This window comes from Chryseobacterium sp. FP211-J200 (genome assembly GCF_001643375.1).
Lineage (GTDB): Bacteria > Bacteroidota > Bacteroidia > Flavobacteriales > Weeksellaceae > Epilithonimonas > Epilithonimonas ginsengisoli.
In genome coordinates this window covers 1-57261 of the sequence record NZ_LSHB01000054.1, presented here as the reverse complement: position 1 = coordinate 57261, position 57261 = coordinate 1, and the positions used below count along the sequence as shown (strand labels likewise).

The 57261-nt window shown below is 38.8% G+C and carries 59 protein-coding genes, 1 tRNA gene and 1 pseudogene (1 of these 61 only partly in view); 35 read left to right on the top strand and 26 right to left on the bottom strand.

Annotation, left to right across the window (positions count from 1 at the left end):
- The 3 genes in view from AXA65_RS15355 to AXA65_RS15345 are tightly spaced (at most 11 nt apart) and all read left to right on the top strand, a layout consistent with a single transcriptional unit that may run on beyond the window.
- A protein-coding gene (locus AXA65_RS15355; RefSeq protein WP_063970952.1) for a SusC/RagA family TonB-linked outer membrane protein crosses the window boundary here: on the top strand, nt 1-2113 show its 3' portion. 884 nt of this gene lie to the left of the window's left edge; only the last 2113 of its 2997 coding nucleotides appear in the window; the start codon falls outside the window, past its left edge; its stop codon occupies nt 2111-2113.
- 11 nt (nt 2114-2124) lie between these two features.
- Complete coding sequence (locus AXA65_RS15350) at nt 2125-3489, top strand: RagB/SusD family nutrient uptake outer membrane protein (RefSeq protein ID WP_063970951.1); 1365 nt, start codon at nt 2125-2127, stop codon at nt 3487-3489.
- Nucleotides 3479-5980: a prolyl oligopeptidase family serine peptidase gene (locus tag AXA65_RS15345; protein ID WP_063970950.1), complete on the top strand. Its 2502-nt coding sequence runs from the start codon at nt 3479-3481 to the stop codon at nt 5978-5980. The genes AXA65_RS15350 and AXA65_RS15345 overlap by 11 nt, the downstream gene beginning before the upstream one ends.
- 19 nt (nt 5981-5999) lie before the next feature.
- Here the strand turns inward: AXA65_RS15345 and AXA65_RS15340 are convergent, their stop codons facing one another.
- From AXA65_RS15340 to AXA65_RS15330, 4 genes are read right to left on the bottom strand one after another with little or no spacing between them, the layout of a single operon-like run.
- A complete protein-coding gene (locus AXA65_RS15340) occupies nt 6000-6263 on the bottom strand; it encodes a DUF6520 family protein (protein ID WP_063970949.1) in 264 nt (87 codons plus the stop codon).
- A gap of 24 nt (nt 6264-6287) precedes the next feature.
- Nucleotides 6288-7820, bottom strand: a complete 1533-nt coding sequence (locus AXA65_RS15335; protein ID WP_063970948.1) for a DoxX family protein — start codon at nt 7818-7820, stop codon at nt 6288-6290.
- Nucleotides 7821-7838: 18 nt separating this feature from the next.
- Entirely contained in the window at nt 7839-8006 is a 168-nt protein-coding gene (locus AXA65_RS19950; RefSeq protein ID WP_165596612.1) for a hypothetical protein, read from the bottom strand.
- 12 nt (nt 8007-8018) lie between these two features.
- Nucleotides 8019-8240: a hypothetical protein gene (locus AXA65_RS15330; RefSeq protein WP_063970947.1), complete on the bottom strand. Its 222-nt coding sequence runs from the start codon at nt 8238-8240 to the stop codon at nt 8019-8021.
- Between the two features lie 276 nt (nt 8241-8516).
- On the opposite strand from AXA65_RS15330, the gene AXA65_RS15325 reads away from it, so the two are divergent.
- A complete protein-coding gene (locus AXA65_RS15325) occupies nt 8517-10220 on the top strand; it encodes a helix-turn-helix domain-containing protein (protein ID WP_063970946.1) in 1704 nt (567 codons plus the stop codon).
- A 45-nt stretch (nt 10221-10265) separates the two neighbouring features.
- The gene (locus tag AXA65_RS15320; RefSeq protein ID WP_063970945.1) at nt 10266-11111 is read left to right on the top strand and encodes an RteC domain-containing protein; all 846 of its coding nucleotides are present in this window, start codon (nt 10266-10268) and stop codon (nt 11109-11111) included.
- 51 nt (nt 11112-11162) lie between these two features.
- Here the strand turns inward: AXA65_RS15320 and mobC are convergent, their stop codons facing one another.
- The 5 genes from mobC to mobA all read right to left on the bottom strand — a co-directional run bounded on the left by mobC (nt 11163) and on the right by mobA (nt 16595).
- Nucleotides 11163-13163, bottom strand: coding sequence for a conjugal transfer protein MobC (gene mobC / locus AXA65_RS15315; RefSeq protein WP_063970944.1), 2001 nt, complete (start codon nt 13161-13163; stop codon nt 11163-11165).
- 156 nt (nt 13164-13319) lie between these two features.
- Entirely contained in the window at nt 13320-13865 is a 546-nt protein-coding gene (locus AXA65_RS15310; protein WP_063970943.1) for a cysteine hydrolase family protein, read from the bottom strand.
- A 64-nt stretch (nt 13866-13929) separates the two neighbouring features.
- Nucleotides 13930-14802 (bottom strand): helix-turn-helix domain-containing protein, encoded by an 873-nt coding sequence (locus AXA65_RS15305; protein ID WP_086048226.1) that lies wholly within the window; start codon nt 14800-14802, stop codon nt 13930-13932.
- A 70-nt stretch (nt 14803-14872) separates the two neighbouring features.
- Complete coding sequence (gene mobB / locus AXA65_RS15300; RefSeq protein ID WP_063970941.1) at nt 14873-16156, bottom strand: conjugal transfer protein MobB; 1284 nt, start codon at nt 16154-16156, stop codon at nt 14873-14875.
- A gap of 1 nt (nt 16157) precedes the next feature.
- Nucleotides 16158-16595 (bottom strand): conjugal transfer protein MobA, encoded by a 438-nt coding sequence (gene mobA, locus AXA65_RS15295; protein ID WP_063970995.1) that lies wholly within the window; start codon nt 16593-16595, stop codon nt 16158-16160.
- Between the two features lie 675 nt (nt 16596-17270).
- Between mobA and AXA65_RS15290 the strand changes: the two genes are divergently transcribed.
- The 3 genes from AXA65_RS15290 to AXA65_RS15280 are packed head-to-tail and all read left to right on the top strand — an operon-like array spanning nt 17271 to nt 19073.
- Complete coding sequence (locus AXA65_RS15290) at nt 17271-18038, top strand: ParA family protein (RefSeq protein WP_063970994.1); 768 nt, start codon at nt 17271-17273, stop codon at nt 18036-18038.
- A gap of 4 nt (nt 18039-18042) precedes the next feature.
- Nucleotides 18043-18438 carry a DUF3408 domain-containing protein gene (locus AXA65_RS15285; protein WP_063970940.1) on the top strand — a complete coding sequence of 132 codons (396 nt, stop codon included), beginning with the start codon at nt 18043-18045 and terminating at the stop codon, nt 18436-18438.
- An 11-nt stretch (nt 18439-18449) separates the two neighbouring features.
- Nucleotides 18450-19073, top strand: coding sequence for a hypothetical protein (locus AXA65_RS15280; RefSeq protein WP_063970939.1), 624 nt, complete (start codon nt 18450-18452; stop codon nt 19071-19073).
- 382 nt (nt 19074-19455) lie between these two features.
- Here AXA65_RS15280 and AXA65_RS15275 read toward each other — a convergent pair whose 3' ends face one another.
- Both AXA65_RS15275 and AXA65_RS15270 read right to left on the bottom strand, forming a co-directional pair.
- Entirely contained in the window at nt 19456-20334 is an 879-nt protein-coding gene (locus tag AXA65_RS15275) for an SDR family oxidoreductase (RefSeq protein WP_063970938.1), read from the bottom strand.
- Between the two features lie 31 nt (nt 20335-20365).
- On the bottom strand, nt 20366-20728 hold the full coding sequence (locus AXA65_RS15270) for a DoxX family protein (RefSeq protein WP_063970937.1): 363 nt from the start codon (nt 20726-20728) through the stop codon (nt 20366-20368).
- A 118-nt stretch (nt 20729-20846) separates the two neighbouring features.
- Here AXA65_RS15270 and AXA65_RS15265 point away from each other — a divergent pair, with 118 nt between their 5' ends.
- Entirely contained in the window at nt 20847-21209 is a 363-nt protein-coding gene (locus AXA65_RS15265) for a winged helix-turn-helix transcriptional regulator (RefSeq protein WP_063970936.1), read from the top strand.
- Between the two features lie 142 nt (nt 21210-21351).
- On the opposite strand, the gene AXA65_RS20265 is transcribed toward AXA65_RS15265, so the two are convergent.
- Together AXA65_RS20265 and AXA65_RS20260 are read right to left on the bottom strand one after the other, a co-directional pair.
- Nucleotides 21352-21825, bottom strand: coding sequence for a PDDEXK nuclease domain-containing protein (locus tag AXA65_RS20265; RefSeq protein ID WP_228391693.1), 474 nt, complete (start codon nt 21823-21825; stop codon nt 21352-21354).
- Nucleotides 21826-21936: 111 nt separating this feature from the next.
- Nucleotides 21937-22257 carry a DUF1016 N-terminal domain-containing protein gene (locus AXA65_RS20260; protein ID WP_228391692.1) on the bottom strand — a complete coding sequence of 107 codons (321 nt, stop codon included), beginning with the start codon at nt 22255-22257 and terminating at the stop codon, nt 21937-21939.
- Between the two features lie 189 nt (nt 22258-22446).
- Between AXA65_RS20260 and AXA65_RS15255 the strand changes: the two genes are divergently transcribed.
- Genes AXA65_RS15255 through AXA65_RS15205 form a run of 12 tightly spaced genes read left to right on the top strand, consistent with a single transcriptional unit; the run spans nt 22447 to nt 31405 of the window.
- The gene (locus tag AXA65_RS15255) at nt 22447-22752 is read left to right on the top strand and encodes a DUF4134 domain-containing protein (RefSeq protein WP_063970935.1); all 306 of its coding nucleotides are present in this window, start codon (nt 22447-22449) and stop codon (nt 22750-22752) included.
- Nucleotides 22753-22763: 11 nt separating this feature from the next.
- Complete coding sequence (locus tag AXA65_RS15250; protein WP_063970934.1) at nt 22764-23096, top strand: DUF4133 domain-containing protein; 333 nt, start codon at nt 22764-22766, stop codon at nt 23094-23096.
- Nucleotides 23093-25600, top strand: a complete 2508-nt coding sequence (locus AXA65_RS15245; RefSeq protein ID WP_063970933.1) for a TraG family conjugative transposon ATPase — start codon at nt 23093-23095, stop codon at nt 25598-25600. The genes AXA65_RS15250 and AXA65_RS15245 overlap by 4 nt, the downstream gene beginning before the upstream one ends.
- 25 nt (nt 25601-25625) lie before the next feature.
- Nucleotides 25626-26258, top strand: a complete 633-nt coding sequence (locus AXA65_RS15240; protein WP_063970932.1) for a DUF4141 domain-containing protein — start codon at nt 25626-25628, stop codon at nt 26256-26258.
- A 1-nt stretch (nt 26259) separates the two neighbouring features.
- Entirely contained in the window at nt 26260-27252 is a 993-nt protein-coding gene (traJ, locus tag AXA65_RS15235; RefSeq protein ID WP_063970931.1) for a conjugative transposon protein TraJ, read from the top strand.
- 12 nt (nt 27253-27264) lie between these two features.
- Nucleotides 27265-27888, top strand: coding sequence for a conjugative transposon protein TraK (traK, locus tag AXA65_RS15230; RefSeq protein ID WP_063970930.1), 624 nt, complete (start codon nt 27265-27267; stop codon nt 27886-27888).
- Between the two features lie 11 nt (nt 27889-27899).
- The gene (locus tag AXA65_RS15225) at nt 27900-28169 is read left to right on the top strand and encodes a hypothetical protein (protein ID WP_063970929.1); all 270 of its coding nucleotides are present in this window, start codon (nt 27900-27902) and stop codon (nt 28167-28169) included.
- 4 nt (nt 28170-28173) lie between these two features.
- Nucleotides 28174-29469 (top strand): conjugative transposon protein TraM, encoded by a 1296-nt coding sequence (gene traM / locus AXA65_RS15220; protein ID WP_063970928.1) that lies wholly within the window; start codon nt 28174-28176, stop codon nt 29467-29469.
- A gap of 19 nt (nt 29470-29488) precedes the next feature.
- Entirely contained in the window at nt 29489-29947 is a 459-nt protein-coding gene (locus tag AXA65_RS20345; protein WP_235630763.1) for a DUF4138 domain-containing protein, read from the top strand.
- A 2-nt stretch (nt 29948-29949) separates the two neighbouring features.
- Nucleotides 29950-30390, top strand: coding sequence for a DUF4138 domain-containing protein (locus AXA65_RS20340; RefSeq protein WP_410492747.1), 441 nt, complete (start codon nt 29950-29952; stop codon nt 30388-30390).
- 1 nt (nt 30391) lies between these two features.
- Nucleotides 30392-30952, top strand: coding sequence for a conjugal transfer protein TraO (locus AXA65_RS15210; protein ID WP_063970927.1), 561 nt, complete (start codon nt 30392-30394; stop codon nt 30950-30952).
- 12 nt (nt 30953-30964) lie between these two features.
- Nucleotides 30965-31405 carry a TraQ conjugal transfer family protein gene (locus AXA65_RS15205; RefSeq protein WP_063970926.1) on the top strand — a complete coding sequence of 147 codons (441 nt, stop codon included), beginning with the start codon at nt 30965-30967 and terminating at the stop codon, nt 31403-31405.
- Nucleotides 31406-31717: 312 nt separating this feature from the next.
- Here AXA65_RS15205 and AXA65_RS15200 read toward each other — a convergent pair whose 3' ends face one another.
- From AXA65_RS15200 to AXA65_RS15190, 3 genes are all read right to left on the bottom strand, one after another.
- Entirely contained in the window at nt 31718-32161 is a 444-nt protein-coding gene (locus AXA65_RS15200) for a JAB domain-containing protein (protein WP_063970925.1), read from the bottom strand.
- A 61-nt stretch (nt 32162-32222) separates the two neighbouring features.
- Nucleotides 32223-33296: a DUF932 domain-containing protein gene (locus AXA65_RS15195; RefSeq protein WP_063970924.1), complete on the bottom strand. Its 1074-nt coding sequence runs from the start codon at nt 33294-33296 to the stop codon at nt 32223-32225.
- A gap of 42 nt (nt 33297-33338) precedes the next feature.
- Nucleotides 33339-33749 (bottom strand): single-stranded DNA-binding protein, encoded by a 411-nt coding sequence (locus tag AXA65_RS15190; RefSeq protein WP_034979998.1) that lies wholly within the window; start codon nt 33747-33749, stop codon nt 33339-33341.
- Between the two features lie 682 nt (nt 33750-34431).
- Here AXA65_RS15190 and AXA65_RS20420 point away from each other — a divergent pair.
- From AXA65_RS20420 to AXA65_RS20590, 3 genes and pseudogenes are all read left to right on the top strand, one after another.
- Nucleotides 34432-35322, top strand: a complete 891-nt coding sequence (locus AXA65_RS20420; protein ID WP_063970923.1) for a Fic family protein — start codon at nt 34432-34434, stop codon at nt 35320-35322.
- A gap of 88 nt (nt 35323-35410) precedes the next feature.
- Nucleotides 35411-35572: a DUF2624 family protein gene (locus tag AXA65_RS19740; RefSeq protein WP_117590505.1), complete on the top strand. Its 162-nt coding sequence runs from the start codon at nt 35411-35413 to the stop codon at nt 35570-35572.
- An 18-nt stretch (nt 35573-35590) separates the two neighbouring features.
- Nucleotides 35591-36577 (top strand): annotated as a pseudogene (locus AXA65_RS20590) (recombinase family protein); the annotation flags it as partial.
- A 538-nt stretch (nt 36578-37115) separates the two neighbouring features.
- On the opposite strand, the gene AXA65_RS15180 reads toward AXA65_RS20590, so the two are convergent.
- Together AXA65_RS15180 and AXA65_RS15175 are read right to left on the bottom strand one after the other, a co-directional pair.
- A tRNA-Leu gene (locus tag AXA65_RS15180) sits at nt 37116-37197 on the bottom strand.
- 117 nt (nt 37198-37314) lie between these two features.
- Complete coding sequence (locus AXA65_RS15175) at nt 37315-38082, bottom strand: MBL fold metallo-hydrolase (protein ID WP_063970922.1); 768 nt, start codon at nt 38080-38082, stop codon at nt 37315-37317.
- 54 nt (nt 38083-38136) lie between these two features.
- Here AXA65_RS15175 and AXA65_RS15170 point away from each other — a divergent pair, with 54 nt between their 5' ends.
- Together AXA65_RS15170 and AXA65_RS15165 are read left to right on the top strand one after the other, a co-directional pair.
- Complete coding sequence (locus AXA65_RS15170; RefSeq protein ID WP_063970993.1) at nt 38137-39561, top strand: hypothetical protein; 1425 nt, start codon at nt 38137-38139, stop codon at nt 39559-39561.
- A gap of 4 nt (nt 39562-39565) precedes the next feature.
- Nucleotides 39566-40012: a GAF domain-containing protein gene (locus AXA65_RS15165; RefSeq protein ID WP_063970921.1), complete on the top strand. Its 447-nt coding sequence runs from the start codon at nt 39566-39568 to the stop codon at nt 40010-40012.
- A gap of 71 nt (nt 40013-40083) precedes the next feature.
- On the opposite strand, the gene AXA65_RS15160 is transcribed toward AXA65_RS15165, so the two are convergent.
- The 6 genes from AXA65_RS15160 to AXA65_RS15135 all read right to left on the bottom strand — a co-directional run bounded on the left by AXA65_RS15160 (nt 40084) and on the right by AXA65_RS15135 (nt 43892).
- Complete coding sequence (locus AXA65_RS15160; protein ID WP_063970920.1) at nt 40084-40809, bottom strand: ABC transporter substrate-binding protein; 726 nt, start codon at nt 40807-40809, stop codon at nt 40084-40086.
- 209 nt (nt 40810-41018) lie between these two features.
- On the bottom strand, nt 41019-41597 hold the full coding sequence (locus AXA65_RS15155; RefSeq protein ID WP_063970919.1) for a DUF5606 domain-containing protein: 579 nt from the start codon (nt 41595-41597) through the stop codon (nt 41019-41021).
- A 74-nt stretch (nt 41598-41671) separates the two neighbouring features.
- The gene (gene def, locus AXA65_RS15150; protein WP_063970918.1) at nt 41672-42244 is read right to left on the bottom strand and encodes a peptide deformylase; all 573 of its coding nucleotides are present in this window, start codon (nt 42242-42244) and stop codon (nt 41672-41674) included.
- Nucleotides 42241-42654: a Holliday junction resolvase RuvX gene (ruvX, locus tag AXA65_RS15145; protein ID WP_063970917.1), complete on the bottom strand. Its 414-nt coding sequence runs from the start codon at nt 42652-42654 to the stop codon at nt 42241-42243. Before ruvX ends, def begins: the two co-directional genes overlap by 4 nt.
- A gap of 117 nt (nt 42655-42771) precedes the next feature.
- The gene (locus AXA65_RS15140; protein ID WP_063970916.1) at nt 42772-43365 is read right to left on the bottom strand and encodes a hypothetical protein; all 594 of its coding nucleotides are present in this window, start codon (nt 43363-43365) and stop codon (nt 42772-42774) included.
- 38 nt (nt 43366-43403) lie between these two features.
- Nucleotides 43404-43892 carry an RNA polymerase sigma factor gene (locus AXA65_RS15135; protein ID WP_063970915.1) on the bottom strand — a complete coding sequence of 163 codons (489 nt, stop codon included), beginning with the start codon at nt 43890-43892 and terminating at the stop codon, nt 43404-43406.
- Between the two features lie 475 nt (nt 43893-44367).
- On the opposite strand from AXA65_RS15135, the gene AXA65_RS15130 reads away from it, so the two are divergent.
- The 7 genes from AXA65_RS15130 (at nt 44368) to kbl (ending at nt 53209) form a co-directional block, all read left to right on the top strand.
- Nucleotides 44368-45063, top strand: coding sequence for an ABC transporter ATP-binding protein (locus AXA65_RS15130; protein WP_063970914.1), 696 nt, complete (start codon nt 44368-44370; stop codon nt 45061-45063).
- Between the two features lie 81 nt (nt 45064-45144).
- Nucleotides 45145-45399, top strand: a complete 255-nt coding sequence (locus AXA65_RS15125) for a hypothetical protein (RefSeq protein WP_063970913.1) — start codon at nt 45145-45147, stop codon at nt 45397-45399.
- Nucleotides 45396-45674, top strand: a complete 279-nt coding sequence (locus AXA65_RS15120) for a Txe/YoeB family addiction module toxin (RefSeq protein ID WP_063970912.1) — start codon at nt 45396-45398, stop codon at nt 45672-45674. Before AXA65_RS15125 ends, AXA65_RS15120 begins: the two co-directional genes overlap by 4 nt.
- 87 nt (nt 45675-45761) lie before the next feature.
- Complete coding sequence (gene priA, locus AXA65_RS15115; RefSeq protein ID WP_063970911.1) at nt 45762-48212, top strand: primosomal protein N'; 2451 nt, start codon at nt 45762-45764, stop codon at nt 48210-48212.
- Nucleotides 48213-48360: 148 nt separating this feature from the next.
- Nucleotides 48361-49812 (top strand): D-alanyl-D-alanine carboxypeptidase/D-alanyl-D-alanine-endopeptidase, encoded by a 1452-nt coding sequence (dacB, locus tag AXA65_RS15110; RefSeq protein ID WP_063970910.1) that lies wholly within the window; start codon nt 48361-48363, stop codon nt 49810-49812.
- 149 nt (nt 49813-49961) lie between these two features.
- On the top strand, nt 49962-51824 hold the full coding sequence (locus AXA65_RS15105; RefSeq protein WP_228391691.1) for a M1 family aminopeptidase: 1863 nt from the start codon (nt 49962-49964) through the stop codon (nt 51822-51824).
- 188 nt (nt 51825-52012) lie between these two features.
- Complete coding sequence (gene kbl / locus AXA65_RS15100; protein ID WP_063970908.1) at nt 52013-53209, top strand: glycine C-acetyltransferase; 1197 nt, start codon at nt 52013-52015, stop codon at nt 53207-53209.
- Between the two features lie 96 nt (nt 53210-53305).
- Here the strand turns inward: kbl and rplS are convergent, their stop codons facing one another.
- Both rplS and AXA65_RS15090 read right to left on the bottom strand, forming a co-directional pair.
- Nucleotides 53306-53665 (bottom strand): 50S ribosomal protein L19, encoded by a 360-nt coding sequence (rplS, locus tag AXA65_RS15095; RefSeq protein ID WP_063970992.1) that lies wholly within the window; start codon nt 53663-53665, stop codon nt 53306-53308.
- Nucleotides 53666-53803: 138 nt separating this feature from the next.
- Nucleotides 53804-54238: an FKBP-type peptidyl-prolyl cis-trans isomerase gene (locus AXA65_RS15090; protein ID WP_074719289.1), complete on the bottom strand. Its 435-nt coding sequence runs from the start codon at nt 54236-54238 to the stop codon at nt 53804-53806.
- Between the two features lie 654 nt (nt 54239-54892).
- Between AXA65_RS15090 and AXA65_RS15085 the strand changes: the two genes are divergently transcribed.
- The gene (locus tag AXA65_RS15085) at nt 54893-55318 is read left to right on the top strand and encodes a Fur family transcriptional regulator (RefSeq protein ID WP_063970907.1); all 426 of its coding nucleotides are present in this window, start codon (nt 54893-54895) and stop codon (nt 55316-55318) included.
- Nucleotides 55319-55461: 143 nt separating this feature from the next.
- Entirely contained in the window at nt 55462-57261 is a 1800-nt protein-coding gene (locus AXA65_RS15080) for a heavy metal translocating P-type ATPase (protein WP_063970906.1), read from the top strand.

The following is a 57261-nucleotide window of genomic DNA, read 5'->3' as shown; positions in this document are numbered from 1 at the left end:
GGCCTTTGCAAATTCCGGTGTCAGCACCTATCCCGCAACGGCCTACGACATCAATGGAACCTGGGACATCAACCGCTATACCAATTGGAGCGACCGTTTGCTTGGTAATACGGCCAACTTTTCGGATGTTTCCTTGTCTATCAAAGGCGGAAGTGCTACAACGCATTTTTTGATCAGTTATGGCCACAATGAGCAGACCACCGTTTTTGGTAATGACTTTGGCTACAAGAAAAATAATATCACTGCGAACATCTCTCATCGCTCGAAGGACAACCGATTTTCCCTGAACTTCTCCAATATGCTGGGTTTTCAAAAGAACAATATTCCTAATTTGGATCTGACCCGTCAGGCATTGGTGATAGCACCAAATGCGCCTGCACTGTATAATTCGGATGGAAGCCTGAACTGGGAGAAAAATACTTTTACCAATCCGGTTGCGGCCTTTGGAAGTACCTACAACAATGATAACTTTCAAATCATTTCCAGTATGAACCTCAGCTATGAGTTGTTCAAAGGCATTGATCTTAGACTTAACAGTGGTTTTAACTATCAGGTCATGGATGAGTCTTCACTTATACCGCATACGGTCAATAATCCATCATTCGGAATGACCCCTGCATTTTCGCAGGCCTCTAAAAATCATTTGGACAAGCTTTCGTTTACCTTGGAGCCCCAGATGTCATGGAAGTTTAAAAGTGACAGACATGCAGTAGAGGCATTATTGGGTGCCACCTATCAGCAAGATCTCGGTCGTCAGAATGGGATGAGGGGAGTAGGATTTGAAAGTAATATATTGATCACCAATATTGGGGCGGCGCAGACCAAGACCGTTTATGATCAGATCGATACGGCGTACCGCTATGGGGCATTTTTCGGCAGGGTCAACTACCGTTTCAATGACCGCTATATTCTGAATGTGACGGGTAGAAGGGACGGCAGCAGCAGGTTTGGCCCTAATAACAAGTTTGCCAACTTTGGTGCAGTAGGAGTGGCCTGGCTTTTTTCCGAGGAAAGCTGGCTTAAAGATCTATCGTGGTTAAGCTTTGGTAAATTACGGGCAAGCTGGGGAACTTCCGGAAGTGACAATATTGGCGACTACCAGTATCTTGATACTTATACCGCTTCGACATTGCAATACAACGGCATTACAGGTCTGGTACCTTCCAAGCTTAACAACCCTGATTTTAGCTGGGAAAAGACAGTTAAGCTCGAATCGGCTTTGGAGATGGCATTTTTTGATAACAGGCTCAACCTGTCCACTGCTTTTTACAGGAACAGGTCTTCCAATCAGCTGATAGGCTATCAATTGCCTGCTATCACAGGGTTTAGCTCGGTCTTGGCAAATTTGCCTGCCACAGTTGAGAACAGGGGCTGGGAAATAGAACTTGGAGGATTTCCCGTTCGGACAAAAACATTTCGCTGGGATTCGAGCTTCAATTTGAGCATCCCTAAAAATAAATTGTTATCATTTCCCGGACTGGAAGGTTCTACCTATTCCAATGCCTATGTTGTCGGAGAATCAACATCTATTGTTAAGTTATACCAACTGCAGGGGATCGATCCTGCAACGGGCAAATACATCTTTACCGATTTCAACGGTGATGGGAAAATTGCTTCTCCCGATGATAATAGGGTGGTCGAAAATATCGGGGTTCGGTATTTTGGTGGTTGGAATAATACCTTCCAATATAAAAACTGGGATTTTTCTTTTCTATTTCAATTTGTCAAGCAGAAGAACAGGAACTATAATTATCTCATGCCTGCACCGGGATCCATGAATAATCTGCCAGTGGAGGCATTGAATGTATGGTCTGCGGATAATCCGACTGGTACGTATATGCCTTATCAAACTGCAGCGAACCCTCTGCTGAGTTTATTCCAATCGAGTACCGCAAGTGTTTCGGATGCTTCTTTTATCCGATTGAAGAATGTCCAGTTAGGATTTAACATACCTCTACAGTCATCTATGGTTGACAATGTCAGGATCTACCTTCAAGGTCAAAACCTTGTTACCGTTACGAAATACTTCGGTCTTGATCCTGAATTTACGCCCCTTCCGGGATTTCTGCCCCCTCTGAGAACTTTTGTATTGGGAACACAGATCAACTTTTAAAATCAAATACAATGAAAAAATATATTACCTACCTATCTTTAGGGACCTTGTTTCTTATCAGTTCTTGTGAAGAAATGCTGGAAGTGGATCTTCCACAAAATCAGATATCTTCAGAACAGGTATTTTCTGACAAACAAACTGCTTATGCAGCTCTAGCCGGTCTTTATTCCGGTCTGTACGATAATTCTCCGCTCTCGGGGGATAATGCCGGCAAATTGCTGGGTGTTTACACAGACGACCTGAATTATTATTCTATGACCGCCAGTCTTGGAACCGTTGAATTGTTCAATAATACACAAAGGGCAAACAATACGGTAATCGCCTCCTACTGGAGTGGTGCCTACCAACAGGTCTATGTTGCCAACTCCATTCTTGATGGATTAGCAAGATCGACAGCGTTATCGAGTGCAGATAAAGATCAGATCCGTGGAGAGGTTTTACTTATCCGCTCCATTTTGTTCTTTTATCTGCAACAGAGCTTCGGTGATATACCAATGCCTTCTGTCATTGATTATAGAATAAACCAGAATCTCAGTAAAAAGAGCTCCGCTGATGTGCTGGAACTATTGCGTTCGGATCTTTTGGAATCTATTCAGATCATCAGAAATGACTACCGCCATACCGATAGGATATTTGCCAACAGGAAAGTGGCGGAATTGATGCTAGCCAAAGTCTATATGGCCCAAAATAAATGGTCAGACGCAGAAGCTTTACTTAAAACGATCGTACAGAGCAATCTCTATGTTTTTCAAAATGATATCACCAAGGTATTTACAAAATCAAGTACCCATGTACTATGGCAACTCAAGCCCCTTATTTCCGCTGATGGCACCAAGGAAGCGATACTTTATTATTTTGCCAATGCGGCCCCTACCAGTTTTGCATTGTCTTCAGACCTGATCAATTCTTTTTCATCAGTGGATATCCGAAAACAAAATTGGATCGCAGAGGTTAAAGTGGGTGCCAATACTTGGTATAGGACCGATAAGTACAAATTGAGAAGTGCCAACACCACGGAGTTTTCCATTATCTTTAGGTTGGAGGAGGTTTACCTTTTATTGGCAGAAGCGTTGGCGCAACAGAATAAAATAGTAGAGTCCCTGCCTTATGTGAATGCAACAAGGACACGAGCGAAGATTTCAGTTTTAACACAGCCTATAGATAGATCTATACTTCTAAATGAGATCCTTCTGGAATGGAGAAGAGAGTTTTTTACAGAAACCGGACATCGTTTTTTTGACCTTAAAAGATTCGGGAGGCTTGAGGATCTGAAAACGACAAAACCGAATTGGGCAACTTATCAGGCACTGTGGCCATTGCCGGAAAGAGAAATTCTGATGAACCCCAACCTCAATCCTCAAAATAATGGCTATTAAAATAAAAAATTGGGGATTGTTGCTTTATGCTCTGACATCACATGCGTTGATCTCGGCGCAGGCGACCAAGAAAGATACTTTGGAAAATTGGATCTCGGGCTATTCCACCTGGTCCCGCATCAATGTATCTGATAATGGGCGTTGGCTACTCGCAAGAAAATTGTATTATAAAAATACCGATAGCATCATGGTCTTTGATACGGAGAGACCGGGAGTGCCTGTTGATCATCTGGTCAGAAAGAATATCAGACAAAGTTTTCTGGGACAGCATTGTTTATTGGCATTAGGTGCGGATACTCTTGTATTAAAGGATCTTTTAAAAGGCACGACCGATCGATTCGTTGGAATACGCAAGGCGGATGTTGTGCCCTCAAGAGATCAATTTTTTATTCTGCACACAGATGGCGCACTAGGCATCTATGGTAGTTCGGGGAGATCGAACAGGGTATTTCGGGAGGTTGAAAGCGTAGTATCGGATAACAGATCCCAGCTTTATTATCAAAAGAAGAATAATAATATGATCGAGGTCTTCAATGGATACAATAAAAAAGAAGAGCCGATCTACAGTACAGCTCTCGAAATAGTTAACACGAGTTTTTCAGAGTCCGGTGATCATCTTTTCCTTACAGAAAAAAATAAAGAGGGAGCGCTGAATCTCATCATTATAAGAACCAAGGATGACCATTTATTACGGCATTCTATAACTCCCGTCGTGTCCGACTATATCAGGGCTACGGAGTTACTTAGCGGTAAGGAAAGATCACTTTTTGTGAGTTTTATCAAAAAACAGCGTGCTGATGCCTCTGCTATGGTAGATGTCTGGTACACGAATGATCTGAAATTGCGCCAGAAAATTTCAGGAGTAGTCTCGCAAAGTGCATGGCTTGTTGATCTGAATAGTTTGGAAACTGAAAAATTACCATCGCTATCGACGCACTATATACCAACGGGCATCAGTCGTTACTTTCTTGCATATGACACAGAGGAGTCTGATAATTATGTTGATCCAACTGCCACTTTTGACATAAAGCTCTTTGATAGTGATAAGACGGAGTTAACGCCTGTCCTAACAAAGGTCAGTGCAGTCATTTTTGCAAAAGACAAGAAACAATTTTTATTGTACAATACATCTGATCGGATATGGTATTATTATGATGTTTTGAAAAGGGAGATATTTCCCATCCATACAAAAGGAACCACAAAACCAATTTTTTCAGCAGATGGCAGGAGAATTTATTTTGGAGGTCTTAATGACCTTTGGGTATACGATATTTTACGCCATCGGTTGATGCCAACACAAAGTTTTTCCGGAAAAAATGTGCGAATCAGCAATGTGAAGACTACTGAACTGGATCAGTTTTCACGTCTTCAAATATCAATGCAACACTTAGATTCTAATCTGCTTTTATTGGATGTTCAAGATAAGACCAGTAAGAAAAGTGCCTATTATTCTTTTAATAAAGGAAAAACAAAAATGATAATTCCGTGGAAGGACAGAAGGCTAAAGGATTTTGCAGCTTCTAAGAATAATTCTTTTTATAGCATTGAAGAGACCTATAACAGCTATCCCCAAATCTATAAATATACAGCGAATGCATCGGTAGAAAAGCTTCTGAGTTCAGTCCCTGCAAAGGATTCAACAGGTCTGGATGGCATCAAGAGAGAGATCCTGAAGTACCGAAATTCTTTGGGTGTTGAATTGGAAGGACACTTATATTATCCGAAGAACTTTACTGAAAGCAAGTCCTTTCCTGTCATTGTCAAGGTCTATCAGGAACAGAATGGTCTAGCCCATCACTATCTTTTGCCCCAGGTCGATGAAGAGGGTTTTAATATCCGGATGTTGTTGGAGCGGGGGTACTTTGTTTTCCTTCCTGATACGATAGTGGATGAAAGAGGGCCGGGAATCTCTGCTTTGGATTGCGTTAATTCAGGACTGGATGCCATATTGAAATACAGTTATATCGACCAATCGAAAATAGGACTTACAGGTCATTCCTTTGGTGGATATGAAACAAATTTTATAGCTACAAGATCTGATCGTTTTGCAGCTTACGTATCGGGTTCAGGAATCAGTAGCCTGATCACAAAATACTTCACTTATAACTATCCGCTTCAGATGCCTGACTATTCAAGAATGGAATTGGCGCAATATCAAATGAAAAGGTCTTATGCTGAAAATGGAGACCATTACAGGGAAAATAATCCGATAGACCATATTCAAGATGTAAGGTCACCGATCTTATTATGGACAGGAATGAAGGACGAGAATGTAAGTCCAGATGAAACAATGGCTTTCTACATAGGCCTGCTTCGAAATAAAAAGCCTGCTATAGCATTGTTTTACCGTGACAAAGGACACTCATTAGGAATGCTGACTCCAGAAAGTTTAGACCTGACCACACGATGTCTTGAATGGTGGGATTATTTTTTGAAAGGACAAAGATCTGTCGATTGGATAAATGAAATAATGAAAAAGGATGCTCAATGAGCATCCTTCTTTAATAAGATTACGGATTAATTTCATACAAAGTCTGTACACACATCGAAGGACTTTCCAGCCTGTGAAGTGGTGTTGCATTATCAGAAGACCAAGTGCAAATGGCTCCTGTGTCCACATCTGTACAATTTTTGTCAGGCTCACATTGCAGTTCTCCTCCTGAATTGACCAGACGATAACCCGTGAAAATTGCTTTGGTACTTTTGTAGTTCGTTGCGAAAGCAGCGCCAGTGCCGAAAAGTATTACGACAGCTGAAATCATTACTTTTTTCATAATAATTATAATTTAGATGTTTGCCTACTCTTTGTTCAGGTTTTCGGCTTTCCCTGTTTTGAAGTTCTTTTTAATACTGTTGCTGAAACGGTATTGAGAAAGTAAATTTTTTCTTATGACATATAGGTGGTCATCGGTGACATAAAAATCTGATATTTTTTGCCTGTCCTCTTCATAGAGATAGAAGCTGCCGATATATTCTCCTTTATCGATTGAATACAGGTCAATCACATCAGACTCTTTCCATAAACGCATAGGCTCGTGCCTGCCTTTTACCAACGAATGGTTGAACAATACATTTTTGTAAGCCACACTTTTGTTGTTAACCTTTAATACAGGGGTTGTCATTTTGTTCTTTCCATCTTTAAGTTTCTTGGTTTTTATCTGAGCTTTCGAAATAGTGTCGATGGTATTGAATTTCTGTACTTTATGAAGATATTGATCTGTTGTTGCAAATTGATTTCTGTAATTGTAGATGTAAATGAATTCAGAATGGTCTGTATCACTTGTAAGCAGACCATCAGCATCAAAAATCCCATCTGTTTGCCTATCCAAAATATCTTTATTAACATAGAATTTTGTTGGTAGGGCAGTGTTGTAACGTGCTAATTCCAATTCCTTGGTCTCAGTACTTTGAATTCTTAAAATAAAATTGGCTGAATCTATAACGGCTAGCTGAGAAAAATAAAATTTTCCAATATCTATTGTTTTAGATTTTAATGTCTTAATATCACCCCTGAATATAATTGGTACAGTCCCATCAAACAGATAATATTGATTGCGATAAGTTTTGACATTGATATTTTTGAAAGGGTAGTTTTTATTATCGATTGATATCTTGCGCAGTTCTGATTTTTTGAGATCTTTACTGATAAGTTGAAGATCAAGTGGTTTTTTTTTATTGGCAAGATGTAGAAAGCCCTTATCACCTCCTGCAAAATATAAATAGGGATTGTCAAGTTCTTTGGTCTGTATAAGATTTACGGGATATTTAAGATAGCGCCTTGTAAAATTATTTTCTTTTTTAATGATATGATCAGAGGAAAAGAACAATAGCAATACAACTCCGAAACTAATTATGCAAAGAGTAGAAAGATGGAGAATTTTAACATGTAATGGTCTGTTTTTTTTAATAGCAACCTTTCCATCTGAATCGTCTATTAGATTACCATAGCCCAAAATAGCGACACAGACAATATTAAATATCAAATGCTCCTTCCATCCCATCTTCTCTAAAATTCCACCACAAGAGCAGGGTACATGTTCACTGTAATTCAGGATTAAAAATATATAGGCAGTGAAACTTGCCATTATGCAAAACGATAATTGAAGTCCCCATTTTCGTGTTATTGTAAAGCCCAGTAGTAATACGGCAATAAGCTCTATTATGATGACGATATATGAAATACTCCCTGCATATGCACTAAGAAGGGGAGACTGAGCGATCTGCACCTGAAAGTTTTCAAAGTCAAGAATTTTACTGATACCCGCATAGACGAACAGCAGAATAAAAAAATAACTGACTATTAAAATGAAGGTATTCAAATAATTTTTCATCACCAATATTTTTAGAATTTAACTTGACCGCAACAGTCTCCATTTTACTTTCAATCCGCAATAGTCCGGCATCTTGCTGCCTTTCATGATGGGACAGGTGGTCTTAAAATTCCCCATACTTTCCCAAATGCCGCTTTCCGGACATGGTAAGCCTGTGACAACTGATATGGAGGTATGGGGAATCATAGGATATAAAATTTAATTATTTATTGGAACAGTCCGCCAGTTGTCACCATCTCTCACAGGTGGATCAGGATCTACGGGTGGATTGTCTTTTCTGACCGTGTCCCCACGCAGAAATACGGCGGGCATAAAATCATCAGTTTCGGTTTTCGATAACGCAGCGTCATCACGTTCTGCACAATTCAGCACACCAAATGTGCATGCGATAAGACTTAAAAATGGGAATAACTTTTTCATTTTAAATAGTTTTAAATGGTTATTCCGGCCGGATTATACTAGAATTCTGAGACCAAAGGTAGAGTCGTCGGTAATTGAAAAAAAGCCTGCTGTGGCGCTATTTTAAAATGACGACGTATCAATTTTAAAATTGTACCACTCATTTTCAGGCATTAAGCCTTTAGTCAAGAGAGTTATGAACAATTTCCGTCTGACAGACCATCAAGCCGCATAGAAATCCTTTATTTAATGGGAAAATGTTTAATTTTGAGATGGTGAGGTTCTAATAATAAGCATATGAAAAAGTGTTACGGCTTTCTCATGCTCTTTTCCTTTTTATCACAGCTTACATTTTCACAGCCCAAGAAAGAAAAGACCTTTGAGGAAATAAGAAAAAAGTATGAGATGAAAACCATTGATGACATCAGTGCGATGCCTGATGTCAGGATCTTTATCCGAAAGGCAAAGGATGAATCCAATTTCTCAAAGCTGATCCAGGGTTACCGGGACGGACGGCAGTTCGATCTCCCGCACAAGATCAACTATGCGGACAGTGCAATTGCGGCCAGCATCAAATATGGCACTAAGGACGACATCAGTAATGATTACCTCAGCAAGGGTATCATTTACTATTTCTATCACAAGAACTACAAACTTGCACTGGATCAATATTTAAAGGCCTATGAATTTTCCAAAAGGTCAGATGACCAATATCTTCATCATAAGGTGATCTATCATTTAGGGGTTGTGAAATTACATTTGGGTTATTATGAGGAGGCCCAGGAGCATTTTGATGAGTGCGTTGCCTATTATGGAAAAAAAACAGAGGCAAAACTTCATTTCAACGAAAAGTTTAACCGCAAAAAGGCCTATCTGAACAGCCTTCACCAGCTAACGGTTACCTGCCGGTATCTTAAAAACTACAAGAAGAGCGACAGTCTGAGCCAGTTGGGATATGACCTTACTTTAAAGGATGACGATTTTGCTTTGGAGCACAGCTATTTTCTGAAGTGCCGAGGCATTTCAAAATTTATAAAAAAGGACTACTCAGGTGCAGAGGCCGACCTTGAAAGTTCATTACCAGTCATTGTCCAAAGAAATGATTTTGCCTGGGCGTCTGTGGTGTATTACTATCTGGGCAAGATCAACGAGGCACAGAACGATGCCGATAAAGCTATTTTATATTATACGAAGATCGATTCTATTTTTGAAGTTCACGCCTTTGTATTGCCCGAGGTCTATAAAAGCTACAACTTTCTGATCGAACATTATAAAGATAAAGATGTTAAGAGGCAGCTGTATTATACCAACCAATTGCTGAAAGCTGACAGCCTGCTGACCACCAATTATGCATATCTCTCTTCAAAACTTCACAGGGATTTTGATCGCCGCTCGCTGGTAGAGGAGAAGGAAAGGCTGGAGCAGGTCAGCAAAAAAAAGACTGTTTACGCTCAATTCCTTGCAGGGCTTGTCTTACTGGTCCTGATTATTTTAGTAGTACGTTACCGGAAAGACCGAAAAATCAAAAAGCAATATTTACTCCTTCAAAAAAAACTGGCAGAACAATCAATTGCCAAAGGCGACCTCGTCATTGAGGAGGCACCTGAATATTCGATCAGAAAAACTTTTCTGACCGATGAGATGGCGCGGAAGATCACAGAAAAACTAAAAAAGTTTGAAGATGAACATCAATTCCGGAAAAAGGGGTTGACCCAACATAGTACAGCGGTAAAACTCGGTACGAATTCCCATTATCTCTCCATCTATATCAACGAGAACAAGGGTATGAACTTCAACAGATACATCGCTGAACTTCGGATCAACTATATTACCAATCTCCTCAATACCAACAATAAATACCTCCATTACACCATCGAAGCTTTGGCAGAGGAATGCGGCATAGCAGCCCGTCAAAATTTCTCCAGCCTGTTTTATGAGATCAACGGCATCAGACCGACAGATTACATCAGGAACAGAAAAAAAGAATTGGGATTGAGCTAACTAGGCATCAATAAAGGTTTTTTTGTAAATTTCTAAAAAAAGGACATGGTAACAAAAACTATTTTTAGAAAGATCACAAAATTAAATGACGACCTGGAGTTGAAGATCAACGAAGTGTATGACGACGACGAAGACATGGTTAAGATCGCTGAGAAATCTCTTATACTCATCGATGAATCGGTCAGAAATTTAAAGGAGATGATCTCCCCGCACCATTTTGAGACTATCGCTGAAGAAGTCTATTTCTTTAAAACACTGAAGCCCCAATTTATTTCAAAATTCATCTATTATTCCACTATTCTGGATATCGAATCCCATAAACCTAATGCGGGGAACAAGGCTCTGAAAAAGTACTATGAGGCAGAACAGGAGAAGCTTAAAACCTTTTATGAGGAGCAGGCAGAATTTTACAGTTATTACAGGAGGGAAGCCACCTATCTTGACCAGAAGATATTTGTCAGAAATTCCTACGACCTGAAAATGAAATTATCCTTTGGCTTCTATAATTTTGACACAAGTTTTACCACTTCTCACGATCATCTGATCGCGAGATTCCTTGCCAGCCAGAAATTGGATCAATATTTAAAAAAACAGCTCGAAAATATTGGCGATCATCCCGTTGGTAAAAGCTTGTCACCACTGGTATGGTCTGCATCCAAGGTTGGCCTGATCGAATTGGTCTATGCGCTTTACCAGATGCGATGTTTCAATGGCGGCAACATTGAACTCAGTGAGGTCATTAAGTTTATGGAGAGATCTCTGGACACAGACCTCGGCAACTTCCACAAAACGATCTTTGAGATCCGGAACCGAAAACAGGGGCCGACGAAATTCTTGAATCTGGTCGGTGAACATCTCAATCAGCACTTTATGAATACTGAAGGGGAGTGATTGGTTTGAAAACCTTGAATACCTGTCTGTCAGTCTGCATTCAAGGTTTTTTTATTCTTTATTGATCAGATGCTGCAGGTCAGGATCGTTTGAAATTCTATCCATTTCATTCGTAATAATCATCAGGATATCCGCTTTGATATTTTTATAATTGGCTGTAATTTCCTCCCGCATGCGCTCGGCTCCGTTCTCGTCAACAAATGAACGGATGTGAGGTATTTTTTGATAATTCTTTTCCTCCGCAGAAAATCTGGCGCTGTCAACGACAATCTCAGAATGGAATATTTTCTGATCGATCCTTTCATCAAAGTTGTCAGAAACGGCACCTACAAAAAATCCCTGGGTGAGTGTTGAGATCTTCGATGCCGGGATCAGGCTGTCCAATTGTGTTGAAATGGACGTTGACGTGTCATTTCTATTGATCGAAATACTTTGTCTTTTCTGTAAAACCTTACCAAACCTTTCTGATAATGATTTGGCGGTTTCTCCAACGACCTGTCCGCTAAATATATTTCCTACGGTGTTTTGGATCACCTTGCTTTCCTTATCTCCATAATCTCTTGTCAATTGAGAAAAGTCCTGAAATCCCAAGCAGACTGAAACCTTATTGCTTCTGGCGGTAGCGATCAGGTTGTCCAATCCTCTGAAATAAATGGTAGGTAGTTCATCAATAATGACTGAACTTTTCAGCTGTCCTTTTTTATTGATCAGTTTGACAATTCTTGAATTGTAAAGTCCCAGTGCAGCCGAATAGATGTTCTGGCGGTCCGGATTGTTTCCCACACATAATATCTTGGGATCCTCCGGATTGTTGATGTCGAGCGAGAAATCATCTCCTGTCATCACCCAATAGAGTTGCGGGGAGATCATTCGGGACAAAGGGATCTTTGCAGAAGCGATCTGTCCCTGCAGCTGATCCTGCGCACCGCCCTGCCAGGCATCCATAAAGGGGGAGAGGTAGTTTTCAAGTTCGGAGTAGGAGGTCAGGATCGTAAAGACATCCTCATATTTCTTATTCAATAGTTCGATGGCGTGCGGGAAAGTGCAGTATTGACCGTTCTGATAGATCTTCAGGAACCAAATGATCGCTGCCAAAAGGATGATCGGGCTTTCTACAAAGAAGTCGCCCTGCTTTTGGATCCAGCTTCGGTTCAGATTGAGCATAATGGTGTAAGCTGCTTCATAGGCATCTGAGATATCCGTCATAAAGTTTGGATTCAACGGATTGCAACGGTGGCTTTTTCTGGGATCGTCGAAGTTGATGATATAAAATTTCGGTTTGATCTTGTAACCCTCCGAATGATTTAACAGATGGTTGTAGGCAATAAGGGAAAGGTCATCGAACTTAAAATCGTAGATGTACATGGAAAATCCCTTTTCAATATGCTGCCTGATGTAATTATTGACCACAGCGTAGGATTTTCCTGATCCCGGTGTACCCAAGACAATGGTTGCACGAAATGGATTGACCACATTGATCCAGCCACTGTTCCATTTGTTTTTGTAGTAAAACTTTGTGGGCAGGTTAACGGAATATTCGTTTTCCATCAATCTGGTCTCCTGCAGAAAACTTTCATTCTCACTATTAAAAACATCATCCATCAGATTATGTTTTAGAAGACGACTGACCCATACACCCGCCATCATCAGTAAGATATAGCCTGAGCCAGTTGAAATCATATAAGGCAATGTCAAAGGATTTGGTGAGATCAGTAATAAAGGTGTGTTGAAAAAGAATAGGACAGTACCCAGTACTAACACTGCAGATATTTTCTGCCAGGTGATCTTCTCATTTTTCACCCCTTTGGTTCCAAAACAGCTCAGCCCCAGCAATACAAATGCAAAAAGTTTTGAATAGATTGGTTTGCCAAAGAGTCCTGCCGCCCTGTTAAAATTTTGCAGGATCTTATTGACAAGTTCTAAGTTCCAGCCACGCTGTGTAAAAAAGCTATAGCAAAACCAGTAAAGGTGCATCAATATTACTATGATACTAACTGCTCTCATAAAAGCCATTATTTTGGCTAGCCCTCTTAAATCGTCTTCACCCTGCATTTTTTAATTATTTTCAGATATGGGCGTGAATTTATGAGCTAATCGCAGTGATTGAGGGAATGTGGATTTTTGTGGAAATATATGGCAGTGTGATGCCTCTCCTTAAAAAAAAGATCCTGTTAGTTGACAACAGGACCTGATCTGATTTGTAACACTTTATGCAGACAGAAATTCCTCCGCGCTTATTACATCAGCATAGAAAAATTCCAAAGCGGACAAAAACGCGTGATGAACGTCGTCAGCTTTTACTGTTTTTCCATTGATATTCAGATCTCTAGAGGCACAGGCGTCACCAATTACTGTGCATTTAAATCCAAAGTCATTTGCAGCTCTAGTCGTAGCATCAACACACATATGGGTCATCATTCCTGTGATCACCAATTCTGTTATTTCCTGATCTTTTAAATAATCCAACAGACCGGTATCTCTGAAACTATTGGGATAGTTTTTTTGAAATATCTTTTCCCCCTCAAGTGGTCGTACATTTTCGTGGATCTCAGCACCGGTGGTTCCAGTAACCATAAACGGTGAACCATTTGGACTTAGATGTTGAATGTGGACAATCGGCAGATCTTTTTTCCGGAAGTATTTAAGAACCTTACTGGCGTTAATACTTGCCTCTAATGGGCTAGCCAACGGAAATGACCCTCCTTCAAAATAATCATTTTGGATATCGATAATGATCAATGCTTGTTTACTCATAATATTTGATATTTTTTATAATACAAAACTATGATGCAGTTAAAAATAGAGCACTACCAAAATATCAGTAAGACATACCATTTTGATAATCTGACAAAAATTCGCCTGTGGTCATCCCCGTTTGGGATTTAAAAAACCGCATTAAATGGTTGGGTTCGGAGAAGTGCAGCTGATAGGCAATTTCTGCAACGGATAGTTCGTCTTGCATTAGGTAGCCCTTTATTTCTGTAAGCAATCGCTGCTTTAGTAGATAGGCAGGTGTTACATTAAATTGTTCTTTTACAATTTTGGTCAGTGAAATGCGACTGATACCCAGAAGCTCTGCATAATCATTAATACGCTGCTTTTCCTTAATATGAATTTCGATCATTTTTTTGAACAGGAAAGCATAATTATTGCCATTTTTTTCCAAAGCTAGATTATATTTCTCGGCATATTCCCTGTTTAGTTTTTGTAAAAGATAATAGATAATTGATCGTACGATATGCACACTGTCTGCTTTGGTTTTTAACAACTCTACCTTGATCTCTGACAGCAGTACGCAATATCTCTCTATACTTTCTCTCTCGACATATATGCCTAATGGATATTCCAGCTGATAGAAATACAACAGGCGAAAGGTAAACAGTTTGTCAGAGAAAAAATCATTTAAAAACTGCTCCTGAAAAGCCAGAACAGTAAACTCCAAATTATCAGCCTCTAGGAAGAATTGTCGCTTCTGAAAAAGTGACAGAAATACGACCGTATGATCTTTAATTTCAATTTTTTGATGATCTACTATCATATGTCCATTAGCATTTGTGAAAAAAATGATCTCAAAAAAATCAGTGTTATATGTTTCGTTACTCAGATAATTGTTGCTGACCTCTTTCGCAGTCAGCACATTGAGAAGAAAATCTACGCCACATTCTGTTTTATGAAATTTTAATGTTTTCAATGTTTTATATCCTTTATCACAAAAATACTTAAATATTTGTGCAAAATATATCTTTAGGACTATGATCCTACTAGCGATTTCTTCGGCGTTTCTTTTTCTTTCTCATATTACCAGCAAAATCAAGTTCTTCTTGGTCATCACCGTGGGTTTCAGGAATCAGACTGCCCAATGCTTCAACCAAACCATCCATATTTCTATCATTATTATTTAAAATGCCGAACAAATGATGCGGCTCATCCATCGGAAGATTTTCGTCATCAGGTGTTAATATTTTCGATTTAATGCTAGCCGATTCTTTATTTTGTTTGATATTATTGTTCCAATGCTCATTAAAGGTATTGGCAGAAAATTCCTTTCCCAAACGTGAACCGTTCCAAACCGTTCTGGAAAGGTGATCTATAAAAGTGATCCCGTAAATTCTTCCTGTTTCATTTCTACGGACTACTGTATCAATTTTCTGTTCGCCAAGATCTTTTTTAAAAAAGTCTTCGCTGGATGTTGACTTTAAGGAATTGTTGACGGCATACTTTAGTTTAGCCTTTGCGGGATGGTCTTTTAAAGACGCTTTGTTTTTAGCAAATTGCAGTTCTAATGCTGGAAGTCCTGCGTTCTTTCCGAACAGGGAAGCTTTGAGAGGATGTCCGGCTCTTTCGCCCTTTTCATTTAAAGGGATATACAGCAGACCCTTCCGCATCTTTCCCTGCAATTCGCCCTCGATTTTTTCCGTTGTAATATTGAAAAGGGAAAGTAAGGCATTGTATTCTCCCAAAGTCTGGTATTGATAATAGTTTGGCAGGTGTCGAACCACTGAAGCTATCTGACTTTTGACATTACCTGCGCGATAATCTACAGGCCGGAAGATCTTGTCATTACTCTTCCCAACCTTATCGATTGCGGTTGTCAAGCCATATTTTTTTTCCAGGTCACGACAGATATCCATAGACCGCATTCTCTCGAATTTATCGGATATTTTTCTTCCGTCTCCATCAACACATACTGAAACAATGTGAATGTGACTGCGGTCAATATCTGTATGTTTAAAGACAACAAAAGGCTGGCCGCCATAACCCATTTCTGCCATATAGTGCTGGGCAATCTCCCAATATTCCTCGTCAGAGACCTTATCTTTAGGATCAGGATTCAGAGAGATATGCAGTGTATGTTTCTCGGTATTTCGATTGGCTAAGAGGTAAGGTTCAAAAGACTTGGCCAATTGTGATACCGTATACTTCCCGTCTACAGTTTCAATCATTTTGTTCATCAACAATATCTCAGCATTTTCCTTTTCAATTTTTAGATTATTATAGGACAATGTTCCGTAAAGATTACTGCTTCTTCCAATTTTTGCGATCATTTTATTCTGAATTTTTCAAATGTTTCTGATCGAATTCCTCTGTCAACTGCATCACCTTTTTGAAAATTTCCACCATTTCTATAGTTTGTTTTTCCAAATTGTAGAGCATAGCCCCTGCTTTTTTTTCAGAAAAATTAGTGTATAACAGTTTAACCATCTGATTGTAATTGACACCTACCGCACGAAACTGACTGTGAAATGAGGTCAGTCTCATATAGAAATCCACAGTCCCTTTATCTATCTTGATGGCCTTAATCGTCTTTTCAAAAATGCACGAAGTGATAAAATGGGCTTTTACATTCATTCCTGACTCGTCAAAAAGTTCAAGAAATCGGGAATGTTCCACTTCGTTAAAAGAGATAGTATATCGGATCTTGGCAGGATCAGCCTTCGGACGGCGTCCTGTCCTTTTCTTTTGTTTGCCGTTATGATCATTCATCATCCATCCAATTAATTTATAAAACATCGACTTCGGAGATCGTTTTCTGCCCCCTGCGAGGGCAAGTTGTTTTGCGCATCCGAAAACGTTTCGAGATGCTCAAAACACAACTTGCCCCTTTCGGGTGAAAGGATAAATCTATAGTGCAATAGATTCGATCCAACATTAAACGACTTTCACTTTTGCAAAAGATTAAGTGAAAGCAGCCTGTCAATCATCCGTTGACAAAGTAAACCACAATGCTTCTAAGATTCTCTGAAATTGAAAATGCCAAACAAGACCACCACAAGCCAAAGACAACCATTCAGATGGTGACTAGAAACGGATGTTATTTATTTGTACAAGAAGGTCAGCAGGACTGATGTAAGGCAAAATTGTTTGACATCTTGAAGGCGGTTATTCCAGCCTTCCGGAATTCAAGCTTTCCGGAATTCAAGCTTTCCGCACATCCTGAATGCCCGCAGGAAAAAGATCAGTCTGGAATTAAAACCTGACATAAGTACAGGATCCTTTCAGGAAAGACGAACTGACTGATAGGATTCTCGCCGTAAGATTGGAAGGCTGTTTTGCTTTCAACGCAGTCAGATTCTCGGAGAGCTGGATATCGTTCAAGCCTGCCTGTCAACTGTCATTAATGATGTACAACGATCAATGTTAAATAATAAAATCGAAAAAATGGAAACAAAAAAACAACCAACAATCATTGCCTTTTCCACCCAAAAGGGAGGCGTAGGAAAAAGTACCTTCACAGCACTTTTAGCCAGTATTCTTCATTACCGCTTAGGGTACCAAGTCGCAGTGTTCGACTGTGATTTTCCGCAGTACAGTTTGGTGCAGATGAGGGAGAGGGATCTTAAAACAGTGATGCAAAATGAGGTGCTAAAAAAAATCGCTCACAAGCAGTTTACCAGCATCAATAAAAAAGCCTATCCTGTTTTCCAGAGCAAGACCGATACGGTTTTGGAAGAACTTGAAGGGTATGTTGCTAATTCAGCACTACCACCGGACGTTATTTTTTTGGATCTGCCCGGCACGGTCAATACGGCTGGCATTCTGAGTACACTCGCCAATGTCCATCATATTTTTTCTCCTATCACGGCAGACCGGCTTGTTCTTGAAAGCACGCTAAGTTTCACGGATGTTCTGACCAATGTTCTGATGAAGAAGAAGCATACCGAGATCAAAAGCATCCATCTTTTTTGGAATCAGGTCGATGGCAGGGAGAGAACACTTTTGTATGAAAACTATGAGAAAGTGATCAAAGATCTTGGGCTTCAACTAATGAAAACCTCTATCACAGACAGCAAGCGATTTCGTAAAGAAGGGGAGACGGTCGCAATAACCGTTTTCCGCTCGACATTACTGCCGGCAGATCCTAAATTAATGTCATTATGCCGGCTCGATCAATTTATGGAGGAGTTTTTAAACATTGTAAAATTGTAAAAAGATGGATACTGATAAAAAGAAGAACGAAGACAACAATATCGACGAACAATATCTGATGTCCATTATGGCGGGAAGCACAAAGAATGAGTCTCCGAACCAAGAGCCGGATTTCCGACAGGAAAAACCAGAAGTGAAGCAAAAAATTAAAAGCAAAAAAAGTGTTGAAATTTCCTATGCCGAGCAGTTTCTGACCCATCACATGATGACCAAGCGTGGTGATAAAAGTATCTACATCCGTCCTGAATACCATGAGCGACTTTCACGGATCATCCAGATCATTGCCGAAGATCAGATCCCTTTATATGCTTATCTCGATAATATTTTGGCGTACCATTTTGAAACTTTTGAAAAAGAGATCACCGATGATTTCAACAGCAAATACCGTCCAATCTTTTAATCTATCATCTTATGGAACAATTAATCATCATAGGGCTATTATTAGTTATCATCCTACTACTTTGGGATAGGAATTTTACAAATCAGCATCCAAAGGAAAAAAGTGCCGAAGCTCACCTAACTGTGCCCTCTATTATGGGAAAAACAAAGACAGAAGGAAGAAAGTTACAGCCATCTGATGCTGATCATAGCCAGAACAAATCTATCGTACTAAAAGCAGATAATTTTGATTCAGAAACCAAAGAGGAAGTAATTGAAAATACGACTTCAAAGAAAGAACTTGACGAGATACTGGTCAAAAATAATGATCAGGAAGACGAGGAAGAAGACTGGCAGTATCAGGATGATTCTAAAGTCGAAAGCGGGTTTGCCACAGGGGTTACCTTTCAGGAATTGAGTACTGCGGGAAAGCTGCTTCAGCAAGATGTGCTGGAGCCTGACTTAGAACAACAAGCAATTCACATCATTCAAAAAATTCACGGAACCGAGCTTTTTGACCTTTTAGAAAATTCGTTGGACGACGCTTCAAAGCGAGTTGCTAATTTGCTGAGTCAGAGTATTTCGAATGAAGATGTGGGAATTTCGTTTAAGCGTAAAAATGATGCAGATGGTTTCGATATTGGGGAATTTGTTTAGGCAAATTCCCCTTTAATATTTTGATAAGATAGAAGATAATTTTATAAGGATAATGATCCTCAATTAGATATATTTCATTACAACAAGTTTAAAACTCAAAACCATTCTTATTTCTCCAGTCTATTTCCTCCTGCGTTGCCGGTAGAAGCTTGTCCAGCATTTATACTGCGCCAGTCTGGACTTCTTCTATGAATGGTCTTAGATCTCTGTTATATTCTTCAAAAGCCAGTTAAAAATTGCCATTGTTCTTTTCAAAAGTGTCCGCCAAAGCTGTCGTCCCCGATGATAGCCAGCGAATCTCCCATTCCAGCTGCCGGCGAAGCGCAATAGTCGATCAAGTTAATATTACAACGACCCATTTTTAAAATTTAATTTGCGATAACTAACTGTAAACCTTTTCTATAAATTGGCTTACAGAAGTTGGTTTTCTATCTAAAAAAGTTGACAAAGTATTATCTTCTTTGTCCATTGTCTGTTGCTTTAGAGCAGTACTCCACATCGTAAACATACCGATGTATATTTCTGGAACACCCGCCTTTTCCAGAGTAGTTTTAAACTCATTGATATCAGGGGATTTGTAGTCAATTTTTTCACCTAATACTTCCGAAATATTCTGAGCTATGGAAGTAAAATCAACAGATTCAGTATTGGTTAACGTATAGGTTTTGTTGATATGATCTTTTGTGATTAAAACGTGGGCAGCAGCTTCGGCCAATTCTTCACGTAGTACCCAGCTTGCTTTTCCTTCGCCTGCTGGAAACAGAATAGTTTTAGTATCAGCAACTTTATCACCCAGAAAAGCAAGTATCATTTCGGTATAAATACCATTTTGAAGAATCGTATAACTCACTCCACTTTCTTTCAAATACTTTTCCGTCTCAACGTGAGAATTTTGAAAATCTGCAATGGCTGAATCTTCAAATCCCGGTTTTCTTACAAAAGATGTATAAACGATGTGTTTTACTCCTACTTCTGTGGCGGCTTTTATTGCATTTTTGTGATGCGCTGTACGGTTCTCAATTGCTTCTCTATTATTACTTGAGACCAATAATAATTTATCTAAACCTTGAAAGGCTTGGACCATCGAACTATGGTCAGTATAATCGCCTTCCTTTATCTGTATGCCTTTTTCCTTTAGACTTGTTGCTTTAGTGACATCTCTAACCAAAACGGAAATCTCATAAGGATTTACTCCTTTTTTTATTAAATGTTCAACTACTTTTGAGCCAAACTGACCGGTTGCACCTGTTACTAAAATCATAATTTTTATTTTTCAGATTTATTAATAATTACTATTTGCTTCTTTGAAGTTTGTCATTGCTAATATAAGATGCAATTAAAATTACAAGAAAAACCACTCCTGCTATAATTTTACCATCAGGATCGCCCACCATATAGTGAGCTAATGAAGCTGAAGCAAACATAATTGCGAAACCAATGTATGCTGTCTCTTTTAACATGCGTAAAGGCAGCCAAAGCAAAACTGCACCGATAAGCTTTGTTATTCCTAATTCAATTCTGAAATAATCTGGAAACCCAAGATGCGCCATCGATACTTTTACTTCAGGTTTTGTAAGGGTTTCAAACGCAATAAATACCATCATAGCGGAAATAATTCCTGTTGTAACATAATACGTTATTTTTATTGTTTTCATTTTATTTGTTTTAACAATTTGACATTGCAAAATTATGTATATTTACTAACCAAAATAGAGTAGTTACCGAAATGTAAGTAGTAACTTTTTGGTTAGTTGATTAGAACAAAACGAAGGTATGCCAACAAATAAATTAGAATATTCACCTGTACAATGCACAAATCGTCTATTAGCAACTGAAGACGCTTTATATGTTCTTGGCAGTAGGTGGACAATACGAGTGATGATTGGAATTCTAGGCGGACATAGAAGATTCAATGAATTGCAGCGAGCCGTAAAAGGTATTTCTGCAAAAATGTTGTCAAGCGAATTGAAAAAATTAGAAGAAAATCATTTAGTTGAAAGAACAGTGTTTGCCGACCAAATTCCCGTAATTGTAGAATATATTCCTACCGAATACAGTGAATCCTTGAAGGAAATTATTACTGCTTTGTCTAAATGGGGTGCAAATCACAGAAAGAAAATTACAACCGATAATTAGTATAGGGCAAAACCCAATTTTGATAAAATATGAATTAAATCATACAAAGCGTTTAAAAAATATAAGGCATTAACTATTCTCTGTCATCAAACAACTGATGTAGTTTCTGTTGAAGAAGCGTTTTGTCGGGAAGCTGTGTCTTTTATTCAGAGACCATAGTTGGTGACAAGCTCCGGCTTAGTGCATATTCTACAACCTCACTGTCTTTGTCCTTGCAAAGCAATATCCCAATGCTTGGGTTTTCGTTCTGACGTTTGACATCTCTGTCCAGCGCCTCCAGATAAAAGTTGAGCTGCCCCAAATGTTCAGGTTTGAATTTGTCTACTTTCAGTTCAAATGCGACCAGGCATTGCAGACCACGATGGAAGAATAAAAGATCGATGAAGAAATCCGAATTGCCTACCTGAAGTTTGTACTCTTCACTGATAAAAAGAAAATCTCTGCCCAATTCCAGGATGAAGTTTTTCATCTGCTGGATCAGACCTTTTTGGAGATCACTTTCATTGAACGTTTCAGGCAAATTCAAAAAGTCAAAGACATAGCTGTCTTTAAAGGTATTGGCAATATCTGCATTACTTTCTCTCAACGCTGTTGAGAGTTTTGAATTCCCGATCATGGTTCTTTCAAACTGGCTGCTCGATATTTGCCTGTCAAGTTCACGAAAGCTGTAATTCTCCTGCTTCGTCAGTTTGATGTAAAATTCCTGTTCTTCAATTGTTTTGCAACGTTAAAAGATAGCCAGATTGTGAGACCAGCTGATTTCTCTCAACAGTGTTGAGATTTTTGGAAAACCCTTGTAGGTTTCATAAAACTGCTTCATTCTCCAAAGATTCTTATCAGAAAATCCTTTGATGTCAGGCTCGTTGGTTTTGATATATTGAGACAGTTCTTTGACTACGGATTGTCCCCATTCACCTAATTCTACTTTTTTGCTGATATACTCACCAATATTCCAGTATAAATGGATCAATTCCGAATTGACTGCTTTTATAGCATTGTTACGAGAACGTTTGATGAGTTCAATGATGTCTGTAAACCTTTTATCCATAATTCCTCTTTTGAAATTCCCTACAAATTTACAATTAATTATAAACGAATGAAGGCAAGTTAAATGTCATCTGACAGCCAAAACATTCCTCATAAAGTCATTCGCTCAAACGACATCCAATCCTCTGACATCTTTGTTCCATAGTTCCGCAAAGAGCAGAACACCATAACAAATTGATGTGTTTCAATTATGAAAAAACAAAGAAAAAAGTTACTGCTATTAGGTCTGACCTTTTTAGCAGTAACGGGTGCTTTTGCCCAAGGCAATGGGACCGCAGGAATCAACGAGGCCACACAAATGGTGACCTCCTATTTCGAACCGGCTACTCAACTCATCTACGCCATCGGCGCGGTCGTCGGACTTATCGGTGGGGTCAAGGTCTACAACAAGTTCAGCAGTGGTGACCCTGATACCAGCAAGACTGCTGCCAGCTGGTTCGGCGCGTGTATCTTTCTAATCGTAGCGGCTACGATCCTCCGATCATTCTTCCTTTAAAAATTATTGTTATGAATACTTATCATATCAACAAAGGAATCGGAAGAACGGTAGAGTTCAAAGGGCTAAAAGCCCAGTACCTGTTCATTTTTGCAGGGGGATTATTAGGCATACTTGTATTCGTGATGATCCTCTATATGGCAGGAGTCAATACATATATTTGCTTATCGGTCGGAGGCTTAAGCAGCAGTCTGCTGATCTGGCAGACCTTCTCGCTGAATGGAAAATACGGGGAGCACGGACTGATGAAACTAGGTGCTCAAAAGAAGCATCCCAAATACATCATCAGCCGCAAGTGCTTCTACCGCTATCTGAAAAGTAATCGTCAAAAATCTTCAGTATGAGAAATACCTCCAAAGCCGCAACGCTGGAGAGTAAATTTCCACTGCTTGCGATAGAAAACGACTGTATTATTTCAAAAGATGCAGATGTAACGGTTTGCTTCAAGGTCAGACTACCTGAACTGTTTACGGTGGCCACGGCAGAATATGAAGCGATGCATTCAGCCTGGTTCAAAGCCATTAAAACCCTGCCGGATTTTACGGTCGTGCATAAACAGGACTGGTTTATCAAAGAAAACTACAATCCTGATCTTTCCAGAGAAGATCAGAGTTTTCTGTCAAAATCCTTTGAACGTCATTTCAACGAGAGACCTTTTCTGAACCATTACTGTTACCTGTTCATCACGAAAACAAGTAAGGAAAGAATGCGGATGCAGAGCAACTTTTCTTCCCTCTGCAAGGGCAAACTGATCCCAAAAGAGATTAAGGATAAAGAAGTGGTCAGCAGGTTTATGGAATCCGTCGATCAGTTCGAAAGGATCATGAATGACAGCAGTTTTGTCCATTTGGAAAGAATGACCGAAGATGAGATCTCAGGAACCGACGACCAGTCAGGAATATTAGAACAGTACCTGACCTTGTCGAGAGAAGTGAATCCATCATTGCAGGATATCAAACTCGGATCAGAAGAAATGCGCATTGGCAGCAACCGTATCAGTATGCATACTTTATCCGATACGGATGATCTGCCTGGCACAGTTTCATCACATAGTCGATACGAGAAATTAAGCACCGACAGGAGTGACTGCCTTTTATCCTTTGCTTCTCCGGTAGGACTTCTGTTGAGCTGCAATCACATTTACAATCAATATCTGTTCATTGATAACAGCGATGAGAACCTGAGTAAATTTGAAAAGTCCGCCAGAAACATGCATTCACTGGCAAGATACAGCAGGGCGAATCAGATCAACAAGGAATGGATTGAGAAATACCTCAATGAAGCCCACTCATACGGTCTGCAATCCATCCGGGCGCATTTCAATGTGATGTCCTGGTCTGATAATCCTTCAGAATTGAAACAGCTGAAGAATGATACCGGTAGTGCCTTAGCCTTAATGGAATGTAAGCCCCGCCATAATACGACGGACACGGCGACCTTGTATTGGGCAGGAATTCCCGGGAACGCGGGTGATTTTCCGAGCGAAGAAAGCTTTTACACCTTCATCGAACCAGCCTTGTGCTTTTTCACCGAAGAAACCAATTATCAGGATTCTCCTTCACCATTCGGGATCAAGATGGCCGACCGGCTGACAGGAAAACCCATCCATTTGGATATCTCCGATCTCCCAATGAAGAAGGGTATGATCACCAACCGTAACAAATTTATTTTGGGACCTTCAGGAAGCGGAAAATCTTTCTTCACCAACCATATGGTCAGACAGTATTATGAACAGGGTGCTCACGTACTGCTGGTCGACACCGGAAATTCCTATCAGGGGTTGTGTGAACTCATCAAAGGAAAGACAAAGGGGGAGGACGGTGTGTATTTTACCTATACCGAAGACAATCCGATCGCCTTCAATCCATTCTATACCGATGACGGCGTCTTTGATATTGAAAAACGGGAAAGCATCAAAACACTCATCCTTACCTTATGGAAACGAGATGATGAACCGCCGACCCGTTCAGAGGAAGTGGCCTTGTCCAATGCGGTAAGCGGTTATATTGAACAGATCAAACGCATTGATCAATTTCCGTCTTTTAACGGATTCTATGAGTATGTCAAGGATGATTATCAGAAAGTTCTGGAACTGAAAAAAGTCAGGGAAAAAGACTTTGATATCGCCAACTTTCTCAATGTGCTGGAACCTTATTATAAAGGTGGCGAATACGATTACCTGTTAAATTCAGAAAAGCAGCTTGACCTCTTGTCGAAACGTTTTATTGTGTTTGAGATCGATGCGATCAAAGACCACAAGATCCTTTTCCCGATTGTGACCATCATCATTATGGAGGTTTTCATCAACAAGATGCGAAGACTCAAAGGCATCAGAAAGCTGATCCTCATTGAGGAAGCCTGGAAAGCCATAGCCAAAGAAGGGATGGCGGAGTACATCAAATACCTGTTCAAAACCGTCAGAAAGTTCTTCGGAGAAGCCATTGTCGTGACGCAGGAAGTGGATGACATCATCCAGTCTCCGATTGTCAAGGAGAGTATTATCAATAATTCAGACTGCAAGATCCTTTTGGATCAGCGAAAATATATGAACAAATTCGATGATATCCAGGCGATGCTTGGGCTGACCGACAAAGAAAAATCACAGGTACTTTCGATCAATATGAACAACGATCCGAGAAGACTGTACAAGGAGGTCTGGATCGGATTGGGCGGAACACACTCTGCGGTCTATGCTACCGAAGTTTCCACCGAGGAATATCTGGCTTACACCACTGAAGAGACAGAAAAAATGGAAGTCATGAATCTCGCCTCTGAACTTGATGGTAATGTAGAACACGCTATCAAGAGGATTTCTCTCAAGAGAATAAAATCAACCAAAGACAAATAATTCAATCATTTAAAATTTTACAACAATGAAAAATTTGATCATTAAAACAGCAATCGTAGCCATTCTTGCTACAACTACATTCGCCAAAGCACAATTTGTAGTGACCGATCCGGCCAACCTCGCTTCAGGCATCCTGAACTCCGCCAATGAAATTGTACAGACCTCATCTACCGTTTCCAACGTCGTTAAAAATTTCAACGAAGTCAAAAAGGTCTATGAACAGGGTAAGGAATATTATGACAAGCTGAAAGCCATCAATAATCTCGTCAAAGACGCCCGAAAGGTTCAGCAGACCGTTCTGATGGTCGGCGATGTCTCAGAGATCTACGTCACCAATTTCAGCAAGATGCTCAATGATCCCAACTTCAATGCCCAGGAGCTGACGGCGATCGCAAACGGCTATTCAGCACTATTGACTGAAAGTACAGAACTGCTGAAAGAGCTAAAAGAGATCATTACGGCAAATGGCCTTTCGCTCAATGATAAAGAAAGAATGGATGTGATCGACCGGGTCTACAAAGAGGTCAAAGAGTACCACAATTTGGTCCGTTACTATACCAACAAGAATATTTCTGTCAGCTATCTGAGAGCAAAAAAACAGAACAATACCCAAAGGGTATTGGATCTTTACGGTACATCAAATCAAAAATACTGGTAAGATGGAACCTAGCAATTTACACGAAGTCCTTCGTTCGGTCTATGATGAGATGATGCCATTGTGTGCCGATATGGCCGCGGTCGCAAAGGGCGTGGCTGGCCTGGGCGCCTTGTTCTATGTGGCCATCAAGGTATGGCAGTCACTCAGCCGTGCCGAACCGATCGACCTGTTTCCGATGCTGAGACCCTTTGCCATCGGCATCTGCATTATGTTCTTCTCGACATTGGTACTGGGAAGTATTAACGGTGTCTTAAGTCCGATCGTTCAGGGAAGTCACTCGATGTTGGAGGATCAGGTCCTGGATCTTAATGAACTGCAACAGCAAAAAGACCTTCTGGAACGGGAAGCGATGCTCAGGAATCCTGAGATGGCCTATCTGATCTCGGATGAAGAATTTGACAAGAAGCTTGATGAGCTGGGCTGGTCGCCATCAGACCTGGTGACGATGTCCGGAATGTACATCGAGAGAGAGATGTTTGATATCAAGAAGCAGATCCGAGATGGTTTTCGTGAGTTTTTGGAAATCCTTTTCCAGTCCGCAGCCTTAGTGATTGACACGATTCGAACCTTCTTTCTCATCGTTCTTTCCATATTGGGACCGATCGCATTTGCCATTTCGGTATGGGATGGTTTTCAGACCACGCTTACCCAGTGGCTGACAAGGTATATCAGTGTTTATCTCTGGTTGCCGGTGGCTGATATTTTCAGTGCCATACTAGCTAAGATCCAAACACTCATCATTGAAAAAGATATTGAAATGCTGGCAGACCCCAATTTTATTCCTGATACGTCCAATACCGTGTACATCATCTATATGGTCATCGGTATTGTTGGATATTTTACAGTGCCAACGGTTACAGGATGGATCATTCAGGCAGGGGGCGCAGGAAACTTTATGCGCAATGTCAACCAGACCGCTACAAAATCAGGCAATTTGGCTGGAGCAGCAGCGGGTTCGGCTACAGGTAATATTTCAGGCAGATTATTAAAATAAAAATACGATCCAATGGAATTTAAAACTTTAAGAAATATAGAGAGCAGCTTCAAGCAGATCCGATTATTCACCTTTGTTTTTGCAGTGCTTTGTTTTGCAGTGGTGGGCGTTGTCGTTTTCAAGTCCTACCAATTTGCTGAAGAACAACGTCAGAAGATCTATGTATTGGATAACGGCAAGTCGCTGATGGTGGCACTTTCTCAGGATATGTCGATCAACAGACCCGTTGAAGCGAGAGAGCATGTGAGGCGATTTCACGAATTGTTCTTTACGGTGGCACCCGATAAAAATGCCATCGAAAGCAATGTTAAAAGAGCGTTCAATCTGGCAGACCAGTCTGCATTTGATTATTACAAAGACCTTCAGGAGAAAGGTTACTACAACAGGATCATTTCTGGGAATATCCAGCAGCGGATAGAGGTTGACAGTGTGGTGGCTGATTTTAACAATTACCCATATTCGGTCAAGACCTATGCAAGACAGTTCATTATCCGGTCCAGTAATCTGACGATAAGAAGTCTGATCACCAACTGTTCATTAGTGAACTCCGTGCGGTCAGACAGCAATCCCCAGGGATTTACTATTGAAAAATTCAATGTCCTTGAAAACAAGGATGTTGAAACCGTAGAACGTTAAATATCAGAACAATGAAAAAAATAAGAGATAAAATAGAACACCACATTTGGTGTGCAGACAGAAAATGGAAGGCGCTTCCTGAGAAGCGGCAAAGGTACTTCACCAAACTATTTTTTACAGGTTACGCAGTTCTCACCTTACTGGTGCTCGTCAGCGTAGTCATCTCGACAGGAAATAAGACCAACACGATGCTGATCGATCACATCAGGACGATTTCGGACCGTAGTAGTGTGGAAAAAGTCGCGAATGATAATCACACAAATGTCCCCCTTAAAAAATAGAGCGATGAAAGATTCAGATAAAATCAAGATCACTGAAAGTGACACTCCACTATTGGAACAAGAATCCAGAGGTCATCAGAATCTGCAGTGGGAGAGAATCAAGAGACCACTGATCTATTTTTTGATGGCAGCGGTATGTGCGGGCTGTTTCTACCTCATTTTTAAGCCCAAGGACGATAAAATTGCGGAAGAGTCAGGCTTCAATGCAGGAATACCACAGGCAAAGGATGATCAGATGCAGTCTGATAAACAGAAGGCTTATGAGCAGCAGCTGTTGGAACAAAAGAATGAGGAGAAGAAGAATGCGATGACCAGTTTATCTGATTACTGGAATGACAGCAGCAACACCGCCCAAAGTTCTGATCAAGCCCTATTGAAAAAAAATTCAGATGGCTTGTCACAGTCTAATCAGAGTGCAGTCAATAGCTACCGCAATGCACAGCAGACTTTGGGTTCCTTCTACAGCAGGGATGAGCAGGAAGTGATTAACCTCAGAAAAGAAATTTCAAGGTTAAAGAACGAAGCTTCACAAAATAATGCTGCGCCTGCGGGACTCGCGGTTAATGACCAGCTGGAACTGATGGAAAAATCCTACCAGATGGCTGCAAAATATCTTCCCCAAACTACAAAGCAGGAACAACCTCCATCAAAGGAAGAGGATGTGAAGCAGTCCACTGGAAATAAGCTATTGCTAACAGCAGTACAGCCAGCGCAGCTAAATGTTGTTTCGTCATTGTACAGGGAACCATCGGACAGTGCCTTTCTGGCTGGACTGAATGATAATAGGCTATTTGGGACTCAAAATCACGATACAAATACTGGGTATTCTAAAAATGCGATCAAAGGCATTGTACAGGAGACAAAGACGATGACCACAGAAAGTACATTATCGATCAGGCTCTCCGAAGGTATGCGGGTCGGGCGTACTGAGATTCCCTCTGGAACTTTACTTAAAGCTACCTGTAAATTTCAAAATGGGCGACTGCAGCTGGTCATCTCATCGATCGAATATAAGGGCAGTATCTATCCTGTAGAGATCAATGTTTATGACAACGATGGTCAGCTGGGTCTGTCGATCCCGTCTTCACAGGAACAAAACGCAGTGACCGACATCGTCGGAAGTATGGGGCAAACTTCAGGTACCAACATTATGATGACGCAGTCGGCAGGTCAACAGATTGCTGCAGATATGAGCAGGGGTCTGGTGCAAGGCCTATCAAACTATTTTCAAAAACGGGTGAGGCAGTTAAAAGTTACAGTAAAGGCTGGTCATGAGGTGTTTCTTGTCCCCAAAAAATAACCAATTAAATAATAAAAAAATGAACAAAATAAAAAGCCATTACCTATTGATGATCGTACTTATGTTTTCGCTGAGCAGACTGTCTGCTCAGGATTCCATTTTAATGTACCAACCACTGGAAGAGGCAAAGTTAGAACCTTACAAAATGCAGGTCACCTATAACAAGACCTCACATCTGCTGTTTCCCTCGCGCATTCGCTATGTTGACCTTGGGAGTGATCTCCTGATCGCCAGCAAGGCAGAACCTGTCGGCAATGTATTAAGGATCAAGTCTGCCGTGAGGGATTTCGAAGAGGAAACCAATTTTTCGGTGATCACCGAAGACGGGAAATTTTACAGCTTCGATGTGTATTACAGTTCATACCCAGATGTACTCAGCTATGATCTGTTAAAGCAGCAACGACGCATGGAACAGCATATTCCACGGATGTCTTGTTTGAAGACCTTAACGGAAACTCCTCATCTCTTACGGAACTGATTATGGAAAACCTATATGAAAAAAGCGGTAGAACCATTAAACACATCTCTTCCAAAAGCTATGGGATACAGTTTTCAGTCCGGGCATTACACGTGAATGACAATAAATTCTATTTCACATTACAGGTTAACAATAACAGCAATGTGTCTTTCGATATCGATCTGATCAATTTTAAAATAGTTGATAAGAAGAATTTGAAAAGGACGGTCGTTCAGGACAAACTTTTAGAGCCGCTCCGTGTTTACACACCAGTGACTTTGGCATTTCACCATTCCGATATATCAGGGGTTTATCTGCTGGATCAGTTTACCCTTTTAAAGGATCAGGTTTTGGAAATTGAAATTCTGGAAAAGAATGGCGGAAGGCATCAGAAGATTCAGCTTGAAAATAAAGACCTCATCAATGCCAGACTGATCGGCGGTTTAACCATAAAAACGAAGTAAGATGAAAAGGATATTTTTATTAACAGCATTGCTGCTAACGATAGGTATTAAGTCGTTTGCCCAGCAAATGATCCCCAAGCAAAAAGGATTTGAAATATCATATTCAGTATTTCCGCAATCGCCTGAAAAGCAAAATTATGCCTTAACTGCAGGGCTAATCTCATACGCAAAGAACGGTAATTATCTTTTCGGACTGGCTGAGTACAGCAGAAAATACGAAGAATATAACAATTATGATATTCCAATCGATACTTTCACCTTCAACGGAGGTTACAGTCTCTATCTGTGGGGAGATCGGATGAGAAATGTCAATATCAATGTGGGTATCGGCGGGATTGCAGGTTATCAGCTGATCAATAGGGGAGATGAAATGATCTACGACGGCTCCATACTTAACTCAACCGAGAGTTTTATTTACGGCGCAAATGGTAAACTGTCCATAGAAAGTTATCTGACAGACCATTGGGTCTTTTTGGTCAATGGGCAGTTACGCTTTTTGCAAAACAGCCAGCTTGGTCACTTCCAGTCGCTGTTTGGTTTCGGAACGCGGTATAATTTTTAAATAATTTATAGGATGAAAAATTTGATCAATAATCAATTCTTGACATTATTCAAGTATTCGATGTTAATTTTATTAATCGGTTTTGTCTCTACTTCCTGTCAAACCAACGATCTGGAAATTCAACAGGATTTTCCTTTTGAAGTTCAAATAATGCCCGTACCCAGTGACATAGCAGAGAATGAAACAATAGAAATTCGTATTTCACTCATTACTCCTTCGAACTTTAATGGAACAACATACAGTATTCGCTACTTCCAGTATGAAGGTGCTGGTCAGCTTCAATATTACAGCGACCCATCATATCTACCGAATGACGAGTATCTACTAAAGCAAAAGCAATTCAGATTATACTATACATCTAAAGCTTCCGAATCACACCAATTCAGTATTTGGATCAAAGATAGTTTTGGAAATGAAAAAAGGGTAGATTTTGAATTTGACAATGCGTCGTAAAATTTTTAAGTGACTTATGACGGCTTGGTTTTAAACCAAGCCGTTTTTTATTAGGACGGTCAACGCAAAATCAGGTCAATATCGGCAATGGAAGATATGTTGAAGATCATCATCAATGAATTAAAAATTCATTCACAAACCTCACAACTTTTATGAAATTGGACGGCAATGTGTGGCAGGTCATAGTAGTTGTATCATATCTATCTGCGAAAAGACGTTTCCGACCTTTGGAAGGAATTGTCTTTTCGCCCGAATTTGAAAATACACGACAATTTTAATATTGCCGTGTATTTTATTAATTACAAAAACTATTTATAAATGACCCTGGTCGGCAAACGATAAATGACCGGTTGACGTCAGGATGCAATGATCCAGTAATTTAATGTTAAGGAATTCGGATGCACTTTTAATGCTTTGAGTAATTTTCAAATCCTCGGCAGAAGGTTTCAAATTTCCGGAAGGATGATTGTGAGCCAATATCACAGCTGAAGCGTTGCAAAGCAGTGCCGCCTGCATAATGATACGGACATCGACCACCGTAGAAGAAATTCCCGATTCAGAAATTTTCCTGATCCCTAAAACCTTATGAGCCTGATTGAGATACAGGGCAAAAAAAGATTCTCTATAATCCATTTCATCACGGTCAAAGTGCTGACGGAATACATCTACGGCATCCCGTGAACTACCGACCAATCTCTCAGAATTTCCTTTTCTGGAATAGCTTAATTTTATCTCGTTGACAATATTAAATTTCATAGGAGTTGCTCTTGTACGGCAGAGACTTGAATTTCCCGTACTTAAATTTTAAAACTGATAGTTAATTCATAATTAAAGTTTCTGCGCCAGATCGGGCAAACTTGTCGCAAAGATCAAAAGCCTTTTGAGACTTTAACTGTGCGGTTCCTCCCAAGACTATGGACTGAAGTTTGGCTTCATTATCCTTGTAATTTCGGACATTCTGAAAGTAACCTGTAACAGCATTGTAAGCACCAAACAAAGTTCCTTTAGTGGTTTCGGTCTGTTGGCTTTCGCTGATCATCGCATAGGCGAATGCATCATCAACGGTATTTTTAAATACGGTTGACAGATCATCAAAATTTCCTTTTTGTAAATGGTTCAAGGTTTCTTTATTAGGACACAGTGCCAACTGAATTAATTTTTTTATTTCATCATCCCCGACGGTGATTTTTGCCCAATGATTAAAAGTACTTTCCAATTCAGTACTCAATTTATTCGCTAAACCCATCACTTTGTGAGCATCTTCCAAACGCTGTTTTGCGCCTGCGGTATGTCTGATCCGCACCACATTGCTCATATTTTTTAGGGAAGCATTTAAAGTGTTCTGACAGACAATTCGCACAGGGGTAAACGCGGCGGTGATGCTTCCGCTTCCGTCGTGGGAGGTGGTAAGAAAAATATATTTTTCCGTAATATCGTCACCGTTTCCAACTCTAATATAATCGGGTAATTTAGCTGTGATAAATATGCGTTCACCATTTCCCAAAGCTCCAGCGGTCTCGTATAAGATTCCATCACCACCGCCTACAATAGCATCAAAAAACGAAAAGGCTTCACGGTTTTGTACGATATGGTAATCTTTTCCAACCACGCCTAACACAGTATTGTTATCGGTGCGAATATTAGCGAAATAGTTTGAAACTTCCAATTCTGAATCGATCATTTCTATGCCGTTGGTATTTTCGATAATGCCGGCACCTTTAGTAAACAGGGGAGACTTTTCAACCTCGTAGTCAAGTCCTGCAAATTTAATGGCTTCTTCACTGGTCGGGTAGTCCTTTACGACCTGCCCCAAGTTGTGCCATGCTTTTTCCTTTACGCTGAAAAATGAATATTTTCCTGTTCTGTTGTTGAAATTTAAATTGTGTGCCATGATGTTGGTATTTTGATTGTTAGAGAATTTTGTTTGGTTGTTTTAAAATGGGAGGTCATCATCCTTGTCGCTGGAACTAGAATTAGAATTAGAAATTTCCTTCTCAGCTGTTTTATTCGACGTAGCAGACTTGTTTTCAGTTCGCTTATTACTGCTGTGAACTTTGATCTGTGAGGTGTGGAAATTCAAACCTGCATGAGGCTCTCCGTCCTTGCCTAACCAAGCAGAGGTGTATGCTCTACCGCTTAATTCCACCAAAGTGCCTTTTGTTAAAAAGTCCGCAACTTTCGGAGAGATCCAATAGGCGCATTCAAAATACGTGGTCTGTTCGATCCGTTCGCCTTGCTTGTTGCGATAATTGTCATTCGTAGCAATTGAAAAATTAACTACCTTTTTTTCATTTGGCAAGTTGCGCACTTCCGCATCCCTTGTCAGTCTTCCGATAATGTTCATAACCGTAGGTTTTTAAAGATTGTACATTTTGATCTGTTCTCAATCTCTTCTCCGTCCTTTCTCTGAAAGCCCTTTGGGCTTCGCTGAATATTTTTCAAAAGAAAAACCGGAAAAAAGAAAGCAGATAATTTTAGCGGGCAAAGGGGAAAGCCAAAAGGAAACGGAATAATTGGAGGGTACCTTCAGGGAGGAAACCGTTTATGCCGTAGTCTTTTGGCTGGCAGAAGAATAGATGAACGATATACCTTAGCTGCCTTTTTACCGGTTTATTATGAGAAATTTTTATGACTGTAAAATCGAAATAAAATCATATCAGTAAACAACTGATCAAAGAATTCGAAATGAGGATACGTTCTAATCTACAGTGAATAAGGATAATTTGTTTAATGCTCTAAAGAACAATTTCTCAAGAGGTAACAAACTTTCAGAAAATACGAAACGCTGTCTCGTATTTCTACTGTGAAAACATATTATGAAATCCCGTTCCATAATTATTTATTGGCATCGTCAATGTTTATTAAATTTAAATGAAGTAAATAGAGGGATAACAATGAAAGCTGGCATAAATTGTTAAACTTGTCGAAAACAGATTTTATTTTTATTTACCTTTAACGGCAAATAAATGATATATTTGCACATATAAATAATGTAATTTTTGCCGATGAAGGCTATCTAGAATCTTATGAAATATATATCAGTAGCAGAATTTTCCAAAAAATGGAACATACCTGAAAGAACTGTCAGGAATTACTGTGCGCATGGCAGGATTAACGGTTCGTTCTTAACTGGTAAAACCTATAATATTCCAGAGGATGCGCTTCCTCCTTCAAAAGAAAGTAAAAAGAAGTTTAGTAAAAATCCTTTGCTGAACAAACTGAAGGAAGAGAAAGAAATGAAGCTCAAGGGCGGCATTTATCACAGAACCCAGATCGATCTGACGTACAACTCAAATAGAATAGAAGGAAGTAGGCTAACATTAGATCAGACAAGATATATTTTTGAAACAAATACGGTCGGGGTTTCGAAGGAAAGTATCAATGTAGATGACATCATAGAAACTACAAATCACTTTAGAGCTATTGATCTCATAATTGATAAGGCTAAATCAAAATTAACTGAATCATTAATAAAAGAGCTTCATTTCTTACTAAAGTCCGGAACATCTGATAGTGCTAAAGACTGGTTTAATGTTGGGGAATACAAGAAATTGCCGAATGAAGTTGGAGGTAATGAAACTACAGCACCGGGCAAAGTAGCAACTAGAATGAAAGAGATTTTATCTGAATACAACGATATTCAAAATAAAACCATTGAGGACATTATTGCCTTTCACTATCAGTTCGAAATTATTCACCCTTTTCAAGACGGAAATGGTCGTGTTGGCAGATTGATTATGTTTAAAGAATGCTTAGCTAACAACGTTATTCCATTTATTATTGATGAAGAGCTAAAGCTATTTTATTACAGAGGATTACAGGAATGGGAAAATATTAGAGGTTATCTTCTTGATACCTGCCTAACTGCCCAAGATAACTACAATGCCATTCTGAAATATTTTGAAATTCAAGAGTAAAAGCACATCTAAGCCAAGTGTATCAATTAAATACATTAATTAATAGTTGTTGGATTAGCCGAATATTTTTATTTAAAAGATTTCGGTTATGGAAAAGAACATTGAAATTAAAAATATAAGCACTGAAGAGATTATCAAAATTCTCAAAGAAGAGGAGGAAATTGAGTTAACTATTGAGGAAGCTGAACAAATTGTAGAATTTCTAAAAATGCTATTGACAGTCACAATAAGGGAGTTTTTAGATGAATAATATTTTAAGATTGTAGAAATGAAAAAAGCCGATTTATATATTCGTGTGTCAACCGATGAGCAGGCAGATAAAGGTTATTCCCAAAGAGACCAGGAAGAAAGACTGAGGCGATACTGTGAGAATAATAGTATCGTAGTGGGACAGGTCATTTATGAAGATTATTCCGCCAAAACCTTTAACAGGCCTGAATGGCTTAAGCTGCTTGATACTCTTAAGAAAAAGAGCTCCAAAACCAATTTATTGTTGTTTACCAAATGGGACCGTTTTAGCAGAAACGCTGGTGATGCCTATCAAATGATCAATATCCTGAAAAAGCTCAATGTTGATCCGCAAGCCATTGAACAACCTTTAGATCTTTCAATTCCCGAGAACAAGATGATGCTGGCTATCTATCTTGCAGCACCGGAAGTTGAAAATGACAGGCGTGCCTTGAATACCTACTATGGAATGCGTCGTGCCAGAAAAGAAGGAAGATTAATGGGAAGGGCGCCCTATGGATATGTGAATAAGATCACGGAAAACGGGAAGAAGTATGTCACTCAAAAAGAACCGGAAGCTTCCAATATGAAATGGGCATTTAATGAAATGGCGAAAGGTGTTTATTCTGCCAGCCAGATTATGGATATGATGAATAGGAGGGAAGGGAAAACTGTAAAAGTTAGTTCTTTTCTTGCTGGCTTGAGGAATACTGCATATTGCGGAAAAATTTATGTAGAACAATACAATGACGAAGAGGCCCATTATGTTCCAAGTATCCATGAACCTTTGATCAGTGAGGAGTTATTCGAAAAAGTGCAGAATATAATGAATGGCAATGCAAATCTTGCCAGACCCAATGTTAAAGTACTGTCTGACGATAATCTTCCACTGAGAGGATTCCTTCTATGCCCGGAATGTGGACATTTAATTACAGGCAGTGCATCTACAGGACACTCCAAGAAATATTATTACTATCACTGTCAGTCACCATGCGGATATCGTTATAGAGCAGAAATCATCAACAATAAATTCCTGGAATTACTGCAAGCATTAGAGATGAGGGAGTCCATTAAAAAATATTTGAGAAAGGTCTTGAAACAAAATTTTGAGAAGTTTATCGATAATCCTCAACATCAAAGAAAAAAGATATTAATGGAAATAGATGGATTGAATAACAGGTTAAAGTCGGCAAGAAACAAACTGTTGGAAGATGTCATTGATAATGAGGAATACTTGGAAATTAAGACTGATTGCAAGGACAAAATTGAAAAGTTAGAAAGCAACCTGACCAAAGTAAAAGATAAAAACAAAATAGATTTTCCGAAACTACTTGACCATGCATTATCGAACGTTGTAGATCTTGCTAAAGTCTTTAGTAGTGGGGATATCACATTAAAACGTCAAATAATTAGTTCGATATTCCCTGAAAAATTGGAATTTTTTGAAAATCATTATCGAACTATTAGACCCAACGTTTTGCTGTCCTATATCTATCAGATTAACAATGATTTACGAGCTAAAAAAAACCGGAAAAATAGTGAATTATCACCTCTTTCCGGTCTTGTACCCAGTGCCGGAATCGAACCGGCACATCTTTCGATACTAGAGTTTGAGTCTAGCGCGTCTACCAATTCCGCCAACTGGGCTGATGTTTGTTTTAAATTGGTGTGCAAATATAGAAATATTTTTGACCCGATAAAAATGATTTTAGATAATTTTTACTTTTATTTTTTAACGAACTGTAAATCAAAAATATATTTTTATTAAAATTCGATTTCCAGACCGTCATAAGCCAAATGAACGTTGTCAGGAAGCTCATTTTCCACTTCATCATGGAATCCCAATTGATGACTGATGTGAATGAGGTAGGTTTTTTTAGGTTTAAGTTCATCTACCAACGCCAAAACTTGGGGCAAAATGAAATGGGAATGATGAGGTTCGCTCTTTCGAAGACAATTGATGATGAGAAGATCCAGGTTCTTCAACTTCTCCTTTTCCTTGTCATCAATTTTACTGGCATCGGTAATGTAAACCAGATCTTTAAATTTAAAACCTAAAATATTGATCTCCGAATGAATGATATCGATCGGCTGAACTTCTACTTCATCAAACAATTTGAAATCATCTTCGATCTCATGAAGGTCGAAACTGGGCGCACCAGGATATTTTTGTTCCGAGAAGGCGTAGGGGAATCTCTCTTTGATCTCAACTGCAACCCGCGAATTACAGTAGATCGGCATCGAGGATTTATTTTTAAAGATCAACGGACGAAGGTCATCCAGACCGATGATGTGGTCATTGTGTTCGTGTGTGATGAGAACTGCGTCGATCTGTTCCTCATGATTCATCAACATTTGTTGACGAAAATCGGGGCCACAGTCAATTAAGATCTTCTTTCCAGAATCCGAAGTTATTAGTGCAGAAGTACGTAAACGTTTGTCTTTTTGGTTGGTAGAAAGGCAGACCGGATGATGGCTGCCGATAACAGGAATGCCTTGCGAAGTACCGGTTCCTAAAAATTTTAAAAGCATTTTTATTTTTGCTGTTATTTTGGTAAATTTACAAAATAAATCTAATTCTTCGTGATAAAGCCAAAACTTACCCCTAAGCAGAAAGCATTAGCCATCAATTTAGATTCATCCATCTACGGTACTTTTGCCGAGATTGGAGCGGGTCAAGAAACAGTGAGACATTTTTTCCGAGCTGGTGGTGCTTCTCAAACAATTGCAAAAGCGATGTCTGCTTATGATAAGGACTTTAGTGATGCCATCTACGGCACCGAAAACAAAAACCGATACGTTACGCAAAACCGTCTCCGCAAAATGCTGCGCTACGAAATGGCTCTCATCGAAGAAAGGATCCCGAGAGAGAAAAATCCAGGGAAAAAATTCTTTTCTTACGCCAATACGGTAACGACGATCAATTTCGATAAAACCTCCAAAGGCCACGGCTGGGTAGGTATCAGATACCAAAATTCTGAAAGCGAGGAATACAATGAGATCGTGATCCACGTCAAATTCAAAGAGACCAATCCGACTTTGCAACAGGAAACTTTGGGAAGTTTGGGTGTCAATTTGATCTACGGCGCTTATTTCTATATCGATAATCCGAGAGTTCTTGTAGAATCTTTATATGATGATCTATCTCTTGATCGTCTGGAGATCGACATGATAGACTTCAGCGGACCGGCTTTCCAATATGTGGACAACCGTCTGATGAGTCTTCAGTTGGTGAAATTGGGAATGACAGACGCGGTGATCTTCAACTCCAAAGGAAGCAATATGCTGCCTGCGGATATCCTTTACAAGAAAAATATTTTTGCAGTAAGAGGAAGTTTTCGTCCTGTAACACGCGTCAATATTGATATGTTCGAGCACGGTTTGGACCTATTCAACCAAGATAATGCCTGCGACAGTGAGAATACGCAGATCTTATTTGAAATTACAATTTCGAATCTAAGAGCGGCTGGTGATATTGATGAAAGAGATTTCCTGGACAGGGTGGATATCCTTGGAACTTTAGGTTACACGGTGATGATCTCCAACTTCTCAGAATATTATAGGATGGTGGATTATTTCTCATCATTTACCAATCAACATATCGGTGTTGCAATGGGAGTTAACAACCTATTGGACGTTTTTGATGAGGAGTATTACAAGAATTTGCCGGGCGGAATTTTGGAAGCCTTTGGTAAGTTCTTCAAAAAGGATATGCGCGTTTACTTGTATCCTTACAAAGACCCTGAGAATGGCGAATTGCTGACCTCAGAGAACTTGAAAGTGCACGATAATCTGAAAGAATTATACAAATACTTCAAGCTCAACAAGAGAATTGTTGACATCGAAAAATATAATCCGAAATTCCTGGAGATCTATTCCAGAGAGATCCTGAAAAAGATCATGGCCCACGATCTGGGTTGGGAAGAGGAATTGCCGAAGAGTGTGGCACAAATGATAAAAGAGCGAGGCATGTTCGGATATAAAGAATTAACTTTTGAAGGATTAAAATAAAAAAATGGTAGAGCTAAAAAAACGACTTTCAGTAATTTTGGAAAGTCCACAAGAGACAAATGTGAAACTTCTGAAAGTTTGTCAGGTTTTGGATAAGGAGATCTCTTATTACAACTGGACAGGATTTTACTTCAAAAATGGCGATAAGGATGAGTTGGCTCTTGGACCATACGTTGGTGCAGTGACCGATCACGTGATCATTCCGTTTGGAAAAGGGATCTGCGGCCAGGTAGCGGTTTCTGGGGAGACTTTCGTAGTTCCTGACGTTCACGCTCAGGATAATTATTTGTCTTGTTCCATCGATACAAAAGCAGAGATCGTGGTTCCGATCTTTAAAGACGGCGAAAACATCGGACAGATCGATATCGACAGCCATTCCATCGATCCTTTCACCAAAGAAGACGAGGAATTGCTGAACTGGCTTTGTGAGGAGGTTGCGAAGGTTTTGTAGAATATTAAAATCAGAATTAAATATATAAAGTCGTAAATTTATTTTGCGACTTTTTTTATAATCTAATTTTGTTAATTAATTTCCTTCAGAAGGTTTTGATAATATTCCCCACACTTCGCCAAGTGCGAACCATACCACGAAAAAGCCTCACCATCCACGATCATAATCTTCTGATCCACACAAATAGCCTGGATTTCCGCAACATGTTTTTCTTTAAATGGAAAAGGTTCCGAAGAAAGGAAAATCAGGTCTGCTTCCTTTAGGTCTTCCAATTGAACTTCGGGATAACGTTTTTGGTCTTTAAATAAATTTTCAAATCCTAATTCTTCCATGATCCTTGAAATAAAAGTATCGCCCCCAACCGTCATGTAAGGATCTTTCCAGATCAGATAAGCCACTTTTAATTTGTTTTCAGGCTTCGGAATATCAAAAGCTTCGTAGGTTTTAATATTGAAATATTGCGCTTTTTCTTCCTTCCCAAATAGATGGCCAAGTTGCTTGATCAAATAATAATTGTCTTCCAAAGTCTCCACATTCGTCAATAAAACTTTGAAGTCCTTCGTCAGTTCCTCAACCTGTTCTTTCACATTCTCCTCTTTGTTAGCAATGATGAGGTCAGGTTTCAAAGCTTTGATTTTCTCAATATTGAGGTTTTTCGTTCCGCCAATGATCTCAACATCTTTTACCAATTCTTTCGGATGAATGCAGAATTTTGTCCGTCCGACAATTTCCTCAGAAGTCAAACCAAGATCGAACAAGGTTTCCGTAATCGATGGAACTAGCGAAATAACTTTCATACAATAAGGAATTTATTTATTGGAAATGCTTCGAGAGCCTCAGCATAACAACAAATATTAAACTTGGGTTGATAGGACTGTCGGCCTGAGGCTCTCGAAGACTCTATCACAAAAAAAACTCTCTCAAAAATAAACATTTCTGAGAGAGTTTTATAATTTGAAATTAATATCAAATTTCCTCCCTTTAGGGTAGGGAAAGAAAATTTATTTTATTGATCTTCTTTTTTAGTCGTTTTCTTAGCTGCTGGTTTTTTAGCTGCCGGTTTTTCTTCAGTTGCTTCTTCCGTTTTTGGAGCTGCTTTCTTAGCAGGTGCTTTTTTAGCTGCAGGTTTTTTCTCTGCTGCTTCTTCCGTTTTTTCTTCAGCAACTACCACTTCAGAAGGTGCATCTGTTTTTACGAAACTTTCTGGTGTGATGTAGCCAGCTTTGTGCAAAAGGTTATACCATTGCGCCAGTTTCTTGATATCAGATTCGTAAACTCTTTCCACATCATAGTTAGGAAGAGAAGCGGTCATGAATGCTCTTAGCTCATCGCCAGAAGATTTGTGGCTGATTGTTGGTTTGTAATCGTAGTTTTTTGCAACATTTTCAAAAACTTCGAACAATGGAACTTCTTTGTCAAAAGTGAACATCGCAATATTGTCCAACAAACTTACTTGACTTGAGTTTGAGATGCTTGTTTTCTTTTTAGTCGAGATATCCTCAACGATAAATCCGTTCTTTAGTTGAGAAACCAATTTGAAAAGTCCCGGTTTTCCGGAGATTGAAATAATTTTTTCTAACTGCATTTTAGTATGTTTTCTTTAATCTATTTAATATTTATTTATCTAAATTCTAATATCTAACTTCTAGAATCTGATTTTTACTTCGGAAACCTCATTTTGTAATTCACGCTCACGTCGCCGTTTGCGATCTTCTGTAGTTTTCCTTTTACGATTTTCTTCTTCAAAGCACTCAGGTGGTCTGTGAAAAGAATTCCTTCGATATGGTCGTATTCGTGTTGAATCACTCTAGCTCTGATGTCCTTAAAAGTATCGGTATGTTTAACGAAATTTTCGTCGTAATATTCTATTTTGATGGTAGATTTTCGCTTCACATCTTCTCGTACTTCCGGGATGCTGAGACAGCCTTCGTTGAACTTCCATTCCTCGCCAGATTCTTCCAGGATCTGTGCGTTGATGAACACTTTTTTGAAGTCTTTTAATTCGTCCGCAATATCTTCATAATCTTCATCATCTGCAAGAGGCGAAACGTCTATGATGAAAAGACGAATGTCCAGTCCAATTTGTGGAGCGGCCAAACCAATTCCGTTAGCACCATTCATCGTATCGAACATATTTTCGATAAGCGTTTTCAGCTCAGGATAATCTTTGTTGATTTCCTGTGCTTTTCTTCTCAAAACAGAGTCGCCAAAGGCTCTAATTGGTAAAATCATCTTTTTTGTTCTAAAAAATTCTGCAATATGATCGTTGCACTTACTTTGTCGATCAATCCTTTTTCCTGTCTTTGTTTCTTGTTCTTTCCGCTTTGGCTAATGAAAAAAGAAGCCATTTTGGAAGTGAAACGCTCATCCAGACGATTGATCTTTTTATCAGGAAATTCCTTCTCGAAGATGGAAATGAATTTCTGGATCTCGGTCTCGATGTCGGACATATTTCCTTTCAGGTCTGTGGGAAGTCCTACGACAATTTCGTCCACTGCGTTTTCGGAAAAGTATTTTTTCAGAAAATCCAAAAGTTTTGGTGTTTCCACCGTCGTCAGCCCGCTTGCGATGATCTGCATGTCGTCTGTAACGGCGATTCCCGTTCTTGCCTTTCCGTAGTCGATTGCCAGGATCTGTCCCATAAGTTCGCAAATTTACAAAAATTTTCAGCTTATGAAAATCAGATGCTTATTAATGAAAATAAAAAGCCGCAAACTTTTGAATTTGGGACCTTAATATTGATAAAATCAAACTAATATCTACTTCTTTATCTCCTCAACCAAAACTTCGATCTTCCTGATATATTTTCCATAAAAATGTTGGAACCACCAATTTCCAATGAAATATAATATTGACAATCCTATCACAACTGAACCAATAAAAACCAAGGTCAAATAACCGTTTGTGTAATGATGCGTGTATGGAATAGATTCTATGATAATGATCATTTCACAGACGAAAAACGGAACAAAACTCAGATAAAAAGAAAGATAATATTGCTTGTTAAGGTCAAACTGATGAAGAAGATCTTTCAACGAATCCAAAGTTCCCAAAGCCGGATTGCTGATCTCTTTATAAAGTTTAAAGAATTTGCTGAAGAAGAACACCGTCACCAATGTCATAGAGATCACTAAAATTTCGATATAGAGATTGAATCTGAAAGGCAACGGAAAAAACCAGATTGCAATCAAAATAAATGGCATCAGAATAACGGTTGACCAAAATTCATAGCGCATATTTTTCCTGATACGTTCCAAAGGATGATGCAGTTGTCTCTGCTTCTCAGGCGAGATCTCCGGCGTTTCGGAAACATCCTCCTTATTCCAAAGTGATTTTAAATTATCGAGTTCCATATTTTTAATTTTATTAGATGCTTGCTAATAATTAACAATTAATCATTAATGATTTCTCTCAGTTTTTCCTTCGCACGATTCAGTTTCACCCGCGCATTTCCCTCCGAGATTCCCATTTGTTCCGCCATTTCTTTCCCGGAAAAATCTTCCAAATAATAGAAGATCAGGGCTTTGTCGATTGGATTTAGTTTTTGGATGGCTTCATACATTTGCTTCAGTTTCAGCTCATCTTCCAGATTGTAATCTTCCTCTTTGATTTTATAAACCGAAACATCATCGTTCTGAATAAAGCTCCGTCGCTTTTCCGATTTCAAAAAAATAATCGCCGTATTCAATGCAATTCTGTAAAGCCAGGTTGAGAATTCGGATTTACCTTCGAAGCTCGAAAAAGACTTCCAAACCTGATAAACGATCTCCTGAAAGAGGTCATTTTGGTCATCACGATTGTCCATATACATTTTGGAGATCTTGAAAATAATCCCTTTATGTTTATCGATTTTCTCTAAAAATTCTTTCTCAGAATCCATTCTTGCTTTAACTCTATTCGGTTAGTACAAATAAAAATAATTTGTTACAAAATAAAAATATTTTGGGCAGCTTTTCCGCCTTCCGTTCCCAATCTTTTTTGCAGACGATTTCAGTTTAAATAGAAATTGGTTACAAGCAAAAAAGGATTTCCACTCAAGTCGGGCTGCGGTTTTCCGTATAAATCACCTGTCTATATAAAACCACAATTTTGTCTATCCGTAGCAATCTAAACGTTGACATTCTTTCAGGATCACAAACTGTATGTTTTTAATAGTTTCTCTTTGATGAGTTTGCAGTTTATACTGAGCCTGTCGAAGTGCCTTTGCAAACCTTAAAATGTTTTCAATAATATCAAAAAAATCTTTGCGGACTTTGCGTTCAAAAAAACACAGTAATTTTTCATAATTTTGTAATGATTAAAAATCCTCTAATCTTTTAATCATTTAATTCTTTAATCTTTTAATCAAAAAAAGAATGTCTTTAAAAATTTCAGGACTCACAAAAAAATTCGGAGAGCAAATTGCGCTCAACGATATCAATATAAGCATTTCAAATAACGAGATCATTGGACTTCTCGGCCCAAACGGCGCCGGAAAATCCACCTTGATGAAATCCATCACAGGCGTCCTGAAAATCGACGAAGGCGAAATCCTCTTCAACGACAAAAACATCACAGAAAACGAAATCGAATCCAAAAAGAAAATCGGTTTCCTTCCAGAGAACAATCCACTTTACAACGAGATGTATGTGAAAGAATATCTTCAATTTGTTGCAAATCTTCACAACATCAAAAAAGAAAGAGTGGAAGAAGTGATAGAATTAGTAGGAATCACACCAGAAAAATCCAAGCAGATCTCACAACTTTCCAAAGGTTACAAACAACGTGTTGGTTTAGCACAAGCCATTCTTCACGAACCAGACCTATTAATTCTCGACGAACCAACCAACGGACTCGACCCCAATCAAATCGTTGAGATCCGAAACGTCATCAAAGAAATAGGAAAAGAAAAAACCGTGATTCTCTCCACGCACATTATGCAGGAAGTGGAAGCGCTTTGCTCGCGCGTGATTTTGATTCATCAAGGAAACATCATCCAAGATTCACTAATCTCTGAGTTCAAAGGTAAATTTGGAAGTTTGGAAGAAGCGTTCCAAAGTTATACAGTTTAAGTATTATGACGATTAATAAATGATATTTTAAACAAAAATTAAAAATTGTAAATTCGTAGAGGTTTAATAAAATAAAATACGATGGAAGCATCAATTATCATACACCCAAGAAACAGAAAAGAAGCGTCATTACTCAAAAAAGTCTTGAAAGCTTTGGATGCGCAATTTGTTTTTAAAGAAGAAAAATCGGAAAGCTTAAGTCCCAGCGATGACCCTTATTTTGATATTCCGGAAAACGTAGCGGAATTGGAAAGAAGAATTGAGAACTTGAAAACAGGGAAATCAAAATCTAAAATACTTTCAATAGAAGCTCAGAAAGAATTATTAGGTTTATGATTTTTCAAATAAAACTTTCCGATGAAGCAGAAAAAGACATTCTATCTTATAGAAAATCGGGTAATAAATCGGCTTTGAAGAAGATTGATGTATTTATTGATGAACTTCGTATTAATCCTTACTCTGGAACGGGAAAACCCGAACGATTGAAGCATAAAAACGGTAACGTCTGGTCAAGAAGAATCGACAGCAAAAACCGGTTCATTTACAGTGTCGAAGAAAAAATAATAACTATTGAAATCATTTCTGCTAAAGGTCATTATGGTGATAAGTAAGAATTCTAATTCTGAAATGATATAACTTATCATAATGCTGTATTTTTAATAATCTTCTGACATCAGACTTCCGACTTCTGACAAAAAATGAACTTCGCCCAAATCATCCTTCCGCTCAATCTTAAAGGAACTTTCACGTACAAAGTTCCGGAAGATTTAATGAACAAAATTGAAGTCGGAATGCGAGTTCTCATTCCGTTTGGCGGAAAGAAAATTTACACCGGAATTGTCGCGGAATTGTTTGATGAATTCGACGATAGTTTTGTTCCGAAAGAAATCATCAATTTGCTTGACAATCAACCAATCGTTCCGAAACAGCAATTGGAATTCTGGAATTGGATGAGTTCCTATTATCTCTGCAATCTTGGCGAAATTTACCGTTTTGCATTTCCATCTTCGCTTAAATTAGAAAGCGAAACTTACGTCCGGTTATTATCAGAAAGAACAATTGACTGGCAAAATCTGGATGCAAATGAAACGTATCTTCTTCAAGCTTTGGAGGTTCGTCAAATGCTGAATTTGCAGGAAATCGAAGCTTTTATTCCAAAAAAAGAAATCATCAAAACCATCAATGCGCTAATTGATGAACGATATATTTCGGTTGATGAAAAAATCACGGAGAAATATAAAGCCAAGGAAATCGCTTACTTGCGAATTAATAATGAAGAATTAAAAATTAAAAATAATCTTGCAGAAATCATTTCAAGTTTAAAAAATGCAAGAAAACAGCAAGAATTATTTCTTTTGATTTTGGATAAAGAAACTGAAAATCCTGAGAAACCAATTCGTAAATCAGAGATTTTTGACGAGGGAAATTTCAATAATTCTCAACTCAAATCGCTTATTGAAAAAAAACTTGTTCAGGAATATTACCTCGAAAAAGACAGGATCGATTCTTACGAAGGCGAATTGGAAGAAATTGAGCAATTGACTGAAAATCAGAAGCTAGCGGTTTTTGAAATTAATAAAGCTTTTGAAGAAGATAAAAACGTTTTGCTACACGGCATCACTTCTTCCGGAAAAACGCATATTTATCTTGAGAAAATTGAAGACTGTGTCAATTCTGGGAAAAACGTGCTTTTGCTTCTGCCGGAGATTGCTTTGACAAAACAGATCACCATTCGTCTCGAAAAAAAATATGGGAAAAAACTTGGATTTTATCACAACAAATTAACGGATTTTGAAAGGGTAGAAGTCTGGCGGAAAATTAAGAAAAACGAACTTCAAATCTTGATTGGAACTCGAAATTCTCTGTTTCTTCCATTTGAGAATTTAGGATTGTTGATTGTGGATGAAGAACACGATTCTGCTTATAAATCCAGAGATTCCAATTTCTTTTTTAATGCGAAAGATGCGGCGATGATGTTGGCGGAATTTTATAATTCAAAACTGATTCTCGGTTCGGCAACGCCATCGTTGGAAAGTTATGATTTGGCCATGAAGGATAAACTTCGTTATGTTCCTTTGAATGAGAGATTTGGAAACGTGGATGTTCCTAAATTTGAAATCATCGATGTTAAGGAAGCGCAGAGTCAGAAGAAAATCATTGGGAATTTCAGCCAGAAAATGGTTGACGAAATCAATCTTCAATTAGAACACAAAAAACAAAGCATCATTCTCCACAACCGCCGTGGTTACGCCAATGTCATCGAATGTGAAACCTGCGGACACGTGACTTATTGTAGCAATTGCGATGTTGTAATGACTTATCACAAAGCTGCGAATGAGTTGAAATGCCATTACTGCGGGCACAGAGCCGGAAAACCGACCGCTTGCCCAAGTTGTCACGGTACCAATCTGAATACGAAAGGTGTTGGCGTGGAACAAATCGAAGAGGAAACTCAAAAAATATTTGTTGACGCCGAAGTAGACCGAATGGATGTGGATGCGATGCGCAAGAAGTTTGCGTACGAAAAACTCTACGAAAAACTGGAAAATGGCGAAACCGATATTTTGGTCGGAACGCAGATGATCTCCAAAGGTCTGGATTTTGAAAATATAGAATTGGTCGTGATTCCGAAAGCGGATGCATTGATTTATGTTCAGGATTTTCGGGCGGAGGAACGAGCTTATCAATTGATTACGCAAGTTGCAGGAAGAGCTGGACGAGTTTCGGGTGAAGGAAAAATCTTGATTCAAACTTATAATCCATCGCATTCCATTTTTGAATTGATTAAGAATCAGAATATTAAAGAGATATATGATTATTTTCTTGACGAAAGAAAGAAATTTCTCTATCCGCCATTTGTGAAATTGATAATGATCGAGCTGAAACATAGAAAAGAAGACAAATTGAACAGGGCTTCCCAATTCTTAGGTTCAGTTCTTAGAAAGTATATTCCGGAAGAATGCATTCTCGGACCAGAAAAATCCCCTATTGCAAGGATCAACAACCTTTACCAATATCAGATTCTACTGAAGTTTCCGAAAAATAAGAACTACAAAATATATAAGGAATTGCTTGCAAGATCTCTGGAAGAATTTGATGAGATCACCGCTTACAAATCTATCAAAAGAGATTTTTTGGTTGATTTTTAACTTTAATTAACAAAATTTTGATTCTTTTATTACGGCTTCCCGTAACTACCTTGGCAATATTCTCTAAATTTACTACGTTTTGAGATTAGATTAATTTCTTCAAAATCTTAATTAAAAATAATTCAATAAAAATGTAATTCTTTTGAGAATGAATAAATTCAAAAATTATTTTTCGATTTTCGCCCTAGGTTTTTCATCAATTATCTTTTCGCAAGGCACATCTGCCGGAAGTTTACCTCAGATTGCGGATCAGCAGACTTTGGTAAAAGATATTACTGCCGAGAAGGCTTTGCTATCTCCGAAAGAGCAGATCGAATTCAATATCAATAAAATGTTTACCGATCCTGTTCTCAGAAATGCCAATTGGGGATTTGTGGTCTATGATACAAAAACTGGAAAGATCGTAACATCTTATAATGAGACTGCGCCATTGGTTCCAGCCTCTACAACCAAATTGTTAACGACTGAAACGGCTTTTGCACTACTAGGAACCAAATACAGATGGAATACCCAGTTGGAATATTCTGGAAGTGTAGATGTGGATGGCGTTTTGACGGGAAATCTTTATATCGTAGGAAGTGGTGACCCTTCTTTAGGTGGAAATAGAGGTGGTGCAGCAAGTTACGGACAGATCGTGGCGCAATATCTCGAGGCGATCAAAGAAAAAGGAATCAAGAAAATAACGGGTGATATTATCATCCAAACGGCTATTTTCAAGGAAAATAAAATCAACTTGCCAGAAAATATTGTTTGGTTGGAACAGGCCAATTATTATTTACCTGTTGGAACCACGAAAGATATCGATCCAAGAAATGAAAAACTGATCGTCAGCCAATCCAATAATCCTTTCAACCAAGTTAAAAAGTATTTTTACGTGTCGCCATACTCAAACAAAATGGTTTTTGCGGACGAATATGAAGGTGCTTGGGTCACGACGAAGGTTGCAGAACCACCAGCTTTTTTGGCTAATAAGTTGAGAGAAAGCTTGGTGAAAAGTAAAATTGCCATCGTAGGAAAAGTAACACCTAAAATTGTGGACAGGGAACCTGAACCGAGAGAAGTCCTCAGTAATTACAAATCGCCAACTTTGTCAGAAATCGTGAACTATACGAATCAAAGAAGTGACAACGGTTACGCAGAAGCTATTTTGAAATCGAATGGTTTTATGAAATTGGGCGACCAAACCACAGAATCTGGAAGAATTGTAGTAACGGATCATTTGAAAGCCATCAACTTTGATACAGTAGGTCTTAATTATATGGACGGAAGTGGACTTTCCAAGGCTCATACTGTAACGCCGATTTCGCAGGTTAAATTTTTGACTGCGATGATGAAAACGCCTTATTATAAAGAATATTTGGAATCTTTGCCAATTGCAGGACAAACTGGAACGCTGAAACATATGTTTTTGGTGAACTCAAACGGACAGATCTTTGCAAAAACAGGAACTTTGAACGGTGTAAAATGTCTGGCAGGATATATCAAAACCAGGAGCAACAGAACGCTGGCTTTCTCTTTGTTGATCAATAAGTTTTCAGGCTCAGTGGCCCAAGTCAAAGACAGAATGGAGCAATTGCTGGATCCTACTTTAGATCTTTAGCAATCAATATTTTATAAATTAATGAACCCACAATTTTTTTGTGGGTTTTTTTGTAGCTTTGGGTCAAATCTTTGAAGAAAATGAGGAAATTATATTCATTGTTAATTGTTTGTTTAATATTTAGTCCTTTTTATGGGCAGATCCATAATATGGATAGAAAAGAATTGATTGAATCCGAAATGAGGTCAGCATCCAGATCAGCTTTGGACGTGAATGTCAATCCAAATACACTCAATTATAATTTGACTTATGTCAGATTGGAGTTGGACCTCGATCCGAATGAGCAATATGTTTCCGGTACGGTCACTTCACATTTCAAAATGTTAGCAGATTCCCCAAATATCTATTTTGATCTGGCGAATAATCTTTCTGTTTCAAATGTAAAGTACCACGGGCAAGATCTGACATTTCAACAACTCAGTACAGATGAGATTAAAATTAATTTTCTTGCAACGATAACAGTTCAAACCATGGATTCGCTTTCTATCACGTACAGCGGAGTTCCAGATTCCAGTTCAGACGCGTTCGTGGCAGATTTTACGAGTGCTGGTGATCCCGTACTAGCAACTTTGTCAGAACCTTTTGGCGCAAAAGAATGGTGGCCAACAAAGCAGAGTATGAATGATAAAATTGAGAAACTGGATATCAAGATCACTACGCCAGAACAGTATACAGTTGGGTCCAATGGAAAATTGATGTCAGAGGCTATTTTAGGAAATGGTAAAAAACAAACTTACTGGCAAACCAATTATCCAATTCCGGCCTATCTTTTTGCCTTGGGAATCTCTAATTATGTCAAACTGAATTCCACGATCACCACTACTGGAAGTTCTTTCCCATTCCTCAACTACGTCTATCCCTCATCTGTCAATGCTAGCGTTCAGGCAAATTTGGATTGGACAACCACTAGTATGCAAACCTTCGAGGACCACTTTGGATTATATCCGTATAGAAATGAAAAATACGGACACATGCAATTCAATTGGGGCGGTGGTATGGAGCATGCGACGATGACCTCCATGGGTGGTTTCAATCGAAGTCTGATTGCACATGAGTTGGCACACCAATGGTTTGGGGATAAGTTGACTTGTGGCGCTTGGAATGACATTTGGCTCAACGAAGGTTTCGCAACATTTGGAGAGCATTTGACCTATGAAAAATTACTGATGACACCTGCAGAGTTTCAAAATTATCTTTCAAATGAGATTGATTTTATTACGAGTCAACCTGGCGGAAGTGTTTACATTCCAGATGGAGAACTCAATTTCAGCCGGATCTTTAATGGAAGATTATCTTACGGTAAAGGCGCTTATGTCCTCCGAATGATCAAATGGGTTCTTGGAGATGACCAGTTCTATGCTGCTTTAAAAGCCTATCAAAACAATCCAGCTTTTGAGTATAACTATGTAAAGACTACAGATTTCAGGGATTTTCTAACTTCATACACAGGAAAAAACTTTACAGAATTCTTCAATGATTGGATCTTTGGCGAAGGCTACCCAAGTTATCAGATCAGATGGACGCAAAATGCAAGCACCAAAAAACTCACCTTCCGAGTTGGACAGACCAGAAGTACTTCAACGGTGAGTTTCTTCGAAATGCCTTTGCCAATCAGAGTTTCAGGATCAGGCGGGCAGACTGCCTACTTTGTTTTGGATCATAATTCCAATAATCAGTATTTCACAGAAGATGTTGGTTTCGACGTGACAACTGTGACCTTCAATTATGACAGACAGCTCTTGACAAAAGGTTCGACGGTGGTCCGAGATAACAATTTGGCTGTGTCGGATGTGACTAAAAATCAGATTGATGTCTATCCAAATCCAGCGAAATCCTTCATCAAGATTGCGGGTCTGGAAAAATCCACAGATTACGAGATCTTTTCAATTGATGGTAGATTAATTAAAAAAGGAACAGCTAATCCAGATTCAGAAATTAGTATTTCGAGTTTTGTTAGAGGGACTTATATATTAAAATTCAACAATCAATCAGTTAAGATTATAAAAGAATAATTTGGGCAGCTATTTCCGTCTTCCGCTCTCAATCTTTTTGCCTCGGCTTTTCCAGCCTCAAAAAAGGATTTCCGCTCAAGCCGGGCTGCATTTGATTCGCTGTTCAATATTCAATACATAAAAAAGTTAAAAAAAGCACTCAATTGAAGTGCTTTTTTTATTTTTGTTAAAATCGAAAATCAATAAAAATGATATCACAAAAATTCCTCGACAACATTACAAACGAGCTTACTAATATAGAAAACGACGGTCTTTACAAAAAAGAAAGAATCATCACTTCCCAGCAAAGTGCAGAGATAGAAGTTGGTGGCAAGCGATTACTGAACTTTTGCGCCAACAATTATCTCGGATTATCCAACAATCCGGAAGTGATGAAAGCTTCCAAAGATGCAATCGATTCTCACGGTTACGGGATGTCATCGGTTCGTTTTATCTGCGGAACTCAAGATATTCACAAAGATCTGGAAGCTAAGATTTCTAAGTTCTTAGGAATGGAAGATACTATTTTGTACGCTGCGTGTTTCGATGCAAATGGCGGCGTTTTCGAACCATTATTTTCGGATGAAGATGCAATCATCTCAGACGAACTGAATCATGCTTCGATTATTGATGGTGTAAGGTTGTGTAAATCTGCAAGATACCGTTACAAAAATAACAATATGGAGGATTTGGAAGCCCAATTGATTGCCGCTTCCGAAAAAAATCACCGATTCAAAATCATCGTTACAGACGGCGTTTTCTCAATGGACGGAATCGTTGCTGACTTGAAAGGTGTTTGTGATTTAGCGGATAAATATGATGCTTTGGTAATGGTCGACGATTCTCACGCCACAGGATTCATAGGGAAAACCGGACGCGGAACGCACGAGGCAAATGACGTGATTGGAAGAGTGGATATTATCACTTCCACTTTAGGAAAAGCTTTAGGTGGCGCTTTAGGCGGATTCACTTCAGGTAAAAAAGAAATCATCGATATGCTGAGACAGCGTTCTCGTCCTTATTTATTTTCAAATTCGTTAGCTCCGGGAATTGTCGGCGCCGCTTCAAAAGTTTTGGATATGATTTCCGAAGATACTTCCTTGAGAGACAAAGTAATGGAAAACGCAGCATATTTCCGAAAAGAAATGAAAACTAAGGGTTTTGATATTCCAGACGGCGATGCAGCGATTGTTCCTGTGATGTTGTATGATGCAAAATTAGCACAGGAAATGGCTGAGAAACTTGTTTCAGAAGGAATTTACGTCATTGGATTCTTCTATCCGGTGGTTCCGAAAGGAAAAGCAAGAATCAGAGTTCAATTGTCTGCAGCACATTCCAGAGAAAATCTTGACAAAGCGATTGCAGGCTTCGAGAAAGTAGGGAAGGAGTTAGGTGTTATTTCATAAAAACCAAAAAGCTTACAATTAGTTGTAAGCTTTTTCTATACAAAAAGACCAGCAAAAAATGCTGGTCTTTTATATTTCAAGAAGAAAATCTCGGGATTATTTTTTACCTCCGTAAGACTTATCTTTGATTCTTGCTTTTTTACCTCTAAGGTCTCTGAAGTAGTAGATTCTAGCTCTTCTAACTCTACCTTGTCTGTTAACTTCGATTTTTTGAAGTGCAGGCATGTTGATTGGGAAAACTCTCTCTACACCAACATCTCCACTCATTTTTCTGATTGTAAATGTTTTTGTAAGACCTGTTCCTCTGATTTGGATTACAGTACCTTTGAAGAACTGAGTTCTTGTTTTAGCACCCTCTTTAATCTCGTAATACACAGTGATGGTGTCACCGGCTTTGAATTCTGGGAATTCTTTTTTCGTAATGTACTTATCTTGTACGTATTTTACTAAATCCATTTTTTGTAATAAAAAATTTGTTTTGTCGAGCCAAGCAACATTCACGTCCTTCGTCAGAGGTTGATTAACAGGTTGCAAAAATAAAAATAATTTTCATAACTGCAATGCAATCTGACAATTAAATTTAATTTTTTTAAATTATTTGATTTCCAACAGTTCCACATCAAAAACCAAAGTACTGTTTGGTCCAATTTCTTTGCTCACTTCCTGTTCACCATAAGCCAAATGTGGCGGAATCGTAAATCTGAATTTACTCCCAACCGACATCAATTGCAAACCTTCTGTCCAACCTTTTATCACTCTGTTCAATGGAAAAGAAGCTGGTTTTCCGCGCTTTACAGAACTGTCAAAAACTTTGCTCGTAATCGTAGTTCCGTGATAATGGCATTTCACCGTACTTTTCGCTGTCGGTTTTGGGCCTTCCGTTTCCACAAGGATTTCGTATTGCAAACCACTTGGCAAAATCGTTACGCTTTCTCTTTTTCCGTTTTCAACCATATAATCCTGACCACTTCTCAAGTTTTTCTCAGCCAGTTCTTTTTTTCTTTTGAATAACAAATCCGCTACGCCCATATCAAATTTTTTTCAAAGGTATTTATTCTCCGCTAATTCATCAAAAATTCCGACTTATTTCCCTTAACTTTGATAGATAAAATAAGTACAAGACAATTTTTAGGAGCTTAATCCCGCTGTCCACTATATCTTTTTTATTTTTTCAGACGTTTTGTTTTCCAATTGAAGCTTAGCACCAAAAAAAATAAAAAAGGATGCCGTTCCCATCGGGGCTAGAGATTTCGTCAAATATTCAAAATTTTTCATTAAATAAGATTTGCAAAAAATTAATTATTGTCCAACGAAAATGTTAACAAATTGAATATAAAAATTTACTTGATATATCGACAGGTCGCTCCGCTGGAGCTTTGCTTTGGAGACTTCCTCTTATTCTATTAACAGTGCGTCCCGATGGGACTAGACACAGCTCCGATAGGAGCGAACTGTTAATAGAAAATACAATTGACATATTTACTTAAAGCTCCAGCGGAGCGACCTGTTAAATGTTTTGTGGAATTTGCATAGGACAAAAATGATGTAAATTGTACCTTCTGTAATTTGCAACAAAATTTATTTTTTATTAGCTGAGCGCCAGCGCCTTTGCGAACCTTAAAATATTTTCAATACTATCAAAAAAGACCTTTGCGGATTTTGAGTTAAAATCATTAAAACATTATGAACAAAGAAATCGAAAACAAACTCATCAACAAAAAAACAAAACCAACAAGTATCAGAATCTTGGTCTACGATTTTCTGAGCTCACAAAAAGTCGCCACTTCTTTATCCGAAATTGAAAACCACTTCGACAACGCCGACAGAACTACCATCTACCGAACTTTAAAAACCTTCGAAGAAAAAGGAATTGTCCACAGCATTCAGGAAAACACGACCACAAAATACAAACTGTGCCACGACGACTGCGATGAGAAAACGCACAAAGACTGGCATCTCCATTTCTACTGCAAGATCTGCAAGCAAACCACCTGCAAAGAAGATATCTCGTTGCCAGAAAGTATGGAAACCAATTTCAGAATCGATGAAATCAGACTTTTCGCCAAAGGAATCTGTGAAAATTGCTTAGAAACTACTTTCAATCATTAAAACATACACTTTTGTCGGTCTGAGGCTCTAGAAGACTTTAAACATTTTAAGCCAATCCCCAAAAGCCAATTGCTGTAAGCCAACATCACTTTGCAATAGCATTGCATTTGCATTACCGCTACATTTGTTAAAAATTATTAGATATGGAAGAATGTTGCGGTACAAAACCCAAAAAAGAACACAATCATCAAGGTCACGACCACAGCGACCACGACCATTCGCACAGCAATTCTAAACTTACATTGATTATAAGTCTGGCTATCTTTTTTTTCGGATTGATCTTAGATTTCTGGATTAAGGCAGATTGGTTTACAGAAAATGTTTGGCTAAGATCCAGCTGGTATTTTGTGTCTTATGTTTTGGTGGCGTTTTCCGTTTTCAAAGATGCATTTCAATTGGCGAAAAGTTTCGATTTCTTCAATGAGTTTTCCTTGATGGGAATTGCAACCATCGGCGCTTTTGCAATCGGAGAATTTCCGGAAGGCGTGGCAGTAATGTTGTTTTACACCATTGGCGAGATGTTTCAGGAATCCGCCGTTAACAAAGCCAAAAATAATATTAAAGCGTTGTTGGATGTTCGTCCGAAAGAAGCCACAGTTTTGCGAAATAATAAATGGGAAACAATTGCTCCTAACGAAGTGAAAGTTGGAGAAAAGATTCAAATAAAAGTGGGCGAGAAAGTGCCTTTGGATGGGATTTTAATCTCAGAAAAAGGAAGCCTCGATACATCAGCTTTGACGGGCGAAAGCAAACCTTCATCCATCAAAAAAACAGAAAATGTCCTTGCCGGAATGTTGAACCTCGACCAAGTTATAGAAGTTGAAACAACCAAATTATTTGAAAATAGTTCCATCGTCAGAATTTTAGAAATGGTTCAGGAAGCGAGTTCCAGAAAAGCAAAAACGGAGTTGTTTATTAGAAAATTTGCGAAAGTTTACACGCCGATTGTTTTCGTTTTAGCTTTGTTGATTACATTCATTCCTTACTTCTTTGTAGATGATTATGTTTTCAGAGATTGGCTTTACAGAGGTTTGGTTTTCTTGGTTATTTCTTGTCCTTGTGCTTTGGTAATTTCAATTCCATTAGGATATTTTGGTGGAATAGGCGCTGCTTCACGAAACGGAATTTTATTCAAAGGTTCTAATTTTCTGGATATGATTGCCAATGTTACAACAGTTGTGATGGACAAAACCGGAACATTAACGAAAGGCGTTTTCAAAGTTCAAAAGGTCGTGACGAATGAAATTTCTGAACCAGAATTTCTATCAGTTTTATCATCAGTAGAAAGTCATTCGACACATCCGATTGCAAAAGCGATTTCATTATTTCATCCATCAAACCAAACTCCGACATCTGTTGAGGAGATTTCTGGAAAAGGAATCAAAGCTGTCATTAATCAAAAACAAATTCTCGCAGGCAATACACAATTACTGAAAAGTTTTGAAATCAATTATCCTTCGGAATTAGACCAGATTGTAGAAACAACCGTAGTTTTAGCAATTGACAATCAATACAAAGGCTACGTTGTAATTTCGGATGAAGTAAAAGAAGATGCAGAATTAGCCATCAGAAATCTAAAAGATGCTGGCGTGAAAACTATGATGCTGAGCGGAGACAAAGATGCATTGACTCAAAACATCGCTAAAAGATTAGATATCGATTCTGCTTTTGGTGGACTGCTTCCGGAAGGTAAAGTTGATAAATTTGAAAATCTGAAAAAAGACCCTAAAGAAATCGTTGCTTTCGTTGGCGATGGAATCAATGACGCACCAGTTTTAGCATTGAGTGATGTCGGAATTGCAATGGGCGGATTAGGTTCTGATGCTGCCATTGAAACAGCTGATGTCGTCATCCAAACCGACCAACCTTCGAAAATTTCAACCGCAATTAAAATTGGAAAAGCGACTAAGAAAATAGTTTATCAACTCGTAGTGCATTATTAA

Excerpts from the sequence above, each read along its gene's own strand:
- AXA65_RS20340 (WP_410492747.1), top strand. The coding sequence starts at position 29,950 with ATGGAAAACCTATATGAAAAAAGCGGTAGAACCATTAAACACATCTCT.
- priA (WP_063970911.1), top strand. The coding sequence starts at position 45,762 with ATGAACTTCGCCCAAATCATCCTTCCGCTCAATCTTAAAGGAACTTTC.
- AXA65_RS15265 (WP_063970936.1), top strand. The coding sequence starts at position 20,847 with ATGCCAACAAATAAATTAGAATATTCACCTGTACAATGCACAAATCGT.
- ruvX (WP_063970917.1), bottom strand. The coding sequence starts at position 42,654 with ATGGGACAGATCCTGGCAATCGACTACGGAAAGGCAAGAACGGGAATC.
- rplS (WP_063970992.1), bottom strand. The coding sequence starts at position 53,665 with ATGGATTTAGTAAAATACGTACAAGATAAGTACATTACGAAAAAAGAA.
- AXA65_RS15320 (WP_063970945.1), top strand. The coding sequence starts at position 10,266 with ATGGTAACAAAAACTATTTTTAGAAAGATCACAAAATTAAATGACGAC.
- dacB (WP_063970910.1), top strand. The coding sequence starts at position 48,361 with ATGAATAAATTCAAAAATTATTTTTCGATTTTCGCCCTAGGTTTTTCA.
- AXA65_RS15205 (WP_063970926.1), top strand. The coding sequence starts at position 30,965 with ATGAAAAATTTGATCAATAATCAATTCTTGACATTATTCAAGTATTCG.
- AXA65_RS15275 (WP_063970938.1), bottom strand. The coding sequence starts at position 20,334 with ATGATTTTAGTAACAGGTGCAACCGGTCAGTTTGGCTCAAAAGTAGTT.
- AXA65_RS15285 (WP_063970940.1), top strand. The coding sequence starts at position 18,043 with ATGGATACTGATAAAAAGAAGAACGAAGACAACAATATCGACGAACAA.
- AXA65_RS15155 (WP_063970919.1), bottom strand. The coding sequence starts at position 41,597 with ATGCAGTTAGAAAAAATTATTTCAATCTCCGGAAAACCGGGACTTTTC.
- mobA (WP_063970995.1), bottom strand. The coding sequence starts at position 16,595 with ATGAATGATCATAACGGCAAACAAAAGAAAAGGACAGGACGCCGTCCG.
- AXA65_RS15245 (WP_063970933.1), top strand. The coding sequence starts at position 23,093 with ATGAGAAATACCTCCAAAGCCGCAACGCTGGAGAGTAAATTTCCACTG.
- AXA65_RS19950 (WP_165596612.1), bottom strand. The coding sequence starts at position 8,006 with ATGATTCCCCATACCTCCATATCAGTTGTCACAGGCTTACCATGTCCG.
- AXA65_RS15160 (WP_063970920.1), bottom strand. The coding sequence starts at position 40,809 with ATGAAAGTTATTTCGCTAGTTCCATCGATTACGGAAACCTTGTTCGAT.
- AXA65_RS15085 (WP_063970907.1), top strand. The coding sequence starts at position 54,893 with ATGAACAAAGAAATCGAAAACAAACTCATCAACAAAAAAACAAAACCA.
- AXA65_RS15105 (WP_228391691.1), top strand. The coding sequence starts at position 49,962 with ATGGATAGAAAAGAATTGATTGAATCCGAAATGAGGTCAGCATCCAGA.
- AXA65_RS15345 (WP_063970950.1), top strand. The coding sequence starts at position 3,479 with ATGGCTATTAAAATAAAAAATTGGGGATTGTTGCTTTATGCTCTGACA.
- mobC (WP_063970944.1), bottom strand. The coding sequence starts at position 13,163 with ATGCAGGGTGAAGACGATTTAAGAGGGCTAGCCAAAATAATGGCTTTT.
- AXA65_RS15080 (WP_063970906.1), top strand. The coding sequence starts at position 55,462 with ATGGAAGAATGTTGCGGTACAAAACCCAAAAAAGAACACAATCATCAA.
- AXA65_RS15090 (WP_074719289.1), bottom strand. The coding sequence starts at position 54,238 with ATGGGCGTAGCGGATTTGTTATTCAAAAGAAAAAAAGAACTGGCTGAG.
- AXA65_RS20345 (WP_235630763.1), top strand. The coding sequence starts at position 29,489 with ATGAACAAAATAAAAAGCCATTACCTATTGATGATCGTACTTATGTTT.
- AXA65_RS15120 (WP_063970912.1), top strand. The coding sequence starts at position 45,396 with ATGATTTTTCAAATAAAACTTTCCGATGAAGCAGAAAAAGACATTCTA.
- AXA65_RS15250 (WP_063970934.1), top strand. The coding sequence starts at position 22,764 with ATGAATACTTATCATATCAACAAAGGAATCGGAAGAACGGTAGAGTTC.
- AXA65_RS15310 (WP_063970943.1), bottom strand. The coding sequence starts at position 13,865 with ATGAGTAAACAAGCATTGATCATTATCGATATCCAAAATGATTATTTT.
- AXA65_RS15280 (WP_063970939.1), top strand. The coding sequence starts at position 18,450 with ATGGAACAATTAATCATCATAGGGCTATTATTAGTTATCATCCTACTA.
- AXA65_RS15140 (WP_063970916.1), bottom strand. The coding sequence starts at position 43,365 with ATGGAACTCGATAATTTAAAATCACTTTGGAATAAGGAGGATGTTTCC.
- traJ (WP_063970931.1), top strand. The coding sequence starts at position 26,260 with ATGGAACCTAGCAATTTACACGAAGTCCTTCGTTCGGTCTATGATGAG.
- AXA65_RS20420 (WP_063970923.1), top strand. The coding sequence starts at position 34,432 with ATGAAATATATATCAGTAGCAGAATTTTCCAAAAAATGGAACATACCT.
- AXA65_RS15240 (WP_063970932.1), top strand. The coding sequence starts at position 25,626 with ATGAAAAATTTGATCATTAAAACAGCAATCGTAGCCATTCTTGCTACA.
- AXA65_RS15225 (WP_063970929.1), top strand. The coding sequence starts at position 27,900 with ATGAAAAAAATAAGAGATAAAATAGAACACCACATTTGGTGTGCAGAC.
- AXA65_RS15325 (WP_063970946.1), top strand. The coding sequence starts at position 8,517 with ATGAAAAAGTGTTACGGCTTTCTCATGCTCTTTTCCTTTTTATCACAG.
- AXA65_RS20265 (WP_228391693.1), bottom strand. The coding sequence starts at position 21,825 with ATGATCGGGAATTCAAAACTCTCAACAGCGTTGAGAGAAAGTAATGCA.
- AXA65_RS15130 (WP_063970914.1), top strand. The coding sequence starts at position 44,368 with ATGTCTTTAAAAATTTCAGGACTCACAAAAAAATTCGGAGAGCAAATT.
- mobB (WP_063970941.1), bottom strand. The coding sequence starts at position 16,156 with ATGATCGCAAAAATTGGAAGAAGCAGTAATCTTTACGGAACATTGTCC.
- AXA65_RS15190 (WP_034979998.1), bottom strand. The coding sequence starts at position 33,749 with ATGAACATTATCGGAAGACTGACAAGGGATGCGGAAGTGCGCAACTTG.
- AXA65_RS15270 (WP_063970937.1), bottom strand. The coding sequence starts at position 20,728 with ATGAAAACAATAAAAATAACGTATTATGTTACAACAGGAATTATTTCC.
- AXA65_RS15340 (WP_063970949.1), bottom strand. The coding sequence starts at position 6,263 with ATGAAAAAAGTAATGATTTCAGCTGTCGTAATACTTTTCGGCACTGGC.
- AXA65_RS19740 (WP_117590505.1), top strand. The coding sequence starts at position 35,411 with ATGGAAAAGAACATTGAAATTAAAAATATAAGCACTGAAGAGATTATC.
- AXA65_RS15335 (WP_063970948.1), bottom strand. The coding sequence starts at position 7,820 with ATGAAAAATTATTTGAATACCTTCATTTTAATAGTCAGTTATTTTTTT.
- AXA65_RS15210 (WP_063970927.1), top strand. The coding sequence starts at position 30,392 with ATGAAAAGGATATTTTTATTAACAGCATTGCTGCTAACGATAGGTATT.
- kbl (WP_063970908.1), top strand. The coding sequence starts at position 52,013 with ATGATATCACAAAAATTCCTCGACAACATTACAAACGAGCTTACTAAT.
- traK (WP_063970930.1), top strand. The coding sequence starts at position 27,265 with ATGGAATTTAAAACTTTAAGAAATATAGAGAGCAGCTTCAAGCAGATC.
- AXA65_RS15330 (WP_063970947.1), bottom strand. The coding sequence starts at position 8,240 with ATGAAAAAGTTATTCCCATTTTTAAGTCTTATCGCATGCACATTTGGT.
- AXA65_RS15135 (WP_063970915.1), bottom strand. The coding sequence starts at position 43,892 with ATGGATTCTGAGAAAGAATTTTTAGAGAAAATCGATAAACATAAAGGG.
- def (WP_063970918.1), bottom strand. The coding sequence starts at position 42,244 with ATGATTTTACCAATTAGAGCCTTTGGCGACTCTGTTTTGAGAAGAAAA.
- AXA65_RS15195 (WP_063970924.1), bottom strand. The coding sequence starts at position 33,296 with ATGGCACACAATTTAAATTTCAACAACAGAACAGGAAAATATTCATTT.
- AXA65_RS15290 (WP_063970994.1), top strand. The coding sequence starts at position 17,271 with ATGGAAACAAAAAAACAACCAACAATCATTGCCTTTTCCACCCAAAAG.
- AXA65_RS20260 (WP_228391692.1), bottom strand. The coding sequence starts at position 22,257 with ATGGATAAAAGGTTTACAGACATCATTGAACTCATCAAACGTTCTCGT.
- AXA65_RS15200 (WP_063970925.1), bottom strand. The coding sequence starts at position 32,161 with ATGAAATTTAATATTGTCAACGAGATAAAATTAAGCTATTCCAGAAAA.
- traM (WP_063970928.1), top strand. The coding sequence starts at position 28,174 with ATGAAAGATTCAGATAAAATCAAGATCACTGAAAGTGACACTCCACTA.
- AXA65_RS15255 (WP_063970935.1), top strand. The coding sequence starts at position 22,447 with ATGAAAAAACAAAGAAAAAAGTTACTGCTATTAGGTCTGACCTTTTTA.
- AXA65_RS15175 (WP_063970922.1), bottom strand. The coding sequence starts at position 38,082 with ATGCTTTTAAAATTTTTAGGAACCGGTACTTCGCAAGGCATTCCTGTT.
- AXA65_RS15125 (WP_063970913.1), top strand. The coding sequence starts at position 45,145 with ATGGAAGCATCAATTATCATACACCCAAGAAACAGAAAAGAAGCGTCA.
- AXA65_RS15350 (WP_063970951.1), top strand. The coding sequence starts at position 2,125 with ATGAAAAAATATATTACCTACCTATCTTTAGGGACCTTGTTTCTTATC.
- AXA65_RS15165 (WP_063970921.1), top strand. The coding sequence starts at position 39,566 with ATGGTAGAGCTAAAAAAACGACTTTCAGTAATTTTGGAAAGTCCACAA.